The 40,975-nt window shown below is 65.8% G+C and carries 41 protein-coding genes, 4 tRNA genes and 1 pseudogene; 26 read left to right on the top strand and 20 right to left on the bottom strand.

The genetic code is table 11. The features are described 5' to 3' along the window. The 7 genes and pseudogenes from A5709_RS28475 to lmeA form a co-directional block, all read right to left on the bottom strand. A pseudogene (locus A5709_RS28475) lies at window positions 1-550 on the bottom strand (hypothetical protein); the annotation flags it as partial. Window positions 551-680: 130 nt separating this feature from the next. Next, on the bottom strand, window positions 681-1,334 hold the full coding sequence (locus A5709_RS14905) for an FABP family protein (protein WP_067948628.1): 654 nt from the start codon (window positions 1,332-1,334) through the stop codon (window positions 681-683). Window positions 1,335-1,479: 145 nt separating this feature from the next. Further along, window positions 1,480-1,782 carry a DUF1416 domain-containing protein gene (locus tag A5709_RS14910; RefSeq protein WP_068009806.1) on the bottom strand — a complete coding sequence of 101 codons (303 nt, stop codon included), beginning with the start codon at window positions 1,780-1,782 and terminating at the stop codon, window positions 1,480-1,482. A gap of 1 nt (window position 1,783) precedes the next feature. Further along, window positions 1,784-2,617, bottom strand: coding sequence for a sulfurtransferase (locus tag A5709_RS14915; protein ID WP_067948626.1), 834 nt, complete (start codon window positions 2,615-2,617; stop codon window positions 1,784-1,786). A gap of 35 nt (window positions 2,618-2,652) precedes the next feature. Continuing rightward, window positions 2,653-3,123, bottom strand: coding sequence for a DUF4395 domain-containing protein (locus A5709_RS14920; protein WP_067948624.1), 471 nt, complete (start codon window positions 3,121-3,123; stop codon window positions 2,653-2,655). Between the two features lie 105 nt (window positions 3,124-3,228). Then, window positions 3,229-3,318, bottom strand: coding sequence for an Ms5788A family Cys-rich leader peptide (locus A5709_RS29275; RefSeq protein WP_369806096.1), 90 nt, complete (start codon window positions 3,316-3,318; stop codon window positions 3,229-3,231). 83 nt (window positions 3,319-3,401) lie between these two features. Beyond that, a complete protein-coding gene (gene lmeA / locus A5709_RS14925) occupies window positions 3,402-4,214 on the bottom strand; it encodes a mannan chain length control protein LmeA (protein ID WP_067948623.1) in 813 nt (270 codons plus the stop codon). A 177-nt stretch (window positions 4,215-4,391) separates the two neighbouring features. On the opposite strand from lmeA, the gene A5709_RS14930 reads away from it, so the two are divergent. The 6 genes from A5709_RS14930 to pstB all read left to right on the top strand — a co-directional run bounded on the left by A5709_RS14930 (window position 4,392) and on the right by pstB (window position 10,115). Then, window positions 4,392-5,168 (top strand): response regulator transcription factor, encoded by a 777-nt coding sequence (locus A5709_RS14930; protein WP_067948621.1) that lies wholly within the window; start codon window positions 4,392-4,394, stop codon window positions 5,166-5,168. Beyond that, the gene (gene mshD / locus A5709_RS14935; RefSeq protein ID WP_068009808.1) at window positions 5,165-6,076 is read left to right on the top strand and encodes a mycothiol synthase; all 912 of its coding nucleotides are present in this window, start codon (window positions 5,165-5,167) and stop codon (window positions 6,074-6,076) included. The genes A5709_RS14930 and mshD overlap by 4 nt, the downstream gene beginning before the upstream one ends. A 124-nt stretch (window positions 6,077-6,200) precedes the next feature. After that, a complete protein-coding gene (gene pstS, locus A5709_RS14940) occupies window positions 6,201-7,331 on the top strand; it encodes a phosphate ABC transporter substrate-binding protein PstS (protein WP_068120525.1) in 1,131 nt (376 codons plus the stop codon). A 48-nt stretch (window positions 7,332-7,379) separates the two neighbouring features. Next, the gene (pstC, locus tag A5709_RS14945) at window positions 7,380-8,414 is read left to right on the top strand and encodes a phosphate ABC transporter permease subunit PstC (protein WP_369806097.1); all 1,035 of its coding nucleotides are present in this window, start codon (window positions 7,380-7,382) and stop codon (window positions 8,412-8,414) included. After that, the gene (gene pstA, locus A5709_RS14950; protein ID WP_068120543.1) at window positions 8,411-9,325 is read left to right on the top strand and encodes a phosphate ABC transporter permease PstA; all 915 of its coding nucleotides are present in this window, start codon (window positions 8,411-8,413) and stop codon (window positions 9,323-9,325) included. The genes pstC and pstA overlap by 4 nt, the downstream gene beginning before the upstream one ends. Window positions 9,326-9,338: 13 nt before the next feature. Beyond that, window positions 9,339-10,115: a phosphate ABC transporter ATP-binding protein PstB gene (gene pstB, locus A5709_RS14955; RefSeq protein ID WP_068120526.1), complete on the top strand. Its 777-nt coding sequence runs from the start codon at window positions 9,339-9,341 to the stop codon at window positions 10,113-10,115. Between the two features lie 10 nt (window positions 10,116-10,125). On the opposite strand, the gene phoU is transcribed toward pstB, so the two are convergent. The 5 genes from phoU to A5709_RS14980 form a co-directional block, all read right to left on the bottom strand. Further along, window positions 10,126-10,794: a phosphate signaling complex protein PhoU gene (gene phoU, locus A5709_RS14960; protein WP_067948613.1), complete on the bottom strand. Its 669-nt coding sequence runs from the start codon at window positions 10,792-10,794 to the stop codon at window positions 10,126-10,128. 58 nt (window positions 10,795-10,852) lie between these two features. Next, window positions 10,853-12,889 (bottom strand): LCP family protein, encoded by a 2,037-nt coding sequence (locus A5709_RS14965; RefSeq protein WP_068009814.1) that lies wholly within the window; start codon window positions 12,887-12,889, stop codon window positions 10,853-10,855. Between the two features lie 221 nt (window positions 12,890-13,110). Further along, a complete protein-coding gene (dusB, locus tag A5709_RS14970) occupies window positions 13,111-14,244 on the bottom strand; it encodes a tRNA dihydrouridine synthase DusB (protein ID WP_067948609.1) in 1,134 nt (377 codons plus the stop codon). A gap of 7 nt (window positions 14,245-14,251) precedes the next feature. After that, a complete protein-coding gene (locus A5709_RS14975; protein ID WP_067948607.1) occupies window positions 14,252-15,274 on the bottom strand; it encodes an acyl-ACP desaturase in 1,023 nt (340 codons plus the stop codon). Window positions 15,275-15,457: 183 nt separating this feature from the next. Then, entirely contained in the window at window positions 15,458-16,063 is a 606-nt protein-coding gene (locus A5709_RS14980) for a TetR/AcrR family transcriptional regulator (RefSeq protein ID WP_068009816.1), read from the bottom strand. A gap of 67 nt (window positions 16,064-16,130) precedes the next feature. On the opposite strand from A5709_RS14980, the gene A5709_RS14985 reads away from it, so the two are divergent. Next, a complete protein-coding gene (locus A5709_RS14985) occupies window positions 16,131-17,165 on the top strand; it encodes an oxygenase MpaB family protein (protein WP_068120528.1) in 1,035 nt (344 codons plus the stop codon). A gap of 6 nt (window positions 17,166-17,171) precedes the next feature. Here the strand turns inward: A5709_RS14985 and A5709_RS14990 are convergent, their stop codons facing one another. From A5709_RS14990 to A5709_RS15000, 3 genes are read right to left on the bottom strand one after another with little or no spacing between them, the layout of a single operon-like run. Then, window positions 17,172-17,372: a zinc transporter Slc39a7 gene (locus tag A5709_RS14990; RefSeq protein ID WP_068009821.1), complete on the bottom strand. Its 201-nt coding sequence runs from the start codon at window positions 17,370-17,372 to the stop codon at window positions 17,172-17,174. Window positions 17,373-17,414: 42 nt separating this feature from the next. Further along, window positions 17,415-17,822: a metalloregulator ArsR/SmtB family transcription factor gene (locus A5709_RS14995; RefSeq protein ID WP_082953309.1), complete on the bottom strand. Its 408-nt coding sequence runs from the start codon at window positions 17,820-17,822 to the stop codon at window positions 17,415-17,417. Between the two features lie 55 nt (window positions 17,823-17,877). Continuing rightward, entirely contained in the window at window positions 17,878-18,378 is a 501-nt protein-coding gene (locus A5709_RS15000; RefSeq protein WP_067948600.1) for a nucleoside deaminase, read from the bottom strand. 89 nt (window positions 18,379-18,467) lie between these two features. Between A5709_RS15000 and A5709_RS15005 the strand changes: the two genes are divergently transcribed. Beyond that, window positions 18,468-19,367, top strand: a complete 900-nt coding sequence (locus tag A5709_RS15005; RefSeq protein WP_067948598.1) for a class I SAM-dependent methyltransferase — start codon at window positions 18,468-18,470, stop codon at window positions 19,365-19,367. 32 nt (window positions 19,368-19,399) lie between these two features. Here the strand turns inward: A5709_RS15005 and A5709_RS15010 are convergent. Continuing rightward, window positions 19,400-19,472 (bottom strand) — tRNA-Lys (locus A5709_RS15010). Window positions 19,473-19,596: 124 nt separating this feature from the next. Here A5709_RS15010 and A5709_RS15015 point away from each other — a divergent pair. The 3 genes from A5709_RS15015 (at window position 19,597) to A5709_RS15025 (ending at window position 19,878) form a co-directional block, all read left to right on the top strand. Then, a tRNA-Glu gene (locus A5709_RS15015) sits at window positions 19,597-19,669 on the top strand. Window positions 19,670-19,698: 29 nt separating this feature from the next. Next, a tRNA-Asp gene (locus tag A5709_RS15020) sits at window positions 19,699-19,775 on the top strand. A gap of 26 nt (window positions 19,776-19,801) precedes the next feature. Continuing rightward, window positions 19,802-19,878, top strand: a tRNA-Phe gene (locus A5709_RS15025). Between the two features lie 66 nt (window positions 19,879-19,944). On the opposite strand, the gene A5709_RS15030 is transcribed toward A5709_RS15025, so the two are convergent. After that, complete coding sequence (locus A5709_RS15030) at window positions 19,945-21,144, bottom strand: cytochrome P450 (RefSeq protein ID WP_068120530.1); 1,200 nt, start codon at window positions 21,142-21,144, stop codon at window positions 19,945-19,947. Window positions 21,145-21,443: 299 nt separating this feature from the next. On the opposite strand from A5709_RS15030, the gene A5709_RS15035 reads away from it, so the two are divergent. Beyond that, window positions 21,444-22,127 (top strand): TetR/AcrR family transcriptional regulator, encoded by a 684-nt coding sequence (locus A5709_RS15035; RefSeq protein ID WP_067948594.1) that lies wholly within the window; start codon window positions 21,444-21,446, stop codon window positions 22,125-22,127. A 498-nt stretch (window positions 22,128-22,625) separates the two neighbouring features. Continuing rightward, on the top strand, window positions 22,626-25,172 hold the full coding sequence (locus A5709_RS15040) for an excinuclease ABC subunit UvrA (protein WP_068120545.1): 2,547 nt from the start codon (window positions 22,626-22,628) through the stop codon (window positions 25,170-25,172). A gap of 187 nt (window positions 25,173-25,359) precedes the next feature. Here A5709_RS15040 and A5709_RS15045 read toward each other — a convergent pair whose 3' ends face one another. Beyond that, a complete protein-coding gene (locus tag A5709_RS15045) occupies window positions 25,360-27,066 on the bottom strand; it encodes a CocE/NonD family hydrolase (RefSeq protein WP_068120531.1) in 1,707 nt (568 codons plus the stop codon). 76 nt (window positions 27,067-27,142) lie between these two features. On the opposite strand from A5709_RS15045, the gene A5709_RS15050 reads away from it, so the two are divergent. The 7 genes from A5709_RS15050 (at window position 27,143) to A5709_RS15080 (ending at window position 33,384) form a co-directional block, all read left to right on the top strand. Next, window positions 27,143-27,727 carry a TetR family transcriptional regulator gene (locus A5709_RS15050; protein WP_369806099.1) on the top strand — a complete coding sequence of 195 codons (585 nt, stop codon included), beginning with the start codon at window positions 27,143-27,145 and terminating at the stop codon, window positions 27,725-27,727. 42 nt (window positions 27,728-27,769) lie between these two features. Next, entirely contained in the window at window positions 27,770-28,456 is a 687-nt protein-coding gene (locus A5709_RS15055; protein ID WP_068120533.1) for a M15 family metallopeptidase, read from the top strand. Between the two features lie 55 nt (window positions 28,457-28,511). Continuing rightward, a complete protein-coding gene (locus A5709_RS15060) occupies window positions 28,512-29,324 on the top strand; it encodes a methyltransferase domain-containing protein (RefSeq protein ID WP_067948584.1) in 813 nt (270 codons plus the stop codon). 85 nt (window positions 29,325-29,409) lie between these two features. Continuing rightward, window positions 29,410-30,987 carry a methylmalonyl-CoA mutase family protein gene (locus A5709_RS15065; protein ID WP_067948582.1) on the top strand — a complete coding sequence of 526 codons (1,578 nt, stop codon included), beginning with the start codon at window positions 29,410-29,412 and terminating at the stop codon, window positions 30,985-30,987. Next, window positions 30,987-31,412 (top strand): cobalamin-dependent protein, encoded by a 426-nt coding sequence (locus A5709_RS15070; protein WP_068120534.1) that lies wholly within the window; start codon window positions 30,987-30,989, stop codon window positions 31,410-31,412. The genes A5709_RS15065 and A5709_RS15070 overlap by 1 nt, the downstream gene beginning before the upstream one ends. Continuing rightward, on the top strand, window positions 31,397-32,353 hold the full coding sequence (locus A5709_RS15075; RefSeq protein ID WP_068120535.1) for an LLM class F420-dependent oxidoreductase: 957 nt from the start codon (window positions 31,397-31,399) through the stop codon (window positions 32,351-32,353). The genes A5709_RS15070 and A5709_RS15075 overlap by 16 nt, the downstream gene beginning before the upstream one ends. After that, window positions 32,350-33,384, top strand: a complete 1,035-nt coding sequence (locus tag A5709_RS15080) for a CaiB/BaiF CoA-transferase family protein (protein WP_082974041.1) — start codon at window positions 32,350-32,352, stop codon at window positions 33,382-33,384. The genes A5709_RS15075 and A5709_RS15080 overlap by 4 nt, the downstream gene beginning before the upstream one ends. A 70-nt stretch (window positions 33,385-33,454) precedes the next feature. Here the strand turns inward: A5709_RS15080 and A5709_RS15085 are convergent, their stop codons facing one another. Next, complete coding sequence (locus A5709_RS15085) at window positions 33,455-34,360, bottom strand: LysR family transcriptional regulator (protein ID WP_068120537.1); 906 nt, start codon at window positions 34,358-34,360, stop codon at window positions 33,455-33,457. Window positions 34,361-34,525: 165 nt separating this feature from the next. Here A5709_RS15085 and A5709_RS15090 point away from each other — a divergent pair, with 165 nt between their 5' ends. Further along, a complete protein-coding gene (locus tag A5709_RS15090) occupies window positions 34,526-35,419 on the top strand; it encodes an SDR family oxidoreductase (RefSeq protein ID WP_068120539.1) in 894 nt (297 codons plus the stop codon). Between the two features lie 20 nt (window positions 35,420-35,439). After that, complete coding sequence (locus A5709_RS15095) at window positions 35,440-36,321, top strand: LLM class flavin-dependent oxidoreductase (protein WP_369806100.1); 882 nt, start codon at window positions 35,440-35,442, stop codon at window positions 36,319-36,321. Here the strand turns inward: A5709_RS15095 and A5709_RS15100 are convergent, their stop codons facing one another. Next, the gene (locus tag A5709_RS15100) at window positions 36,322-36,930 is read right to left on the bottom strand and encodes a TetR/AcrR family transcriptional regulator (RefSeq protein WP_068010030.1); all 609 of its coding nucleotides are present in this window, start codon (window positions 36,928-36,930) and stop codon (window positions 36,322-36,324) included. A 277-nt stretch (window positions 36,931-37,207) separates the two neighbouring features. On the opposite strand from A5709_RS15100, the gene A5709_RS15105 reads away from it, so the two are divergent. The 4 genes from A5709_RS15105 to A5709_RS15120 all read left to right on the top strand — a co-directional run. Next, window positions 37,208-38,587, top strand: a complete 1,380-nt coding sequence (locus A5709_RS15105) for an SRPBCC family protein (RefSeq protein ID WP_068120548.1) — start codon at window positions 37,208-37,210, stop codon at window positions 38,585-38,587. Next, window positions 38,584-39,108, top strand: a complete 525-nt coding sequence (locus tag A5709_RS15110; protein WP_068009845.1) for a hypothetical protein — start codon at window positions 38,584-38,586, stop codon at window positions 39,106-39,108. The genes A5709_RS15105 and A5709_RS15110 overlap by 4 nt, the downstream gene beginning before the upstream one ends. Further along, the gene (locus A5709_RS15115) at window positions 39,078-39,578 is read left to right on the top strand and encodes a hypothetical protein (RefSeq protein WP_068120541.1); all 501 of its coding nucleotides are present in this window, start codon (window positions 39,078-39,080) and stop codon (window positions 39,576-39,578) included. The genes A5709_RS15110 and A5709_RS15115 overlap by 31 nt, the downstream gene beginning before the upstream one ends. Beyond that, on the top strand, window positions 39,575-40,975 hold a 1,401-nt coding region (locus A5709_RS15120; RefSeq protein WP_231986978.1), incomplete at its 3' end, for a cytochrome P450. The genes A5709_RS15115 and A5709_RS15120, both read left to right, overlap by 4 nt.

Here is a 40,975-nt window from a genome sequence, read left to right on the forward strand (position 1 = left end):
GATCGCCGTCCTCATCGGCATGAGCGCGATCCTGGGCCTGACCTCCTATTGGGGATGCCACGACGCCAACCATCCCGCTTTCTTCACGCCACTGATGGCGACGGCCAGTCTGGTCAAGGGTGGCACCGGCGACTTCTCGGTGAGCGGACGCACCTGCCCGAGCCCAACGCCGGTCGGCCTGGAACTGGCCCGCATCGCGGCACTGTCGGCGATCTTCACCGGGATGGTTGGCGTCGTGGCATCCCCAATAGGAGGTCAGGCCCAGGATCGCGCTCATGCCGATGAGGACGGCGATCACGGTGAACGAAACACCCACCACCCGGTGGCTGTTGTCCGAGCGGAAGGTCAGCACGCAGGCCGCGATCAGCACCGCCACGACGATCGCGAGCGTGGGCATCGATCCCGGCCGGCCGAACCAGCCGAGGGCAGGCGGCATCGCGTCGATGATCCAGGGCCACAGGTCCAGGACGCCCAGATACACGATGAGCAGCACGCCGACCGCGGTTAGGCCCCAGCGCAAGGTGGGCGAGGGTGTCCTCGTGGGACGCATCCGCCGATCTCCCTTCGCGCGGTATCGGCTGTTCGGACGTCGAACAGTACACGCAAAAGGTCGGCCGAAAGCAATGATTCCGGGGCCGGTGCACACCACCGAGTTGCCCAGGCGGGCAACAGGTCGGCGGCTATCCGGCGTACCGCGAGAGCCGCGCCGAAAGGTGGGGAACGAGGCCGCCGTCGGCGTCCACCCGTTCCTCGACGTAGGCCAGGTCGCCCTCGACGATCCCGTAGAGCCGTTTGGCGCCGCCGACCAGCACGCCCGAGCGGGAGCGGGCCAGCGCGTCGGTCACCAACTCCCACGACGACTGGGTACGGGGCCGTCCGTAGAACAGTTCCACGTAGCCGGCCGAGTGGGCCAACAGCAACTCGATGGCCTGCGACTCGGTGGGGTCGTCGGGATCGCTGACGAAGCGCCAGAAGCCCGTCTCGCGCAACCCGTGTCCCTGGAAATCGCCCGTCTCGTCGAGCCGCCACGAGCGGGATTCCCAGTTCAGGTAATCACCGCCGTCGTGCGATACCACGATCTGCTGGCCGAACCGGTAATCCCCGTCGTGCCCGCGGCCCTCGCCTTCTCCGCGCCACACACCCACGAGGGGCAGTAGCGCCAGCAGCGCGTCGTTCAGGTTGGCGCCTTCCCGCAGGTTGGCGGTGTCGGCGGGAAACGGCAGGTCGTCGAAGGCCGGAATGTTGCGGCCGGCGGTCAGCTTGGCGCGCTCGGCGGCGGCGGCCACCGCGCGATCACCGGAGCCCGGAGAACCCAGAGGTTCGTCAGAAGTCACGATTCGTCGGTGATGAGCCGGTACAGCGTGTACAGCGCGAACCATGAGATCACCACGACGGCCACCACCAGCATGATCTCGAAGAAGAGCACCACGGGGACAAGTCTATTCGCCGCGGGAGATCCCGGTCAGGCCAGCCGGGGTCTCAGGCGATCTTGACGTCCACCTCGTGGATGCCGGCGCCCGACGGGGTCACCACGGCGTTCCCGTTGCCTGCGGCCGACAACGCGCGCAGCGTCCAGGACCCCGGTGCCGCGAAGAACCGGAAGTCGCCCGTTGCCGACGCGACGACCTCGGCGGTGAACTCGTCTGACGAGTCGAGCAGGCGGACGAACGCGCCGCCGACCGCCTGTCCGTCGCCGTCCACGACGCGGCCGGTGATCACCGTTTCCTTCTCCAAGTCAACGCTGGCGGGCAGCGTCACTCCTTGTTTCGGCGCAGAGCACATATCAGCTTCCCAACTCGATCGGGGCACCCACCAGGGAGCCGTATTCCGTCCAACTTCCGTCGTAGTTCTTGACGTTTTTGTGGCCGAGTAATTCCCGGAGCACGAACCAGGTGTGCGACGAGCGCTCTCCGATGCGGCAATACGCGATCGTTTCCTTGGTGCCGTCCAGTCCGGCGTCGGCGTAGAGCTTGGCCAGCTCCTCGTCGGACTTGAAGGTGCCGTCCTCGTTGGCGGCCTTGCTCCACGGCACGTTGATCGCCCCCGGAATGTGGCCGGGCCGCTGGCTCTGCTCCTGCGGCAGGTGCGCCGGCGCCAGGATCTTGCCGGAGAACTCGTCGGGTGAACGCACGTCGACCAGGTTCTTGGCGTTGATGGCCGCGATGACCTCGTCGCGGAACGCCCGGATGCTGTTGTCCGGTGCGGCGGCAGTGTAAGAGGTGGCCGGCCGGGTGACGGTGTCGCTGGACAGGGCGCGGCCGTCGAGTTCCCACTTCTTGCGGCCGCCGTCGAGCAGCTTGACCTTGTCGTGGCCGTACAGCTTGAAGTACCAGTAGGCGTAGGCGGCGAACCAATTGTTGTTGCCGCCGTAAAGGATCACGGTGTCGTCGTTGGAGATGCCGCGCTCGCTGAGCAGTTTCGAGAATTGCTGCGCATCGACGAAGTCCCGCTTCACCGGGTCCTGCAGATCCGAACGCCAGTCCAGCCTGATCGCGCCGGGGATGTGGCCGGTGTCGTAGGCGCTGGTGTCCTCATCGACTTCGACGAAGACGACGCCGGCTGCGTCGAGATTGCTCTCGGCCCAGTCCACGGAGACCAGGACGTCGGAGCGTGCCATGCGGGGGATCCTTTCGATCGCTTTCTATGAACAGGTCATGTGGTGCGCGCGGCTCCTCGGAAACGCGCGACCAATGGGTAGAGCTGGCAACCCAGGCAGATGCCGAACGCGGCGTTCAGGAAGGCGGCGACGAGCGCCCCGGCGGTGGCGATGACGCCGGCCAAGAAGGCGCCCGCGGCGAACGCGACGACGCCCACGAGCGCGAAGATCAGGCCGACGAGTTGGGCGAACTTCAGCGGTGCGACCGGTTCGCGCTCGGTGACGGGGCCGAGCCGGGGCGCCACGGCAAGGGCGAATATCCGCCCATACGGATGCTTGCGCGGGCCGCCGACGGCGCCGACGGCGAAGACAATGGCCTGTATCCCCAGAATGACCGCCGCCGCCAGGGGGCTGGCGGCGGACACGGCGAGCGTGATCACCAGGACTGCGGTGGTAACCCAGGCGGCAAAGCGCGGGCCGCGCACGTCGACGGTGTCCGGTTGGGTTGTGGTGTTGCTGATCGGCACGGTACTACTCCTGAATTCGCCTGTTGCTGAGGGAACGAACGACGGGAGACGGGCCACGGGGAATTCCCGGGCTGCTCCGAGTGCGACGCGAAAGCGCGCGGCGACTCAGCAGCTACAGCGACAGCAACAGCCCGCGGTGCGGCACAGATCGACTGCGCGGCGTTGGGTGAGCACGGGCTCAATGCGGGCTAGCACGTCGGCAAGCTTACCGAATGGCGTTCAGCGATCAAATCCAGCGGCGGCCGCCGCGCAGACCGCAAGCCTTCGGCGGTGGCGGGTCACGACTGCCTGAAGCCGTCCAGATCGACGGTCACTCCATAACTGATGCCCTCGATGATCACGTCTGACCCGCGCGCGCCCTCGGTCTTCGGTGCCACCCCGAACGGGAGCCGCTGGTTGGGCACCCTCGTGGTGAATGCCCGCAGCACCGCATCCCGCTTGTCGTCCGGAACGGCTTGATCCGCGGTGTCGGCCCCGGTCAGGACCCCGGTCGGCGTGATCACGAGCGTCGACTGGTCGTCCGGGGCGATGGAAAGGTCCACCGAGACGCTGACCCGGTGCTCGAAGTCGGCCGAGTGCGGTGTGCCGCTGAACACCAGGCCATGGCTGTCGGAGATGCCGGACGCGGTGACGCCGCCGGTGGCGGTGTTGGTCTCCTTCGCCGGCGCCTCAACCATCAGGTCGTTGATGCCCATATAACGGCCCAGGTAGTTCGACCCGATGATGATGCGGCTCTCCAGTTTGCCCACCGGCAGCTTGGCTACGGGCCGGATCAGCCAAGACGCGTCGGTCAGATCGACCGCATACATCGTGGCTTCGAGGGTGGCCTTGCCGACCGTTGCATGGTCTACGGCGTTGGCTTTGATCTCCACCTGGTTGTAGTGGTGGCGCATCGCCTGCGGGATGAAGGGAAACGCCACGATGGCGACGAACGGGTCGGACCTCAGATTGGCCGCTTTGCGCACGCTGCAGGACAGCCGGTATTCGGCGTAGATGCTGCTTCCGTAGTCGACGGCGACCGCACCCAGCACAACCGCGGCCACGGCGATCGCCGCGGCCGCCACCCCGATCAGGACCCTGCGCACCCGCATATTGTCGCGTAAGCCTCCGCGCGCCGTGTCGCGGACCGCGTGGGTGGCGGGGCTCACACTGCATCGTCACCACGCAAAAATGGCAGGTGGCAAGTTATCGTTAGGTGGCCTGGCAACTAACGCGTCGTTGCGTTGCGAGTTGTGGAAGATGCCGTTCCCCCGAGCTGGAGGGGCTAGTTGGAGCTATTACTGCTGACCTCGGAGCTGCATCCCGACCCGGTCCTCCCGTCGTTATCGCTGCTCCCTCACACCGTCCGGACGGCACCGGCGGAACCGTCCTCGTTGCTTGAGGCGGGGACTGCGGACGCCGTGCTGGTGGATGCGCGCACCGACTTGTCGTCGGCCCGTGGCCTGTGCCGGCTGTTGAGCACCGCGGGCCGGTCGGTTCCGGTCTTGGCTGTCGTGAGCGAAGGCGGTCTGGTGGCGGTCAGCGCCGATTGGGGGCTGGACGAGATCCTGCTGCCGAGCACCGGACCCGCCGAGATCGACGCCAGGCTGCGACTGGTGGTCGGGCGCCGCGGCGGGCTGGCCGACCAGGAAAGCGCCGGCAAAGTGAGCCTGGGTGAGCTGGTGATCGACGAGGGCACCTACACCGCGAGACTGCGCGGGCGCCCACTCGACCTGACCTACAAAGAGTTCGAGTTGCTCAAGTACCTCGCCCAGCACGCCGGGCGCGTCTTCACCCGCGCGCAACTCCTGCACGAAGTCTGGGGATACGACTTCTTCGGCGGCACCCGCACCGTGGATGTGCACGTGCGTCGGCTGCGCGCCAAGCTCGGCCCCGAATACGAGGCGTTGATCGGCACCGTCCGCAACGTCGGCTACAAAGCCGTCCGGCCGGCCCGCGGCCGCGCCCCGATCACCGGCACCGCCGACGACGAAGCCGCCGAGGACGTCGAGTCCGACTCAGAGGAAATGCAAGAACCCCTGGGCGACCCGTTGCGCAGTCAGTGACCCCGCCCGAGTGGCGCTCGACGCTGACCGCGGACGAACAGCGGCAAGTGCGCGGACTAATAACGGCGACAACGGATTTCGATGGGGTGGCGCCCGTCGGTGAACAGGTGCTGCGCGAGCTCCCGCACGATCGCACCGGGCATCTGCTCATCACCGACAGCGACGAGACCGTGGGTTACCTCAATCTCTCGCGCGACGCAGAGGCCGCAATGGCGGAACTGGTCGTGCATCCGCGGGTCCGCCGGCACGGCTTCGGGACGGCGCTGGCGCGCGCGGCCCTGGCCGAGACCGGCGGACGGAACCGGTTCTGGGCGCACGGCACACTCGAGCCGGCCCGGGCCACCGCCGATGCACTGGGTCTGGTACCGGTACGCGAATTGCTGCAGATGCGCCGCACGCTGCGCGACACCCACGACTTGGTGCGGCCCGTGCCCGGCGTACAGGTCCGCACCTACGCGGGGGCCGCCGACGACGCGGAGCTGCTGCGCGTCAACAACGCCGCCTTCGCCGAGCATCCCGAACAGGGCGGCTGGACCGAAGTGCAGCTGGCCGAGCGGCGCAACGAACCGTGGTTCGACCCGGAAGGGTTGTTCCTCGCTTTCGGCGTGTCCGAAACCGATCAGCCGGGCAAGCTGCTGGGCTTCCACTGGACCAAGGTGCATCCCGACCGACCCGGCTTGGGGGAGGTCTACGTCGTGGGCGTAGACCCGTCGGCGCAGGGGCGGGGGCTGGGGCAGATGCTGACAGCCATCGGGATCGAGTCCTTGGCGCGGCGGCTGGCGGGGGCGGCCGAGCCGACTGTGCTGCTCTACGTGGAATCGGACAACGTCGCCGCGGTGCGCACCTACCAGCGCTTGGGCTTCACCACCTACAGCGTGGACACCGCCTACGCCGTCGCTTCCGATTGACCGACGCGCAGGCGCGGAATGTGCCCCGGATCCGGCCGGGCATATTTTCGCGACGACCTGGCAACCTGTTGGGAGATGGCCGGCGGGGCACACGCGGGCCCGTAGGGGGCAGGAAGCTGGATCGGTGAGGCTCGACAGGGGTGGTGGCAGAGCGCTGGCGGCGCTGGCTGTGGCGCTGGCAGTTGGTATCGGCGGACTGACCGGCTGTGGCAGCGACCAGAACCGCCGCAACGCTTCGGCGGCAACGGTCTCCGGGCCCACGGGCACGGCGGGATGCAGCGGCAAGAACAAGCTGACGGCGGAAGGCTCGACGGCCCAACAAAACGCGATGGCGTTGTTCAACCAGGTCTGGGGCCAGTACTGCCCGGGCAAGAGCGTGTCGTACAACCCAACCGGCTCGGGCGCCGGCCGTGAGCAGTTCATCGCCGGCCATGTCGACTTCGCGGGCGCCGACTCGCCGCTGGCCGCCGACCAGATCGGCCCGGCCGCCGCACGGTGCGAGGGAAACCCGGCGTGGGACTTGCCGCTGGTGTTCGGGCCGATCGCGTTGGTCTACAACCTGGCCGGGGTGCCGGCGTTGGTGGTGAGCAGTGACGCGTTGGCCAAGATCTTCAGCGGAAGGATCACCGCCTGGAATGACCCCATCCTGGCAGCCCTCAACCCGGGCCTCGTGCTGCCCGATACCAAGATCGCACCGATCTACCGGACGGATTCGTCCGGAACGACCGACAACGTGCAGAAGTATCTGACGGCCGCCGCGCCGCAGAGCTGGACCAAAGGCGTGGGCACCGAATTTCAGGGCGGGGTGGGTGAGGGCGCCATGAAGTCGGCCGGCGTCGTCCAAGCCGTGCGGGCGACGCCGGGCGCGATCGGATACGTCGAGAAGGGCTTCGCCGACCAGGGCGGCATGCCGTACGCCCAGATCGCCACCAACAAGGGTGTCGCCGTTCCGCTCACCAACGAGACAGCCGGAAATGCCGTGAAGGCGGCCAACTTCGTGGCCGACGGCAACGACATGGTGCTGGACCTCAACTTGATGTACCGCTCCCAGGAACCCAATGTCTACCCGCTGGTCCTGGCGACGTACGAGATCGTGTGCTCCAAGGGCTCCGACCCGGACACCTCCGGCGCGATCAAGTCATTTCTCACGGTCGCCGCCGGCAGCGGGCAGACCGAGCTTGTCTCGGCCGGCTATATCCCGCTGCCCGATAAGGTCAAAGAGCGACTGGTTGCCGCGATCAACGCTCTGCAGTGACCAAGTGGCCCCGCGCTTAAGGAGCGAGAGAACTGTGCTGGGATCACAGTGACCACGCCAAACCCGATCGACGCCGGCTCGGGCGCGACCGTCGCCGCGCCCTTCCCGGAGGCACCGGTGATACCGATCAACCCGTGGGGAGCTGCGCGCCCACACGTCGGGGATCGTGCGTTTCGCTGGCTGGCCAAGGGCTCAGGCTTGCTGATCGTCGTCGTCATCGGGGCAATCGGTGGATTCCTGTTGTTGCGGGCCATCCCGGCCTTGAGGCGCAACCGGGAGAACTTTTTCAGCTACGGCGGCAACTGGATCACCACCGACACGTCGGCCATGCACTTCGGCATCTCCGATCTGCTGAAGGTCACCGTGTTCGTGTCGGCGTTCGCGTTGATCCTGGCCATGCCCGTCGCGCTGGGGGTCGCCATCTTCATCACGCAGTACTCGCCGAGGCGCGCCGCCGCCTCGCTGGCCTACGCCGTAGATCTCCTGGCGGGGGTCCCCTCCATCATTTACGGCGTCTGGGGCCTGCATGTGCTGGCGCCGCAGCTGCGACCGCTGGCCACCTGGCTGAACCACTCCCTGGGTTGGTGCTTCCTGTTCGCCGACGGCAACGCGTCGGTGGCCGGCGGCGGCACCATCTTCACCGGCGGCATCGTCCTGGCGGTGATGATCCTGCCGATCATCACCGCCGTCACCCGCGAGGTGTTCGTCCAGGCACCACAGGAGCAGGTCGAGGCCGCGCTGGCCCTGGGCGCCACCCGTTGGGAGGTTGTGCAGACGATCGTGCTGCCGTTCGGGCGGTCGGGATACATCAGCGCAGCGGTGCTGGGACTGGGCCGCGCGATGGGCGAGACGGTCGCCCTGCTGATCATCTTGCGCGGGACGCAGGCGGCGTTCGGCTGGTCGCTGTTCGACGGCGGCTCCACCGTCGCGACCAAGATCGCGGGCACCGTGGCGCAGTTCAATGACCAATATAAGGCCGGCGCATACATCGCCGCGGGGCTGGCGCTCTTCGTGCTCACCTTCCTGGTCGACGCGTTGGCGCGCGGCGCCGCCTCCAAAACCAGATGGGGCGCCGGGCGATGACCTCGATGTTGGACCGCCCGCTCAAGCCGCGCACGTTCTCCCGGCCGAGCCGGCGCCGCCGGGCCACGGATCATGTTGCCGTGGTGCTGGTTTCGCTGTCGATGGTGATTGCGGTGACGCCCCTGCTGTTGGTGCTCTACTCGGTGATCGCCAAGGGCTTCAAGGCGATCGCGTCGACCGTTTGGTGGACCCACTCGCAAGCGGGCATGACGGCCTTCGTGGCCGGGGGCGGCGCCTATCACGCGATCGTCGGCACCGTGTTGCAGGGAGTGGTATGCGCGCTGATCTCCATCCCGATCGGCCTCATGCTCGCCATCTATCTGGCCGAATATGGGGGCGGCACCCCGCTGGGCAGGCTGGCCACGTTCATGGTGGATGTCCTGAGCGGAGTGCCCTCGATCGTGGCGGCGTTGTTCATTTACGCGCTGTTCGTGGCGACGGTGGGTCTTCCTCGCTCCGAGTTCGCGGTGTCGCTCGCGCTGGTTCTGTTGATGCTGCCGGTGATCGTGCGAGCCACCGAGGAGATGCTGCGGATCGTCCCGGTGGACCTTCGCGAGGCCAGTTATGCGCTGGGCATCCCGAAGTGGAAGACGATCGTCAGGGTGGTGCTTCCCACCGGGGTCTCCGGCATCATCACGGGCATCATGCTGGCGGTGGCCAGGGTCATGGGCGAGACGGCCCCGTTGCTGATTCTCGTCGGTTACTCGCAATCTATGAGCTTCGACATCTTCAGTGGATTCATGGGGACGCTACCCGGCATGATGTACAACCAGACCAGCGCCGGTGCCGGCGTGAATCCGGTCCCCACGGATCGGTTGTGGGGTGCCGCCCTAACCCTCATCCTGGTGATCGCCACCATCAACATCGGGGCCCGAGTGATAGCGAAGTTCCTTGGCGCCAGAAAGTCATAGGCAGGAGCACTAAGTGGCAAAGCGGTTGGACCTCAAAGCCGTCAACATCTACTACGGTTCGTTCCACGCGGTAGGGGATGTGACGCTGTCGATCCTGCCCCGCAGTGTGACCGCGTTCATCGGTCCGTCAGGGTGTGGCAAGACGACGGTGCTGCGCACGCTCAACCGGATGCATGAGGTGGTCCCCGGCGGCCGGGTTGAGGGCAGCGTGCTCCTCGACGACGAGGACATCTACGGCGCCGGGGTTGATCCCGTCGGTGTGCGGCGGGCGATCGGAATGGTGTTCCAGCGACCGAACCCGTTCCCCGCCATGTCGATTCGCGACAACGTGGTGGCGGGTTTGAAGCTGCAGGGCGTGCGCAATCGCAAGGTGCTCGACGAGACCGCCGAATACTCGCTGCGGGGCGCGAACCTGTGGGATGAGGTCAAGGACCGGTTGGACAGGCCGGGCGGCGGATTGTCGGGTGGTCAGCAGCAGCGCTTGTGCATCGCGCGGGCGATCGCCGTGCAGCCCGACGTGCTGCTCATGGACGAGCCGTGCTCCGCGCTGGACCCGATCTCGACGATGGCCATCGAGGAGTTGATCAGCGAGCTGAAGCAGGACTACACGATCGTCATCGTCACGCACAACATGCAGCAGGCGGCGCGGGTCAGCGACTACACCGCGTTCTTCAACCTGGAAGCCGTCGGAAAGCCGGGGCGGTTGATCGAGGTCGATGACACCGAGAGGATCTTCTCCAACCCGAGCCAGAAGGCGACGGAGGACTACATCTCCGGCCGCTTCGGCTAGAGCTGATCCGTTATTGCGAGGCCGGGTTCGTTTCCTCTTCGGGCAGCTTGCCGGTCGCCTGGAAGATGACGCGCCTGGCCACTTCGACCGCGTGGTCGGCGAAGCGCTCGTAGAACCGGCCCAGGAGTGTCACGTCGACGGCGGCCGCCACCCCGTACTTCCATTCGCGGTCCATCAGGACCGAGAACAGGTGGCGGTGCAGATCGTCCATCGCGTCGTCCTCTTCGCGGATCCGGGCGGCCTTCTCCGGATCGCGAGACATCACCACTTCTTGCGCGCTGTTCCCCAATTCGACTGCGACCCTGCCCATTTCGGCGAAGTAGCCATTGACCTCTTCGGGCAGCGCGTGTTGGGGATGCCGGCGTCGGGCGATCTTCGCGACGTGCAGGGCCAGCGCGCCCATCCGGTCGATGTCGGCCACCATTTGAATGGCGCTCACGATGGACCGCAGATCACCGGCGACCGGCGCCTGTAAGGCCAGCAGCACGAAGGCGCTCTCCTCGGCGCGGGCGCTGAGTGTGGCGATCTTCTCGTGATCAGAGATCACCTGTTCGGCCAGCACCAGGTCGGCCTGCAGCAGGGCTTGGGTGGCCCGCTCCATGGCGATGCCCGCCAGCCCGCACATCTCGCCGAGCCGCTCGGATAACTCCGAGAGCTGCTCATGGTAGGCGGTCCGCATATCACCAAGCCTACGTTCTCGGCGGAGAAAACGGGCGGTGGAGCGCCGCCAAACGTGCTTACTCGCAGGTGGTGTCGGCGGCGTTGGTGACGGTCAGGTCCTCGGGCAGCTTGGCCGGGGCGCTGCCCGAGCCGCGTTCGATCTGCAAGCTGATCGACGAGCCGCTCGGCTGGGGAGTGGCGACCGACTTGAAGTCGGGTCCGAGCACCACCTGAACGACCTGCCCGTAGCCGGACACTCGCTGCACCTTCGCATTGGCGAAGGAAGACGCCACGGTCGCGGCCGCCTGCTCGTTGCCGGGCGAGAACAACACCGTCGTCGTGTTCACCGAGCTCGGGTAGTCGTCCGGGGTCATCACGTTGAAGCCGTCCCGCTTGAGCTGGCTGGTCGCGGTGGCCGCCAGGCCGCTCTGCGTCGTCGCGTTGGAGACGCGCACCGTGACATCGCTCGGCGTGGTGGTGGTGACCTGCTCGTGTCGGGCCTCGGGCGCCGGGGTGGGGGCCGGCGCCTTCTTGGTGGCGGGCGCCTTCATCTGCCCGGACTTGTCATCGGAAGTTCCGAGACTCTTTGCGTTCTGGTCGTTTTCCTCGGGCAGCGGATCGTCGTTGATGATGGCGTCGAACAGTGCCCGCATGTCGGCCATGCGCGGCGGCTCGTCGCCGTTCTGGTCGGTGACGCCGGTCGGCACGGTGACGAACGTGACGTGCCCGGCCGCCATGCCCTGCAGCGACTGACCGAGTTGGATCAAGTCCTTCGACTGCACGTTGTCGACGACGGTGTCGCTGATGAACATGTTGACGACATTGTTGAGCTTGTTGAGGTCGAGCAACGTGTCCTCGGAGATCAGCGAGCGCAGCAGCGAGGACAGGAACAGCTGCTGGCGTTTGATCCGCCCGTAGTCCCCGTTGGTTTCGGTGGTGACCTGGCGGGCTCGCACGTAATTCAGGGCGGTCGAGCCGTCCAAGACTTGGCGGCCACCGTGATCGAGCACCGTGCCGAGCTCGTAGTCATGCAGCGCGGTTTTCGAGCACACCTCCACACCGCCCAGGGCGTCGACCATCTTGGCGAACCCCGCGAAGTCGACGGCGATGAAGCGGTTGATGTTCAAACCGGATAGCTTCTGGATCTCCTTGACCAGACACTTCGGGCCGCCGAAGGCGAATGCCGAGTTCAGTTTGGTCTCGGTGTAGACCATCTTCGGGCCCCAGGATTTGGTCTTCGCGTCGTAGAGGGGCCCGTATTTACCCGTGTCCGGGTTCCACGCCTCGCACTGCATCGGGGTGATCGCCAGGTCGCGCGGGAATGACACCGCCACCACGCGTTTGCGGTTGGCCGGAATGTTGACCAGCATCACGGTGTCCGAACGGGCGCCATCCGCGTCGTCGGTGCTGCCGGCGCCCATGTTCGCGTTGTCACCGGCGCGCGAGTCAAGGCCGACGATCAAGAAGTCTTCGTCCCCGTATTGGCCGTTGCGGTCGCGGATGTCGCTGGAGTCCTGGTCGAGAGCGTTGATGGTGTTGAGCCGGGCGTTCTTCGATGTGCTCCATTGCCACGCCCCGCCGGTCATGGCCAGGGTAAGCGCCGCGAGCAGCGCCGCCACCGAGCGCGCGGCCAGCAGCATCGGCCTGCGGCGGCGGGATGTCCGCCGCTGAGCGTCGCGAGGCTCGTCGGATGAGGATTCCTGGCCGCTCGGATGCTCGGCGGCGTCGAGGTCGGGGAGCTCCGAGACCGCGTCGAGCGAATAGGCCAGGTCACCGATCACCTGGGTTTTCTGCAGCTCCAGCGGCACGTCCGATTCGGCTGGCGTCGGTTCAATGACCGGTTCGACGTCCGGCTCGGCGCGACGGTGGGTGGACCGGCCGGTCGACGGGGCGCCGAGTTTCGCGATCAGGTCGGCGACGCTGACTCCGCCCGCGGTGTGGGATCCGGATTCTTCGTCGTCGGCGGCTCGGGACGGGACCGGCTCGACCGCGGTCTCGGTCTGCCAGAGATGGCGACTGTAGTCAGCCGGGGGCTCCGAGAACCGCTCCCAGGGGGCCGCCCCAAGCGCAGCGCGCCGGGCGCCGCGAGTGGCGTCGTCCTCGGCGTCACGCATGTCTTACGGCCTCCGAAGCTCTGATGCGGCTGTCAGCGTATCCGTGCGCAATGTCGGCCCAACGCTTGGCATATCAGCGCTGCGGCCCATGCCACCCGTGGGTCGCACTCCTTTGTCGCGCCCGGGCAGCGGCGCGTTACCGATCCGCCGCAGCAACGCGCAATGCAGCAAGGTCCACATCGTACTGAGTTATCTGTCCGGACGCGATTTCGCGCGGTCGATCAGCCTCCGGAGTGCATCACGTCGGCGCCGGCCGGCACGGTGCAGTCATCCGGGTCGGCCAGCCAGCCCTCGGGCAGTGCCACCCTGGCGGGCGAGCCCTGCCGGCCCCGGGGGCCGCTCGCCGCGTCCGGGAAGGGCACACGCCCGTCCAATTGGCTTAGCAGCGAATCGAGTTCGTCGAGCGTCTTGACCATCGCCAGCGCGCGCCGCAGCTCCGAGCCGGCCGGGAAGCCGTGCAGGTACCAGCCGATGTGCTTGCGAATGTCGCGCATGCCCTTGTCCTCGCCGAAGTGCGCGGCCAGCAACCGCCCATGCCGGCGAACGATGTCGGCTACCTCGCCCAGCGTGGGCGGGACGGGAGCCGGGCTGCCGGTGAACGCGGCCGAGAGTTCGGCGAAAAGCCAGGGCCGGCCGAGGCAGCCGCGGCCGATGACGACGCCGTCGCATCCGGTGCTGGCCATCATCGCCAGCGCGTCACTCGCGTCGTAGATGTCGCCGTTACCCAACACCGGGATCGTGGTCACGTGTTGTTTGAGCAGGGCGATCTGCTCCCAATCTGCGGTGCCCGAGTAGCGTTGCGCCGCCGTGCGGGCGTGCAGCGCGACCGCGGCGGCGCCCTCCGATTCGGCGATGCGGCCGGCATCGAGGTGGGTGTGGTGCTCGTCGTCGATGCCGACGCGGAATTTGACGGTCACCGGGATGTCGGTGCCTTCGGTTGCGCGCACCGCCGCGGCGACGATCTGCCCGAACAGCCGACGCTTGTACGGCAGTGCGGCCCCGCCGCCGCGTTTGGTGACCTTGGGCACCGGACAGCCGAAATTCATGTCGATGTGATCGGCCAGGCCCTCGTCGGCGATCATCTTGGCCGCGGCATACGTGGTCGCCGGATCGACCGTGTACAGCTGCAACGAGCGCGGCGACTCGTCCGGTGCGAAGGTGGTCATGTGCATGGTGACCGGGTGGCGTTCGACGAGCGCACGCGCCGTCACCATCTCGCAGACATAGAGCCCGCTGACCGTGCCGACCTTCGACTGCTCTAGTTCACGACACAGGGTTCGAAAGGCAACGTTGGTCACGCCCGCCATTGGGGCCAGCACCACTGGGCTGGCGAGCGTGATGGGACCGATGCGCAACGCTGAGTTACCGGCGGCTCATAGCCAGCTTGCCGGCGGTTTGATGCAACTCGAACGCGGTGGTCTTCTTGCCGGTTCGGGCTTCCCGCTCGAGCTGGCGCTGCTTCGAGATCTCGAACTTGTCGCAGGCCTGCTCGAGTTCCTTGATCAGCAGGGCGAGGTCGTCGCGCATCGCCGCCGCCTCACCGGTGAAGTCCTCGCGCTCGAAGATGCGCCATTTCTTCAGGACGGGCATGACGACGTCGTCGAGGTGGATGCGGGGGTCGTAGACCCCCCCGACGGCGATGAAGACGGCTTTGCGCCGGAACTCGGGAACCTGGTAGCCCGGCATCTGGAAGTTGCGCAGCACCTTGTGCAGCTCTTTCATTGCCTGGTTGGGCGCGATCTCAAACCCGGCCTCGCTGACGTCCCGGTAAAAGATCATGTGCAGGTTCTCGTCGGCGGAGATCTTCGCCAGCAACTGGTCGGCGATGGTCTCGTTGCAGGCCTTGCCGGTGTTGCGGTGCGAAATGCGGGTCGCCAGCTCTTGGAAGGTCACGTAGATGACGGAGTCGAACAGGCTCTCGGCGAACAGGTCGGCCCGAACCTGCTGGTTCTGGCCGGGGCTGAAGCCGCGGTTCACCACCTCGATGCGCAGTTTCTCCAGTTCGACCGGGTCGACCGCGCGGGTCACCACCAGGTAGTCACGCAGCGCGATACCGTGCCGGTTCTCCTCGGCGGTCCACCGGTTAACCCACTGGCCCCACGGGCCGTCCAGGCCGAAGTTCATCGCGATCTCGCGGTGATATGACGGCAGGTTGTCTTCCGTCATCAGGTTCTGCACCATCGCCACCTGGGCGAGATCGGAGAGCTTGCTCTCCTCGGGGTGCCAGTCCTGCCCGCCCAGCGCGTAGAAGTTCTTGCCGTCCGACCACGGGATGTAGTCGTGCGGGTTCCAGTTCTTGTGCATGCTCTCGTGCCGGTTGAGGCACTTCTCGACCACCGGTTCGAGCTCGTGCAGCAGCTGTAGGTTTGTCAGCTCCGCTGACATGGGGCCTCCAGTTATCTGTGTCGACGGGTAGCAGTCAATATATCTGTGTACATCAGTAGCATCAAGCTGCCTGGCCGCGCGCCGCGGTAACGGTTAGATGCCATATTCTGCGCGCCGCGCGGTCCACAAGTTCACGTTTTACGAGTTGCCGGCGCGCCACGGTTGGTAAACAGACAGTCGCGCTTAACCCAGGTCTGGGGCGGGCACGTACGGGGCCGCCGTGATGTACAGGATGTCGACGCAGTAGTCGATGAATTGTTTGCGCGTCGCGCCGAGCTGGCCGTTCAGGTATGCGGTGAACAGGCTGGACAGGCCGCCGACCAGGCTGGTGGCGATCATCTTCTGCAGCACGGGATCGCCGATCCGCGACAACTTGCGCTGGAGCAGTTCGATGAAGCTGGGCATCCACTCCGCACCCGAGCGCGTCAATACCGGCTCGACCGCCGGGGCCAGCAACAACACGCGCCCACGGACCGGGTCGTCGACCATGAGCTCGACGAACTTTTCGACGGCCTCGCGTGGGGTGTTCGCGGAGGTGAGGGTATTCATTGCGCGCGTACATACGTCGTCGTAGACCGCGCGCACGAATTCGTCGCGGTCCGAAAAGCTTTCGTAGAAATAGCGTTCGGTCAGCGCGGCTTTGCGGCACACGGCACGCACGGTCAACGCCGGTCGACTGTCGCTGCCGAGCAATTGGACACCGGCGGCGATGAGGTCGTCGCGGCGAAGGGCAAGGCGATCCCCCAAGGGGACGCCGGTCCAACGGCCCCGTCGTTGACCGGACTGCACATCGCTCCTAAGCTTGAAATTGACAACGCGTGTAGTCAGATTTGCAGATATCTACAGGAACCCAATAGTGCCTCAACATACGTCCGGACCCTGTCCGCTGACCAGCGACGTCGCTTCGGCTACCCCCGAGGACGAGGTGCCCGGTGTGGCCGGCGGCTGCCCGGCGTCGCCCCTCGGTTACGACGCGCCACCACTCCCGCTCGGCCCCGAATCGCTGACCTGGCGGTACTTCGGCGACTGGCGCGGCATGCTGCAGGGGCCGTTCGCGGGATCCATGCAGAACATGCATCCCCAGTTGGGCGCCGCCGTCGAGCAACACTCGACGTTCTTCCGGGAACCGTTGCCGCGGGTGATGCGGTCGCTGTACCCGATCGGCGGGGTGGTCTTCGACGGCGACCGCGCTCCGACGACGGGTGCCGAGGTTCGCGACTACCACACCGAAATCAAGGGTGTGGATGACCAAGGGCGTCGGTATCACGCACTGAACCCCGACGTCTTCTATTGGGCACACTCCACTTTCTTCATGGGAACAATCCTGGTGGCCGAACGGTTCGGCGGCGGTCTGACCGAAGCCGAAAAGCGGCAACTCTTCGACGAACACATTCAGTGGTACCGGATGTACGGCATGAGCATGCGTCCGGTGCCAAAGACCTGGGAAGAGTTTCAGGCCTACTGGGACCACATGTGCCGCAACGTGTTAGAGGACAATTACGCGACGCGGGCAGTGCTCGACCTGACCATATATGACAAGCTGCCGATCGCTCCGTGGCTGCCGGATTGGCTGTGGGGTGGCCTGACCAAGCTGTCGCGGCCGTTCTTCGTTTGGCTCACAGTCGGCTTTTACCACCCAGCCGTTCGCGAACGGTTGGGCTTTCAGTGGACCGACCGCGACGAGTGGTTGCACCGGCGCTTCGGCAAGCTGGTGCGGCTGATCTTCGCGTTTGTACCGCCCAGGTACCGCAAGCACCCGCGGGCCCGTGCCGGCCTAGACCGCGCCTCCGGGCGCATCCCGCCCGACGCGCCGCTGCCCCAGACGCCGGCACGCAACCTGCCGCCGCTGGACCGGCGCGGCGACCCAAGCCACTACTGCCCCCAGGTTTAGCGCCCTCTAGTGGGCGTGACCGTGCACGTCCTCCAGGCCCGCCTGGTGCACGTGCGGATGGCTGTGCTCGGTGCCGTCGGCGTGGCCGTGGGCGTGTTCATGCTGGACGTGGTCGTGTTCATGCGCGATGTGTGCGTGCGCGTGTGTGACGTCGCCGTGCTCGTGTTCGTGCGCGTGCGGCGCGTCATGTGTGTGCTGCTCGGTCATGATGCGTCTCCCTGGGTCAAATGCGGTGTGCCAACTTCTCATTCACTTGGTGCCGCTGCCCCGCCGGCTCTGTGTGGGCGCTGATTCGGCGACTGCCTTCAGGCCGCCATCCCTGCGGTGATGGCCGGGCACGCCCGGACCCGCGTGCTCGGCGTTGAAGACCGCGTCCATGACGAGCTGACGGACGTGGTCGTTCTCGAGGCTGTAGAAGATGGTGGTTCCCTCCCGGCGGGTGCGGACCAAGCGGGCCATCCGCAGCTTCGCCAGGTGCTGGGAGACCGACGGCGCCGGCTTGCGGACGTGTTCGGCGAGTTCGTTGACCGACATCTCGCGGTCGGTCAGCGACCACAGCACCTGCACGCGGGTGGCGTCGGCCAGCATCCGGAAGACCTCAACCACCAGACTCGCCTGATCGTCCGGCAACCGGCCTTCGCTACTACCTGCATGCATACGCAAATAGTATTCAAGCTGCGCGGCGCTGCCAACGGCTGCTTGCTCGGGCTTCCTAGGATGACGGGACGACCGTGGACCGGCGCTGACCGCCGTTGCCCTCGTTCCAGAGCCGGTACACCTCCAGCGCGCCTTCTTGGGGCTGGTAGCGCATTGGCAGACGTCGCCGGTCCCAGCTCTTGGCGAATTCGTCGTAGAAGGTGGAGACCTCGAAGTACTTGCGGTCATCGAGGTAGTACCGCTCGTAGGCCTCGCGGGTGATCAGGAAGACGACTTCCTTGGGCGAGCAGTAGTACAGCGAGCCGAGGCACATCGGACACGGATGGGCCATCACGTAGATCGTGCAGTCGACCAGGTGCTCGGTGCCCAGCTTCATGCACGCCTCCCGGATGGCCAGGATTTCCGCGTGGGCCGTCGGGTCGTGCGTCTGGGCCACTTTGTTGGCGCTCTCGGCGAGGACCTCCCCGTCTTTGACGATCACCGTCGCGAACGGCCGACCGCCCTCCGCGACGTTGCGCCGGGCCAGGTCGATCGTCCGCTGGGCGAAGTCGGTCATAGGCCGGAGGGTAGTCCCGAGGGCTTCGGGACTGAGTCCTGTGATACTGACTAGATCATCTATTTAATTGGTCGGGATGAGGGAGCACCATGGCGCGCACCGATCGAGACCGTTGGGACCTGGCGACGAGCGTGGGTGCGACGGCGACGATGGTCGCCGCCCAGCGCGCCTTGTCCTCCGACGCGAAGCTGATCGACGACCCCTACGCGGCGCCGCTGGTGCGCGCCGTCGGGATCGACGTCTACGTCCGGCTGGTGAACGGCGAGATCCCGGCCGGTGGGGCTTCCGAGTTCGATCCGCACCGGATGGCGCGGGGGATGGCTTGCCGCACAAGGTTTTATGACGACTTCTTCTTGGACGCAACGCGGAGCGGGATCAGCCAGGCGGTGATCCTGGCGTCGGGGCTTGACGCGCGCGCCTACCGCCTGCCGTGGCCGGCGGGCACCGTCGTCTATGAGGTCGACATGCCGCAGGTCATCGAATTCAAGACGCTGACCCTGGACGATCTGGGCGCCGAGCCGACTGCCGAGCGGCGCACCGTCGCCATCGACCTGCGTGACGACTGGGCCACGGCGCTGCGCGCCGCCGGATTCGATCCGCAGGCTCCGTCGGCGTGGAGCGCCGAGGGTCTACTGGTGTATTTGCCCGAGGCGGCCCAGGACGCGCTGTTCGACAACATCACCGCGTTGAGCGCTCCCGGCAGCCGGCTGGCCTTCGACTTCGTGCCGGACACCGCCGTTTTCGCCGACCCCCGCTGGCGCGCCCACCACGACCGGATGAGCGAGCTCGGGTTCGAGGTCGACTTCAACGACCTCGTCTATCACGGGGAGCGCAGCCACATCGTCGACCACCTCGACGAGCGTGGTTGGCGGACGTCGTCGCGCACGGTCGCGGAACTGCACGCGGCCAACGGCTTCGTCTACGCCGACGACGAGGTCGCCCAAGCCTTCGCCGATGTCACCTACAGCAGCGCGGTGCTCGGGCGCTGAGTGCCGATCGACCGAGGCCAAAAACGCTTCGGTGCCCCCACTAGGACTCGAACCTAGGACCTGCGGATTAAAAGTCCGTAGCTCTACCAACTGAGCTATAGGGGCCGCGGAGATTCAGGATACTTGGGCCACAAACCCGGCTCGTTTGAGGATTGGGCACACAGTGACCTAAGCTGACGTGGCTCCTAACGAAACCACGTTGCGAGTACCCCGGAGTGATTCGGTTCTGGCCCCCATCGTCTAGTGGCCTAGGACGCCGCCCTTTCACGGCGGTAGCACGGGTTCGAATCCCGTTGGGGGTACGCGACGCGGCGACGCGGAGCAGCAGCAAGGCCCTGTGGCGCAGTTGGTTAGCGCGCCGCCCTGTCACGGCGGAGGTCGCGGGTTCGAGTCCCGTCAGGGTCGCCAACTCGGCGAGGCACTACATGCCTTCCGGCCAGGTAGCTCAGTCGGTACGAGCGTCCGCCTGAAAAGCGGAAGGTCGGCGGTTCGATCCCGCCCCTGGCCACCAGTCTTGATGACACGGAGTGGTCCTCTGAGCATCCGCGGGCCTGGAATCCTTGCCGATGCGTCTGAGCTAGATGAACGCGGGCATCGATTCCCAGCCTCGGACAGCCGACGCTGACGACAAGTGTGCGTTCTGGGTGTCGATGTCCCATTCGGGGAAGCGCTTGAAAATTTCCTCGAGCGCGATTCGTGCCTCCAGCCTGGCGAGTGCCGCTCCTAGGCAGAAGTGAGCTCCCACGCTGAATGCCAGGTGCTGACGCGGCTGGCGATGAATGTCGAACCGGTCTCCGTCAGGCGGGAATTGGCGATGGTCGCGGCACGCTGATGCGATCAGCGGCATCATGACGCTGCCTTCGGGCACTGTGTGGCCGTACCACTCGGTATCACGGGTGACGTAGCGGGCGAGGTGCGGTACGGGGGGTTCGTAGCGCAGCAGCTCCTCGATCGTCTGCGGAATCAACCGATGGTCGGCTGCGATTTCGCGCCGCTGGTCGGGGTGGTCGGCGAGGACTTTTCCGGCCCAGCCGAGGAGTCGGGTGGTGGTCTCGTTGCCTGCGGAGGCGACGAGGCTGATGTAAAGCAGGATTTCGTCGCGAGTCAGGGTTCGGCGGACTCCTGTCTCGTCGTCGAATTCGACGTTGAGGAGTTCGGTCGTGATGTCGTCGGAGGGGTGTTCGGCGCGCCAGTCGAGATAGGCGGCGAACACCTCGTCGTAGTGGACGCCTTCCGAGGCCAGTGTCATGGGTTGGCCGGCCTCGGTGAGCAACGAGGCATTCGAGCGTTCCCGGACATGTTCTTGGGCGTCTTCGGGAATGCCGACCAGCATTCCGATGACTCTCATCGGCATCTGAGCGCCGAGATCGGCGATGAAATCGAAACGTCCAGTCCCGACGAGAGGGTCGAGACATTGTGCGCAAAATGCGCGAATCTTGTCCTCGAGTTCGGCGATCTTGCGGGGGGTGAACATCCGCGCGAGCAATTTGCGATGGATGTCATGAACCGGTGGGTCTTCGAAAACGATGATGCCGGGCGGTATTTCGATGTTCGCTTTGATCACTTCGAGGATCATTCCGCGGGCTGAACTGAACGTGGCGGTGTCGACAAGCGCACGACTCACGTCCTGGAAACGACTGAGCGCATAGAAATCGTATTGCTCGTTGTAGTACAGCGGCGACTCCTCGCGCAGCCGCCGGAACGTCGGGTAGGGATCGGCCAGAAGTCCCACATCGTAGGGGTCGTACCGAATGTCGTTGACCTCAGTCACGGTCATGGTCCGTCCTCCTGGTGCAGTGAAACCTGCCGATTCCTTGGCTGTATCACAGCAGACCTAGCGCCAACTGACAAGACAAATCAGAGCAGAATGTCGCGTCAGTCGTCGACTGTCGCGGATCCCCGCGGTGTGGTGAACAAGAACTTCAGCGCGGCAGGTGAGCGCGTATTGCTGAGATTTCGCATGGACTGGCACGTGCGAAGCGACAAGATATCGTTGACCCTGGCCCCAGCTCGCAATACTTTTAGCGATAGGTTGTCACGTCACACCGAACTGGAGCACGATGATGGGCCTTAACCTTGCGTAGCCATGGATGGTCGGGCCACACGCCGGCCTCCGATGAGGAAGCCGTCAACAGGATTCTGGACGCGGTTGACTCCTTGGTCGCCGAAGGCGGATCGGCTATCCGCGTCAGCGACTTGGCCCGCGTTCTGGGAGTAAGCCGCCAGACCATCTACCGTTACTTTCCCGGGGCTGAAGCGCTTGTGGTCGGCAGCCAAATGCGTTCGGCCAACGGCTTTCTCGATCGTTTAGCCGATCACCTGCGTGGGTGGACAAATCCGGCGGCTGCCGTCGTCGAGGGCGTAGCATTCGCGGCCGAGGAGTTCGCCGACGACCCGCTGATGGCGCGCGTCCTACATTCACGGCTACCGGGTGGCACGTCGGCCTCCTTCACCGCCGGTGCGGCATTTGGTCTCGGACGAGAAATGTTCCGACGATATGACGTCGACTGGGCCGCCCATGGCTTCGACCACGCTGCGATGGACGACCTCATCGAACTCGCTGTACGCACACTCCAGTCGATTCTGCTCGATCCTCCCGAGCGGCCACTCAACCCACTGGCACTCCGCAGTCTTGTGGGCAGATGGCTTGGACCGGCCGTCCTCTACCGCCAGCTGACCCGCGACATCGATGCACTAACCGCTCTCACGCACGCCAGCCAACTGGCTTCCAGCGCTCGCGGATCAGTCAGATTGGCGTGACAGATAATTGTCGGCCGCTCCCTCAACCTCGAGAGGAGCTATCAGAACGGTCTCTCGTGGCCCCGCGACCCCGCGATCGCCTTCGCCGGGCTTTCGAATCACGTTCTGGTTCAAGAGGTTCAACGGATTGCGGTGGGACCCCGACAAGCGTCTGACATCCGCACGGTCACGACGGGTGGCGGATTTTCGGATTGACCCCGAGTTCTCGGGTTATTCACACGGGTCACGAACCACAACGGCTCGGATCCGCAGCTCGACAAGCCGATCCGGTGGGCGATGTCTGCTCTGTGCTGGTCACCCAAGCCTTCGGGGGTGGCGCTGACCAGCGTGGCCGCGGCGGCACTGGCGTCCCCTCTGCGGAGACGGGTCTCCTTGAAGAACTAGGCAAGCGCCACAGTCTCGGTCTACGCGGCAGCCGTAGCAATATAGGGGCGCTGCGAGGTCGAGCAGCAAACATCATGCTTGCGCGGCGGCAGCACGGGTATTCCTGTGAACACGATGACAGCGAAGCCCGACTTGCGCACGGAAGAAATCGACTCATGTGTGCGCGTCTACGGGACGCGAGTCCACAATCTGCGTGGTGTCGACGTCGTAGCGCCCCGCGACGCGCTGGTCGCGTTCACCGGGATCTCCGGATCCGGAAAATCGTCGTTGGCCTTCGGGACCATCTATGCCGAGGCCCAGCGCCGCTATTTCGAATCGGTCGCCCCTTACGCCCGTCGCCTGCTGCTGCCAGCCGGCGCGCCGAAGGTAGATGACATCACCGGCCTACCGCCCGCCGTCGCATTGCAGCAGCGCCGCGGTTCGGCGACGTCGAGGTCGACGGTCGGCACCGTCACCACCCTGTCGAACCTGCTGAGGATGTTGTTCTCCCGCGCGGGAACGTACCCGCCGGGGACCACGGAACGACTGGACTCCGATGCGTTCTCCCCGAACACGGCGGTGGGGGCGTGCCCCGAATGCCACGGGTTGGGGCGAATCCATCGGGTGACCGAAGAGACACTGGTACCGGACCCTTCGCTGACCATCCGCGAAGGCGCCGTCGCCGCGTGGCCGGGCGCGTGGCAGGGCCAAAACCTACGCGACATTCTGGTCACGCTGGGGTACGACATCGACAAACCGTGGCGAAAACTTCCCAAGCGTCAGCGCAATTGGATCCTGTTCACCGATGAGCAGCCCACCGTCGAAATCGACCCGCGCCAGCATCCCGTGCAGGCCGACTACTACTACAACGGGACGTTCTCCAGCGCCGAACGCCACGTCCGCCACACGTTGGCCAACTCCCATAGCGCGATGATGCGTCGCCGCGTGCTGCAATTCGTCGACAGCGTCGAATGCCCACTGTGCGACGGATCTGGGCTGCGGCCGGAGGCGCTGAGGGTGACATTCGCCGGGCGCACCATCGCCGACTACGCGGGGATGCCGTTGGCAGAGCTTGCCGACGCCCTGCGCCCGACGGCTTCTCGGAAGGATGCCGCCGCCGCGTACGAGTCAACGGAATCCGGTGAACTGACGGAAGTGGCGACGATGATCGCCGCCGACCTCGTCGCCCGCCTGCAGGTACTCCTCGATCTCGGCCTTGGCTATCTCACGCTTAGTCGCCGCACCCCGACAGTGTCACCGGGCGAATTGCAGCGGTTGCGGCTGGCCACCCAGCTGCGCGCCGGCTTGTTCGGCGTGCTTTATGTGCTCGACGAGCCGTCGGCGGGACTGCACCCGGCCGACGCCGAACCGCTACTCGACGTACTCGATCGCCTACGGCGCGCGGGCAATTCCTTATTCGTAGTCGAGCACGACATGGACGTGGTACGCCGTGCCGATTGGATCGTCGACGTCGGACCCGGGGCCGGGGAGCTTGGCGGCAGTGTGCTCTACAGCGGCCCGGTGCCGGGTCTCGCCGACATCGAGGGATCGGTCACTCGCAGGTACCTGTTCGAGGGAGACAGCCCACCGCCTCGTCAACCCCGGACCCAGTCCGGGCAGTTGCGGCTGCGCGGGATCTGCTTCCACAATTTGCGCGACCTCGATGTGGACCTGCCACTGGGTGTGTACACCGCGGTCACCGGGGTGTCCGGCTCAGGCAAGTCGACGCTCGTCGTCAAGGTCCTCGGCGACGTTGTGAACAGCCACCTCGGCACGGGGCGCGCAGCCGAGCCGGCCCATGCCGATGACGACGAAACCGACTCCGAGGTAGTCGATCTCGATCGCGACGCGAGCGTCGGCGTGACGGTCGAAGGCGTCGAGAAGATCAATCGGTTGGTATCCGTCGACCAGCGCCCAATCGGGCGCACGCCGCGCTCGACATTGGCGACCTATACCGGCTTGTTCGACGCCGTGCGCCAAGAATTCGCCGCGACTCCGAAGGCCCGTCGCCGCGGTTGGACAGCGGGCCGGTTTTCGTTCAACGTGTCCGAAGGTCGCTGCCCAACCTGTCAGGGCGAGGGGTTCGTCTCGGTCGAATTGTTGTTTCTGCCGGGCACATACGCCACATGCCCGGCGTGTCAGGGAGCGCGTTACTCCGACGAGACACTCGAGGTACGGTACCGCGGCCGCACGATCGCCGACGTGCTTGCGATGACCGTTGATGAGGCCTCGGACTTTCTTGCCGACGTGACGAAGGCGGCGCGGAGCCTGTCCACGTTGCGAGAGGTCGGACTTGGCTATCTCCGTCTCGGACAGCCCGCGACTGAGCTGTCAGGTGGTGAGGCGCAGCGGATTAAGCTCGCCTCCGAACTCCAAAGGCCCCGCCGAGGGCATTCCCTCTACGTCCTCGACGAGCCGACCACCGGGCTGCACCCCGCAGATGTGGATCTGCTCGATCGCCAACTGCACCGCCTGGTCGACGCGGGCAATACCGTGGTGGTGGCCGAACACGACATGCGGATGGTCGCGGGTGCCGACTGGGTAATCGACCTAGGGCCCGGAGCCGGCAGCGACGGCGGTCGAGTTGTCGCGGCGGGTACGCCCGAAGCGGTTGCACGTGCGAAACACAGCCGAACCGCGCCATATTTGGCTAAACGGTTGGCGCTGCCCGTAATTCGATGAGAAATCTCGTCGGTCTTGGCAAAACCACTCGTGACAAAGCCTCGTCGCGCCATTCCGCTCGAAGTAGCCGTTACGGTCGCCTGCCTGTGCTCTTGGTCAGCCACGAGTCGGCATACGCCACCGGGGCGCAGTTCGTCGTAGATGGCGGACTCACCGGTGACGTCCCGGTGAAGATCTAGACCTGAAGCTACCCGAGCACGGGAAGCAACAGCCGCGACGACGAGCGCACGGTGTTCAGGCTGGACGTGCCGACACTGGCATGCCGGAAGTTCATGATTGCCGGCGTCGAGGGGTCTTGGTCGTCGCTGGTCAGCGTCAGCCGAATGCGGTGGCCCGCCTTGAACCGGCGGGCGTTGGGAACCAACGGGATTCGATACTCGACGTCCTCTCCCGGGGGCACCGCTTGCGGGTTGCGGCAGGGTAGGACCGGCGCGCCGGGCCGGCTGGCCGCGTCGTCGACCTCGCGCAGGCTGGCGCGCAACCAGCCCGCGGTCACGTCGCTCGTTTCCCCGTCGGGTGCCACGTCCTGCAGGGTCGCAATCCACGCGGTGTCCATCGCCGTCGCCGAGGCCACCAGCCGCAGCTCGATATCGCCGACCACGTCGACGTCCATGCTCAGCGGCGTGCTGGTCCACACCAGCAGCGATGGCGGATCGATCTCGCTGGGCTTGACGCGGCCAAGGCCCGACCCCAGCACCATGAATTCGCGAACGCCCGGCTCGCCCTCGTCGGCGTCCAAACCACCGTCGGCGCGCAGGGCCAACTCCCGATGCAATGCCTTCGGCGGCCAGGAGTCGGCGGTACGCCACTCGTCGGCGCCCGGCAGGAAGTAGCGGACCGGCGGCCCGTCGGTGATTCCGGTGTCGCGCCCCTTCAACCAGTGGTCATACCAGGCCAACGCCTCGGTGTGCATGCTTTCCCACGGCCAGGTCAGCCCGTACTCGCCGAGCATCCCCATCCGCACACACGTGGTGTCCGACAACGCGTTCCAAGCGGCGAAGGTCGATGGCAGGTGTAGCGGCACGTTCTGCCAATCACACCCCAAGTAGACCGGGATATCGATTTTCTTGAGCAGTGGCAACAGGTTTCGTTCCTCCCACCACTCGTCCCGCGTCGGGTGCTTGACCACCGCCTCCTGCCATAGTTCGTCCCATGGGTGCGGATTGTGTGGCAGCCTGAGCAATTGGCGCAGCATGGTTACCGCTGCCTCGCCGTTCATGGTCTCGAATTTCTTGTGTACGCCCGGAGTGTTGAGGACGCGCCGTGCCAACCCGACTGGCTTGCTGCGCCACAGCTTGTCGCTACGGTCGGAGGTCAGGCCCATCATGGCCAGAAACGGGGTAATGAACGATGAACTCAACAGCCCGTGGTGGTTGGCGCCCTCGTACAGGTCGCTCGTCACGGCGAGGGGAAAGATCGCTTTGAGATGCGGCGGTCGCTCGACGGCGGCCTCCAGTTGGGTCATCGCGAAATAACTGATGCCGATCATGCCAACGTTTCCGTCGCACCACGGCTGAGCGGCGGTCCACTCCACCAGGTCGTGCACGTCCCGGCGTTCCTGCGCATCGAAGAAATTGAACGTGCCCTCGGAGCCGCAGGTGCCGCGTAGGTTGGCGATGACGTGGATGTAGCCGCGCGGCACCCAGAAGTCCGTTTTGCCGGCCTCGATGAAACCCGCCGGGGCGCCGAGGTCCTGCATCTGGCGCGGATACGGCGAGGCGGCCAACAGCGCCGGGAAGCGGCCGTCGGCGTCGGGCCGGTGAACGTCGGCCAGAAGCGTTGCGCCGTCCCGCATTCTGATCGCGGTGTTGATGTCGGTGCGCGACGCGTACCGCGGCTCGCTGAGGTTCCGGTATTCCCGGCCGGTGGTCTGCGGGCCATTGAGGGTGGTCATAGTTTCACGCTACGTTGAAACTAGTCTCAACGCAAGGTGAAACTTCGGGTATGGTGGGACGGTGGCGCAGCGATCGATCACCCCCGGCCCGCGCGACGAGCGCGGCGTGCTGGCGGCGCGCATTCTGGCCGCGGCCCGCGACGAATTCGCCGAACATGGCTGGGCCGGCACGGCCATTCGTGCCGTCGCCCGTAGCGCGGACGTCGACCCGGCGCTGATCTATCACTATTTCGGCTCCAAGGAGGGCCTGCTCGATGCGGCCACCACGCCGCCACAGAAATGGCTGGATGCGGTGGCAGCGACGTGGGCGACGCCCAAGGCCGACCTGGGTCGGCAACTGATCCGCACCGTGTTGGACACGTGGACCGACGAGGAGGTCGGGCCGATCCTGCGGGCGGTGGTGTTGACCGCCGCCCACGAGGACAAGACCCGAGACAAACTGCGGCTGATCGTCGAACGCGGACTGATCGGCGGTTCCACCCTGGGCGCCGACGAGGACGAACGACTGCGGCGCAGTGGTTTGATCGCCACCCAGCTGATCGGCTTCGCACTGTTGCGCTACGTCTGGAAGATGGAGCCGATCGCGTCGATGCCCGAGGATGAGGTGGTGGCGGCGATGGCGCCGAACCTGCAACGCTATGTCGAGGGCGACATCTCCTAGCAGTTAACGCGACCCGGCGCGGCCTGCCGCGACAATGATCGGATGCGTCACTTGCGCCCCGCCCTTGCGTTAGCGGTCGCGGTCTCCGGGATCGGGACCGCCCAGGCGAGTCCAGATGTCCCGGCGGTAAGTGATGCGGCTCGCGCCGCCGGGTTCGTCGACGTCCGCACCGCGGTCCCCGACGCCATCATCGACCTGCGCTACGCGACCACTAACAACTTCACCCACACGCAGCTGTACCCCTCCGACGCCCGATGCCTGGTGCACCAGTCGATGGCGTCCGGACTGGCGACGGCCGCGACGGCACTGCGCCCGCAGGGGCACCTGCTCGTGTTCTGGGACTGCTACCGGCCCCACGACGTCCAGGTCAAGATGTTCAACGTCGTGCCCAACCCGGCGTGGGTCGCCCGGCCCGGGCAGTATGCGCACAGTCACGAGTCGGGGCGCTCAGTGGACGTGACGTTGACGACGACGCAGCAGCCGTGCGCGTCCGGGCTGCACGCCGCGGGGCTCTGCTTGGCCGACATGGGCACCGACTTCGACGATTTCTCCTCGCGCGCAAACGCTTTCGCAACCCAAGGGGTCAGCGCCGACGCCCAGGCGAACCGGGCCGCGCTGCGGGACGCCATGAAGTACGGCGGGCTCGCCCCCTACTCCGGGGAGTGGTGGCACTTCGATGGCCCCGGTGCCGCGGTCGACCGTCCGATCCTTAGCGTGCCGGTGGACTGATCTCATATATTGAGATATCCATTTCAAATTATGGATTCACGGATACGCTTCAGGCATGACGGACGAACGCGGGACCACCTACACGCACGGGCATCACGAATCGGTGCTCCGCAGTCACCAGCGGCGGACCGCGGAGGATTCGGCGGCCTACCTGCTGCCCCACCTGAAGTCCGGCTCGTCGGTACTGGATATCGGATGCGGGCCCGGGACGATCACCGCTGACCTGGCCGCCCGTGTCGCACCGGGACTGGTGACGGCCGTCGACCAGTCGGCCGACGTGCTCGGCGTCGCCCGAGCGGAGGCCGAGCAGCGTGGCCTGGTGAACGTGTCGTTCGCGACCGCCGACGTGCACCGGCTGAACTTTCCGGACGGCGCATTCGACATCGTGCACGCGCACCAGGTGCTGCAACACGTCGCTGACCCGGCGGGGGCACTGCGGGAGATGAAACGGGTGTGCGCACCCGGGGGCGTCGTGGCGGCCCGGGATGCCGACTACGCGGGCTTCGTCTGGTTCCCGCAGTTGCCTGCGCTGGAGCTGTGGCGCGAGCTCTACGAGCGGGCCGCTCGCGCGAACGGCGGCGAACCCGATGCGGGGCGGCGGTTGCTGTCCTGGGCCCAGCAGGCGGGTTTCGCCGACGTGACGCCGACGGGCAGCCTGTGGTGCTACGCGACGCCGGCGACGCGCGAATGGTGGGGCGGCATGTGGGCCGACCGGATACTGCACTCGCGGGTCGCGCGAGACCTGCTCGATCTGGGCCTGGCGACGACCGCGCAACTCGAAGAGATCTCCGCGGCGTGGCGGGAATGGGCCGCGGCGCCGGACGGCTGGATCGCCATCCCGCACGGCGAAATCCTCTGCCGGGTGTAGCCGATCGAGGACCAAGTACGCATGTTTGGCCAGGTCAACTATGCGGTATTGGCATTCTCTTTTTTTGCAAGTACGTTATTCACCGATGGATAATACGGCCCACACTCCGTCAGGTATTCCGTTGCAGCCGGTCTATGAGCCGGCGGACGTCAGCGCGGAGCCTCCGCAGCCGGGGGAGTTTCCCTTCACCCGGGGTAACTTCGCGTCCGGCTACCGGGGCAAGCTTTGGACCTTCCGCCAATACTCGGGGTTCGGCACCGCCGAGGAATCCAATCGCCGTTACCGCTACCTGTTGGAGCAGGGCGGGACCGGGCTGTCGGTGGCGCTCGACCTGCCCACCCAGTGCGGGTATGACTCCGACGATCCCGAGTTCGGCGAGGAGGTGGGCCGAGTCGGCGTCGCGGTCGACACCCTGGCCGACTTCGAGATCCTGTTCGACAACATCCCGCTGGACAAGCTCAGCACCAGCATGACCATCAACGGAACGGCAGCGATCCTGCTGGCGTTCTACGTCGCCGCCGCCGAGAAAAAAGGAATACCGCGGGCCAAGCTCACCGGGACCATTCAGAACGACATCCTCAAGGAGTACGCCTCGCGCGGGACCTGGATCTGGCCGCCGGAGCCGTCCCTGCGCCTGATCGCCGACACCATCGAGTTCTGCGCCGCCGAGGTGCCGAGGTTTAACGCGATTTCGGTGGCGGGGGCGCACTTCCGCGACGCGGGGGCCAACGCGGTGCAAGAGATGGCGTTCACCCTGGCCGACGGGGTGACCTACTGCGACACCGTGGTCGAGCGCGGCCGCATGACGATCGACCAGTTCGCGCCGCAGATTTCATTCTTCTTCTACACCCACGGCGATTTCTTCGAGGAGATCGCCAAATATCGTGCGGGGCGGCGCCGTTGGGCCACCATAGTGAAGGAGCGCTACGGGGCGACGACGGACAAGGCGGCCATGTTCCGCTTCGGCTGCGTCTGTGGGGGCGCATCGCTGTACGCGCCGCAGGCCCGCAACAACATCGTTCGGGTGGCCTACGAGGCGATGGCCGCGGTGCTGGGCGGGGTCCAGTCGATGTTCACCGCGGCCTGGGACGAGCCGTTCGCCCTGCCCACCGAGGAAACCACGACGCTGGCGCTGCGCACCCAGCAGATCCTGGCGCACGAGACCGGCGTGGCCAGCGTCGCGGACCCGCTCGGCGGCTCCTACTTCGTCGAGGCGCTGACCGATGCCACCGAGGCCCGCATCATCGAGATCATGGATGACCTGGAGCGGCACGGCGGAATGGTTCATGCCATCGAGGACGGCTACCTGCAGGGCCTGATCGCCGACGAGGCCTATCGGGTCCATCAGGACATCGAGTCCGGTGCCCGGCCCGTCGTCGGGGTCAACCGGTTCGTGACCGAGGAGCCGGAACCGGATGTCGTGACGTACGAACTGGACGCGGAGGGCCGCGATCTTCAGCTCAAGCGACTCTCCAAAGTGAAGGCCGAAAGGGATTCGGCCGCTGTCAAATCCAGTCTCGCGGCACTTTCACGCGCCGCCGAAGGAGACGACAATCTGATGCACAGGCTGGTCGACTGCGCCAACGCATACTGCACGGTCGGTGAAATGGTCTCCGCGCTCAAGGCGGTGTGGGGCGAATTCCAGCAACCGGTGGTGTTCTAGTGGCCGCCCGGATCCTGGTCGCCAAGCCCGGGCTGGACGGACACGACCGCGGCGCCAAGATCGTCGCGCGCACGCTGAGGGATGCCGGTTTCGAGGTGATTTACACCGGGATCCGGCAACGCATCGAGGACATCGCCTCGATCGCCGTCCAGGAGGATGTGGCCGTTGTGGGCCTGAGCATCCTGTCCGGTGCTCACCTGGCGCTCACCGCGCGCACCATCGAGGCACTGCGTGCCGCCGACGCCGCGGACATCGCGGTCGTGGTCGGGGGGACGATCCCGCACTCCGACGTGCCCAAGCTGCTGTCCACCGGGGCCGCCGCGGTGTTCCCCACCGGGACATCGCTAGACGTCCTGGTGCGCGAGATCCGCGCATTGACCGGCACCCCGGAACCCGTTGTGGAGGACCAGTGCGCGTCGGAGTAATGATCGGCGCCGAGCGCGGCGGCATGGCCCGCAAGGTGGACAAGCTGGCCTCGGACATCGAATGGGCCGAATCCGCGGGAATGGACACCGCGTGGATGCCGCAGGTGCCCGACGACTTCGACTGCCTGACCATGGTGTCGCTGATGGCCGCGCACAGCTCGCGCATCGAGCTGGGCACCGCGGTGGTGCCGTTGCAGGCCCAGCATCCGATCGCGCTTGCCCGCCAAGCGCTCTCGACGCACGCCGTGGCCGGCGGACGGTTGGCGCTGGGCGTCGGACCGTCGCACCACTGGATCATCCGGGACATGCTCGGACTGCCGTATGAGAAGCCGGCCGCCTACACCCGCGACTACCTGCAGGTGCTCAACGCCGCGATCGCCGGGCCGGGACCGGTCGACGTCGAGAATGATTCGTTCACGGTGCACAATCCACTGGCGATCGGGGCCGATACCCCGATGCCGGTTCTGATTGCCGCGTTGGGGCCGGTGATGCTGCAGATCGCCGGTGAACTCGCCGACGGCACCGTGTTGTGGATGGCCGACGAGCGGGCCATCGGTGACCACATCGCACCCAAGATCACCAAGGCCGCCGCGGATGCCGGACGCCCCGCGCCGCGGATCGTCGCGGGCATCCCGGTATGCCTTTGTGCGCCTGGACAAGTCGACGCGGCCAAGGAGCGGGCCAACCGCATCTTGGGCGAGGCCGAGGTGTCGCCCAACTATCAGCGCCTGCTCGAACGTGGCGACGCCCGCGATGTCGGCGATCTGTGCGCGGCCGGCGACGAGGGCGCCATCCTGGCCCGGATGCGCCGCTTCGCCGACGCGGGTGTGACCGACCTGTCGGTGCGGCTGCTGCCGATCGGCGCCAACCGCGAGGAGCTCATCGCCTCCAAGCGCCGTACGCGCGAGATGATCGCCTCGCTCGCAACGGAACTGCGGTGACCTCCGTTGGGCCGCTCGAGGGGATACGCATCCTCGAGGTGGGCACCATGCTGGCCGGCCCGTACGCAACCATGTTGCTCGCCGACCTGGGCGCCGATGTCACCAAGATCGAGCCGCGCGGCGGCGAGATCTCGCGCGGGGTGGGGCCCACCTACTTCGCCAGCCTCAACCGCAACAAGGCCAGCATCTGTCTGGACCTGAATACCGACGCGGGACAGCAACGGCTTGGTGAACTGGTAGCGAAATCCCATGCGCTGCTGGTGAACTTGAAGCCGTCGGCGATCCGCCGGCTGGGCCTGACCTATGAGCAGCTGCGCGGCCACAACGAGCGGATCGTCTGTGTGGCGATCACCGGGTTCGGCCTACATGGCGGCGACGATCCGGCCTTCGACTACGTGGTGCAGGCGGGTTTCGGGATCGCCGCACTGACCGGCGACCCGGATGGCCCGCCGACGCTGCCCGGTTACTCGTCGGCAGACAACTCCACCGGAATGTGTGCGGCCCTGGGGCTGTTGGCCAAGATCGTCTCCGGTACCGGTGGGCAGGTCGACGTCTCGCTGCGCGACGTCATGCTGTCGCAGCTCAACTACCACGCCTCCGCGTACCTCAACGAGGGTGTCGAACCACAGCGACGGCCGTACGGCGCTCATTCGTATTACGTTCCGGCGCAACTATTTCCGACCGCCGACGGCTATCTGGCGCTGTTCATCACGCACGACGGCTTCTGGAAGTCGTTCGCGACCGAGGCGGGTATCGGCGGCTTCGAGACGATGGCCGAACGGGTGTCCCGCCGCGACGAGGTGCTCGCGGTGGTCACCGCGATGCTGGCGACGGACACCGCCGCCGATTGGGAACGTAGGCTGCGTCCGTTGGGGGTACCGGCGGCCGCGGTCAGGACGCTGCCCGAGGCGCTCGAAGCGACGCCCGAAATCGTGGTGACCGCAGGCGATTTCCGCCTGGTCGGGAGTCCGATCCACGTTTCGGGTTACCAGCCCGAATATCGGCCACCGCCGGAGCTGACCGACGGCTGAATCCGCCGAGCGTGAAGCTGTCCGCACGCTCGAGGTCGAGTGTGAAGCTAGCCGCACGTTGGCGGCTCAGTCAGGGCCGGACCGGGCCCCTGAGATGCGCCTCGGCGAGCTTGCGGAAGGCCGCCACCAACCGGCTGCGGTCCCCGGCTCGGGTCGCCAAAACGACGTGGCACGGCTCGATGCCTTTCAGCGGCACCGTCGTGATGTCGGGCCGCAGGGCGGTGCCGTGGAAACCGGCCGTGATGGCCACCGCTTGCCCGGATGCGATGACTTCGAACTTGTCCTCGAGCGCGTCGATGAACGGTCCGTCGGGTGCGCGGCGACCATCGGGCCGGGGATCGATCCGCCAATAAGCGCTCCAGGCCGGGTCGGAGTTCCGCACGCGCGGCATGGGCTCGTCGGCGATGTCCTCGAGCGTCACGAAATCCCGGCCCGCAAGGCGGTGGTCGACGGACAACGCCAGCACGCGGGGCTCGTCGTAGAGGATCGTCACGTGCAGCCCATCGGTCGGAAACGGTAGCCGGGTGACCACCGCGTCCACGCGATGCCCGAGCAATGCCTCCAGAGCCTCGCCCCAATTCAGGTGCGAGACTTGCACTTCCGCGTCGGGGTGTTCGCGACGCATCTCGCGGACCGCCGGGGTGACGATCATGCCGGTCGTGTATCCGACCTCGATGCGGGTGGGCTGGGCGGCGGCCCGGGCCTGCGCAGCGGCTTGCGTGGCCGAACGCAGCAGGGCCTTGGCCCGCGGCAGGAACACCTCACCCGCCTCCGTGAGGCGGGTGCCTTGGGGCGTGCGGTCCAACAGACGAACCCCGAGTTGCTGCTCGAGGCGGCGGATCTGCCGGCTCAACGATGGTTGCGCGACCCGCAGCGCGCTGGCGGCTCGGCCGAAGTGTCGGTGTTCGGCGACCACGACGAAGTATCCGACCAGGCGCAGATCGAGATCGATCACCGGCGATGCCGATTCGGTCATGTGCTCAGTGTAACTACACCGTCGACCGCCCTGCCTCCCCAAATCCGCCGCTGAAATGCGGTGATGCCGATCTGGCATCGCGTGATGTGGAACAGGTCTTGGACAGTGGGTGCGCGGCGGCCGTTGACTTGGAATCGCGAAATCTCAGCAAGTGAAGGGATCATCATGCATGTCTTTGTGACCGGTGCGAGCGGACACATCGGCTCGGCCGTCCTCGACGAACTGCTGAAGGCCGGGCACGACGTCACCGGACTGGCCCGCTCGGACGAAGCGGCTGCGTCAATCGCTGCGAAAGGCGCGAGAGTGCACCGGGGCGACCTCGACGACCTCGACGGTTTGCGTTCCGCGGCCGCAGCATCCGACGGCGTCATCCACCTCGCGTTCAAACACGATTTCGACGACTTCCTTGGCGCCGCGGAGACCGACCTGCGCGCGGTGCAGGCCATCGGAGAGGCGCTCACCGGATCCGACCGGCCCTTCGTCAGTACGTCGGGGACCCTGCTGCTCTCACTGTCGGCGCACGACGGTTTTGGCACCGAAGAGGACACGCTGCCCGGCGGGCCGCGAATCGACTCGGAGAACGCGGTGATCGCGCTGGCCGAAAGCGGGGTGCGATCCTCTGTCGTCCGGCTCTCCCCGTTGGTGCACAGCGAGCTGGACCGTCACGGCTTCGCCTCGCACCTGATCAACACCGCCCGCGGCACGGGCATGTCCGCCTACATCGGTGACGGGGCGAACCGCTGGCCCGCGGTCCATACGCTCGATGCCGCGCACCTTTACCGGTTGGCGCTCGAAAAGGCGCCCGCGGGAACGCGTTTGCACGGGGTGGCCGACGAAGGCGTGCCATTCCGCGAGATCGCCGCCGTGATCGGCCGCCATCTCGATGTGCCTGCGGTGAGTATTCCCGCCGAAGACGCCGGCCACTTCGGCTTCCTCGCGGTGTTCGCGGCTTTAGACAACCCGACGTCAAGTGCCCTGACGCGGAAGGTGCTCGACTGGCAGCCCGAGCACGCCGGACTGCTCGAGGATCTCGATGCCGGCCATTACTTCGGTGAGTGAGCGACGCCGTGGCTGAATATGTGGTCGACGCGGCACGAAAGGTGCTGGGACCGGTGGGCGTGTGCCTGCCTGTCTCGTTCACCAGCCCACCGTCCATCCATCTGCAACGTGAGGCGGTGGGCCGGCTAGAACGGGCCGGATACTGCACCGTATGGACCAACGAGGTCATCGGGAAGGACGCCCTGGTACAACTCGCCACGCTGCTGGCCGACAGTGAGCGGATGGTGTTCGGCACTTGTATCGCCAACATCTGGGCTCGGGCGCCCCAGACCATGCATGCCGCGGCCGCCCAACTGGCACAGGCGCACCCGGGCCGCATCGTGCTCGGACTCGGCGTGGGCTATCCCCAGCAGGCGGCCAGCGTCGGCAAGGAGTTCGGCAGCCCGCTGGCGACGATGCGTGACTACCTGGAGCGGATGGGCAGCCCCACCTGGCCACCGGCGCCGGACGCGGGCTATGCCCGCATCGTCGCCGCCAACGGCCCGAAAATGCTTGCGCTGGCAGCTGAACTCGCCGACGGGGCGCTTCCGGCCGGCCTGCCCACGGAGTTCACCGCCCGGGCCCGGCGGTCACTCGGACCGGACAGGCTACTGGTCGTCGGACTTTCGGTGGCCCGCGACATGCAGGCCGCGCGGAAAGCCGTCTCTCCGCGGCTCGCCGTGCCGTCCTACACGTCCGGGCTCCTGGAGTTGGGTTACCCGGACGAAGACATCGAGGTGGTGAGTGACCGGCTGATCAACGCGCTTGTCGCTCATGGCGATTCGGTGCATATCGTGGACAAGGTGCGCGATCACTTGGCCGCCGGGGCGGACCACGTCACGCTGCTGCCCACCATGGGCGGCGAATTCGCTGCCGGGATCGACCGACTCGCTGAACTGGGTCCGGCGCTGGCCGAGCTCTAGTTACGACATGTCACCGGCGGGAACAACCGCCGACACCACCAGCTGCAGGTACGGGCGATAAAGATTTACCCCGTCGAGTTGACTGCCAAGGGTGACACCGTCGTTGACGGCAAGGATGACTCGGGCCAGAGCATCGGCCGGCATCGTGAGGGACGCCCCGAGTCTGGCCACGTTCTTGGCGATGAAATCGGCCAGCGAGCGGACGGTCTCCAGTCGCTGTGCGGCGAGCCTGTCGCGAGCCTCCGGGCTGCGCAGCAAGAACAACGTGAGTTCGTAATTGAGCGCGGCACGGTTCGGATCATTGCTGGCCTGGCTCCACCGCTCGGCGAGTTCGTCGATATCGATGTCACCGAGCCGGCTGAAGGACTGGATGATTTCGGTGAAACCGTCGAGGAACCGTTGTCGTTGACGGTCGGTGACCGCAAGAAACAACTCTTCCTTTGCGCCGAAGTGGGAGTAAATCGCACCGCGGGTATACCCGGCCGCGTCGGCGATGTCCTCGAGCGCGGCCCCGCTCAGACCCTTGCGTGCGAAGATCTCCTCCGCGGCATCCAACAACAGGCCGCGGGTGTGCTCGAGGCGTCGCTCCCTGGTCCACCGTTCCGCCACCGGCCCATCCTCCCACATCGCAGCACGCCCGTGGCTGTTTATCAGTTGTGGTCCGACGAAAAAGACTGTCGCCCAGCGCAATTGACACCAACCGCACTGTTGGAGACGCCTTTCTCTCTCGGCCATGCCCATATCGCCCGGATCCACGGGTGTGATACGCCCCACTTTAATACATGGTTGTATATCTAATACATACACGTATATGGTGACACCCGTCACACGAAGCGGATGCCGCAATCCGCTCGAGTCCGACCGTCACCACGATGAGGAGATCGGCATGAGTCAAGTGACCCGACCGGGAGAGTGGGTGGAGCGCGACGCAGGTTTAGGGCTCGACCAGCGCGACTTCGACGCCTTCAACATGTCCATCTCGACCGATCGCTACACGTCCCGCGACTACGCCCAGCATGAGCACGAGCGCATCTGGATGCGGGTGTGGCAGATCGCCGGACGAGTCGACGAGCTTCCGAATGCGGGTGACTGGAAGCAGTACCGGATTCTGAACCAATCGTTCGTGATCGTCCGTGGCAAGGACGAGAAACTGCGCGGATTCGTCAACGCCTGTCGCCATCGCGGAAACATCCTGTGCAACGCCGCCGCCGGAAATGCCAAGCGCGGCTTTCTGTGCCAGTACCACCTTTGGTCATACGACCTGGACGGCAAGCTGCGCGGGATGCTGCGAGAGAACCTCGCCGGCCCGATCGACAAGAACGAAAACTCCCTCTTGGAAGTGCCGGTCGACACCTTCGGCGGATTCATCTTCGTCAACCCGGATCCAAATGCTCAGCCGCTCAGCGACTTCCTCGGCCCCGACGTCATCGAACTGCTCGCCCCGTACCACCTCGCCGACATGGTCACCGTGATGAACGTCCGCGAGAGCTTGGAATGCAACTGGAAAGTTGTCATGGACGCCTTCGAAGAGGGCTACCACATCAACGGCATCCACCCGCAATTGCTCAGCGTGCTCGTGATCGATCCAACGACCGCCCGATACCGGTTCTTCGAAAACCACAGCGTCGCGGTGGCCCCGTTCGAAGTGAAGGGTGCCAGTGCAGAAAAGCAGATCGAGGGCATTATGAACCTGCCGGATACCTTCCCCTCGACCGTCGCTGTCATGCCCCGCTTCCAAGAACTCGTCGCCGAATACCGGGCGCCGGACGGCTCGGTCGAGTTCCCCGAGGGCGTCACCGCGCGCAAGCTGCTTCAGCGGGCCACCCGCGACACTCTGGCCGGCATGGGTCTCGACGTCAGTGGCCTCACCGACGACCAGATGAGCGACAACCAGGGCTGGGTGCTGTTTCCCAACTACTTCATGACGATCCGCGCCGGCGAATGTCATGTCATCATGGCCGTGCCCCATCCGGACGGCGACCCGAACCGCTGCATCTGGCACGTCAGCAGCTACATGTACCTGCCAGCGGAACACCGCGACGCCTTCAGGGTCCCGCTGACCGAGGTCGAGGAGCCGGGCAGCTACAAGTATTTCGAAGCGCTGCAACAGGATTACGAGCAGATGCCACGGCAGCAACTCGGACTGCGCAACAGCAGGCTCGACCACATGTCGCTGGTCAAAGAGGAAGTCGTCATCGGCCATTATCACTCCGTGGTGGACCGCTACATGGCCAATGGCGCGGTGAACCGGGAGGAAGTCCAATGAATATCGACGAACGCATCGCCCACCACCGCCGGATGGCCGAGGCCTACCGCGACGCCTACCTGCGCCAGGGAGTCCAGGACGGCGAAGCGTTCGCCGACGCTTGGAAATTCGCCGACGACGGCATCTACGTATCGCCGTATTTCACCGGCGATCAGGTGTTCAAATTCAGTGAGTTCCCCGAGGACACCGCACGCGCTTCGACGATGGAGGCCAAGGCCTACTCGCTGACCTTCCCGGACTGGAAACCCGCCGACTTCAAATACTGGCCGGCCGAAAACGGTGTCGTCATGAAGACGCGCTGGGAAGGCCACACCAAGGACGGCGTCCGGATGGGCTTCTACTCATACAGTTTCATCGAAACCAACGATGTGGGGGAGTTGACGCGCTGGGAGACCCACGTCAATGACGAGTACAACGCGTTCCTGGACGTCGCCATCGGAGTGCACGGTCCGTTCCACGGCACTGGGGAGTACGTCGAGGCGCTCGAACGATGCCTGGCGAAAGCCGGGGTGTCGGTGTGAAGGTTTTGCTCAAGGTCGAGGACGTCATCGGCGCGCACACCGGCCGATCCCGCGCGGTTCTGCAGTACTGCACCGTCACGAGACGTCTGGTCGACGAAGCGAAGAAGCCGGGCTTCTCGGCGGACAGTTGGGGGCCGGTGGCGGAACTGGTCGCAGTCGACGAGTTCGAACGAGTCGGCGCCTTCAAAGAGGTGATGAAATGGCCGGACTATGTCGAATTCCTCACCAACTGGGCGACGTCGTCGAAGTGGGAGTGCTCGTTCAAACACATCACCGAGTCCGGCGGTCGGGTGTTCCTCGAGCTCGAGGAGCGCAGCGAAGTAGGCGATTTCAGCAGCGTGGTCAATTCGCTATCGGTATACGACTTCACCGACGATGACAGGATTCGTCACATCGACCTCTACTTGCAGATGACGCCGCCGCAACCGGAGATGTTCAAAAGCTTTGAGGGAGTGGAACTGCCGCAGTGAAGGCTGATGACATCGACAAGAGAGACTTCTTCACCGACAACGAGTTGCTCGCCGATCCATATGGCTATCTCGCCGCGATGCGCGAGGAATGTCCGCTGCGGCGCGAGCAACACCACGACGTGGTGATGGTCACCGGTTACGACGAGGGCGTCGCGATCTACAACGACACCAAAAAGTTCTCGTCATGCATCTCGGTGACAGGCCCGTTCCCGGGGTTCCCCGTCGCGCTGGACGACCGGGGCGACGAGGACATCAGCGAGCTGATCGCGGCGCAGCGGGGCGAATTACCGTTCAACGATCAGTTGCCGACCTTCGATCCACCGGTGCACACGGCGCACCGGGCGTTGCTGTCCCGGATGATCACTCCCAAGCGGCTCAAGGAAAACGAAGAGTTCATGTGGCGCCTCGCCGACCGTCAGCTGGACGTCGCTCTGAGCGGCGAACGGTGCGAATTCATTGGGGATTTCGCCTCCCCATTCGCGATGCTGGTGATCGCGGACCTGCTGGGTGTTCCCGAGTCGGATCACGAGGAGTTCCGTGCCGCGCTGCTCAGCGAGGCGGGCACGATCGGCAGCAGCGAGGGTGACATCATGCGTCATTCGCCGCTGGAATACCTCTATGGCAAATTCACCGCGTACATCGAGGACAGGCGGCGAACTCCGCGCGGCGACGTGCTGACCGGAGTCGCGTCCGCCACCTTCCCGGACGGCAGCACGCCGGAGGTGATCGACGCGGTGCGCGTAGCGGCCAATCTGTTTGCGGCCGGGCAGGAGACGACGGTGCGCCTGCTCAGCGCCGCAGTGATGATGCTCGCCGAAAGCCCGGAGCTGCAAAGCAAGTTGCGTGCCAACCGCGAACTCATCCCCGACTTCATCGAGGAGGCCTTGCGCTACGAGAGCCCGGTGCGCGGTGACTTCCGGTTGTCGAAGTGCCCGGTGGCTGTCGGCGGGATCGACCTTCCGGCAGGCACCACCGTGATGCTCGTCAATGCGGCGCTCAATCGTGACCCGCGCAAATTCCCCGAGCCAGACGTGTTCGACATCCACCGTCCCAACGCGCGCAGCCATGTCGCGTTCGGTCGCGGTCCGCATGCCTGCCCCGGAGCACCGCTGGCACGCACCGAGGCGCGGGTCAGCATCGAGCGGATGCTAGGCCGCACCAACAACATTCGCATCGACGAGGACAAGCACGGCCCTCCCGGCGACCGCCGGTCACGATTGCGGTTGTTCCCTGAAACGGCATCGCACTACTCGAATCGGATGTGTAGCCGGGTGAGCCCCCGCAAGATGAACGTGGGCAGATACCGGTACCGGCGGTCGCCGGGAGGGCCGTGCTTGTCCTCGTCGATGCGAATGTTGTTGGTGCGGCCTAGCATCCGCTCGATGCTGACCCGCGCC

The sequence above is a fragment of the Mycobacterium sp. E1386 genome (genome assembly GCF_001672745.1).
Lineage (GTDB): Bacteria > Actinomycetota > Actinomycetes > Mycobacteriales > Mycobacteriaceae > Mycobacterium.

What these genes read in the sequence shown, in the direction of transcription:
- A5709_RS14910 (WP_068009806.1), bottom strand. Translation starts at nt 1,782, where the DNA reads ATGTGCTCTGCGCCGAAACAAGGAGTGACGCTGCCCGCCAGCGTTGAC.
- A5709_RS14915 (WP_067948626.1), bottom strand. Translation starts at nt 2,617, where the DNA reads ATGGCACGCTCCGACGTCCTGGTCTCCGTGGACTGGGCCGAGAGCAAT.
- lmeA (WP_067948623.1), bottom strand. Translation starts at nt 4,214, where the DNA reads ATGCGGGTGCGCAGGGTCCTGATCGGGGTGGCGGCCGCGGCGATCGCC.
- pstA (WP_068120543.1), top strand. Translation starts at nt 8,411, where the DNA reads ATGACCTCGATGTTGGACCGCCCGCTCAAGCCGCGCACGTTCTCCCGG.
- phoU (WP_067948613.1), bottom strand. Translation starts at nt 10,794, where the DNA reads ATGCGGACCGCCTACCATGAGCAGCTCTCGGAGTTATCCGAGCGGCTC.
- A5709_RS14965 (WP_068009814.1), bottom strand. Translation starts at nt 12,889, where the DNA reads ATGCGTGACGCCGAGGACGACGCCACTCGCGGCGCCCGGCGCGCTGCG.
- A5709_RS14975 (WP_067948607.1), bottom strand. Translation starts at nt 15,274, where the DNA reads ATGTCAGCGGAGCTGACAAACCTACAGCTGCTGCACGAGCTCGAACCG.
- A5709_RS14990 (WP_068009821.1), bottom strand. Translation starts at nt 17,372, where the DNA reads ATGACCGAGCAGCACACACATGACGCGCCGCACGCGCACGAACACGAG.
- A5709_RS14995 (WP_082953309.1), bottom strand. Translation starts at nt 17,822, where the DNA reads ATGCATGCAGGTAGTAGCGAAGGCCGGTTGCCGGACGATCAGGCGAGT.
- A5709_RS15000 (WP_067948600.1), bottom strand. Translation starts at nt 18,378, where the DNA reads ATGACCGACTTCGCCCAGCGGACGATCGACCTGGCCCGGCGCAACGTC.
- A5709_RS15005 (WP_067948598.1), top strand. Translation starts at nt 18,468, where the DNA reads ATGGCGCGCACCGATCGAGACCGTTGGGACCTGGCGACGAGCGTGGGT.
- A5709_RS15030 (WP_068120530.1), bottom strand. Translation starts at nt 21,144, where the DNA reads ATGACCGTGACTGAGGTCAACGACATTCGGTACGACCCCTACGATGTG.
- A5709_RS15040 (WP_068120545.1), top strand. Translation starts at nt 22,626, where the DNA reads ATGACAGCGAAGCCCGACTTGCGCACGGAAGAAATCGACTCATGTGTG.
- A5709_RS15045 (WP_068120531.1), bottom strand. Translation starts at nt 27,066, where the DNA reads ATGACCACCCTCAATGGCCCGCAGACCACCGGCCGGGAATACCGGAAC.
- A5709_RS15055 (WP_068120533.1), top strand. Translation starts at nt 27,770, where the DNA reads ATGCGTCACTTGCGCCCCGCCCTTGCGTTAGCGGTCGCGGTCTCCGGG.
- A5709_RS15060 (WP_067948584.1), top strand. Translation starts at nt 28,512, where the DNA reads ATGACGGACGAACGCGGGACCACCTACACGCACGGGCATCACGAATCG.
- A5709_RS15065 (WP_067948582.1), top strand. Translation starts at nt 29,410, where the DNA reads ATGGATAATACGGCCCACACTCCGTCAGGTATTCCGTTGCAGCCGGTC.
- A5709_RS15085 (WP_068120537.1), bottom strand. Translation starts at nt 34,360, where the DNA reads ATGACCGAATCGGCATCGCCGGTGATCGATCTCGATCTGCGCCTGGTC.
- A5709_RS15090 (WP_068120539.1), top strand. Translation starts at nt 34,526, where the DNA reads ATGCATGTCTTTGTGACCGGTGCGAGCGGACACATCGGCTCGGCCGTC.
- A5709_RS15105 (WP_068120548.1), top strand. Translation starts at nt 37,208, where the DNA reads ATGAGTCAAGTGACCCGACCGGGAGAGTGGGTGGAGCGCGACGCAGGT.
- A5709_RS15110 (WP_068009845.1), top strand. Translation starts at nt 38,584, where the DNA reads ATGAATATCGACGAACGCATCGCCCACCACCGCCGGATGGCCGAGGCC.
- A5709_RS15115 (WP_068120541.1), top strand. Translation starts at nt 39,078, where the DNA reads ATGCCTGGCGAAAGCCGGGGTGTCGGTGTGAAGGTTTTGCTCAAGGTC.